Raw genomic sequence first — 44,154 nt, 5'->3', positions numbered from 1 at the left:
CAGGCAGTTGAACATGTGGGTCAATTTTCGATGCAAATTTCTATCGGAAATGGGTCAGTTTTATGCGCGTATCAACAAGCAGGCGGTGCGCAAAGCAGCGTGGCGCTTTATTCCACTGCTCGCGCTCGCATACTTTTTCAACTATCTCGACCGTACCAGCGTTGGCTTCGCCGCTCTGACCATGAACAAGGATCTGGGGCTCACGGCGACCCAATTCGGCCGGGGCGCCGGCATCATGTTCGCGGGATATTGCATCTGTGAAGTCCCGAGCAACCTCGCCCTCTATCGCTTCGGCGCGCGACGCTGGCTTGCCCGCATCATGATCACGTGGGGCCTCATGGCTGCAGCGACCTCCTTTGCTGTGGGACCGAACAGCTTCTATGTGATTCGGCTGCTGTTGGGGATTGGTGAAGCGGGCTTTTTTCCGGGCGTGATCTTCTTCCTGGCCCTGTGGTTTCCCGCTCAATATCGCACCCGCGTGCTGGCGTGGTTCACCGTCTCCACGCCGCTTTCTTCTCTGATCGGCGCACCGCTTTCGACGTGGCTGCTCCATTTGGATGGCGTGTTGGGGCTGGCAGGCTGGAGGTGGATGTTCATCATCGAAGGATTGCCCGCGTGCGTAGTCGGCTTTCTCGTGCTCAAGATGCTCGCAGACCGACCTGTAGATGCCAAATGGCTGTCACCCGCGGAGCGCGACGCTCTTCAGGGCGCGTTTGACAGGGAAGGGTCGTCTAGCCGGAAGGAGAAGCACTTCGGTGCCGCACTCAGGGATGTGCGTGTCTACATTCTCGCGCTGATCTCCTTCGGTTTTACGATGGGATCGTATGGGATAGGCATCTGGCTGCCCCAGATGCTCAAGGCGCACGGGATGACCGTCGCTCAGACCGGATGGCTCTCTGCGGTGCCTTACTTCTTTGCCACGATCGCACTGCTGTGGTGGGCCAAACGTGTGGATCGCCGTGGAGGCGCCATTGCGAACCTTGCTGCCGGCCTGCTTATTGGTGGCGTGGCACTCGGTGTATCGACCCATTTCCACCAACTCGGGCCTGCAATGGTCGGCGTAACCCTGGCACTCATTGGCACGATTGCCGGACGAACAATCTTCTACACATTGCCCGCTCGTTTTCTATCGGGACAGGCAGCGGCTGGTGGCTTCGCCCTGATCAATTCGATTGGCGCATTGGGAGGCTTCGCCGGACCATACCTGGTCGGCTACCTCAAAGACAGTTACGGCACCTTCACGGCCGGAATGATGGGGCTTGCGATCGTGCTCGGCATCACGACTCTGTTGACCCTATCGCTGTATGCGTTCAACCGCGAGAAATGACTATGGACATGATCCATTCACGAGGCAGGCGCAGGTTCCTCGCGGTTGCCGCTGCATCGGTTGCGGCCTCCGCCATCGAAACCAGCTATGCGTTCGCCGCAGAGGACACGCGCAACATGAAGACGACCAGCAACTATCTCCCGGTACGCCCGGAATGGCTCGCGTCAGGAACTGAAGCCGCGATTGAGCCGGAGATGCCGATTATCGACGCGCACCATCATTTCTATGAGCGTCCCGGCTGGATCTACCTGCTCGACGACTATCTGGTAGACGTTCGCTCCGGGCACAACATTACGGCGTCCGTATTTATGCAGGGGCTCACTCGCTACCGTCAGACGGGGCCGGAGGAGCTAAGACCCGTGGGAGAAACGGAGTATGTCGCGAACGCCGTTGGGGCGCTGCCCGCCGGTTCGCCACAGGTCGCAAAGGGCATCGTGGGTTACGCGGACCTTCGTCGCGGCGCTGCCGTGCAAAGCGTTCTGGACGCCCATATTGAGGCAGGCAAAGGGCGCTTCCGGGGCGTTCGGCACCTGGTCACCTGGGACGCGGATCAAACGCTGGTCAATCCGCTGTCTGCGGTTCCGCGCGGTCTGTTGCTTGACCCAAAATATCGTGAAGGTGTCGCGCAGCTGGGGCCACGCGGCCTGTCATACGACGCGTGGCTGTTCTTTCCACAACTTCCGGAACTATACGACCTCGCAAAGACTTTCCCTGACCTGCCGATCATCATTAACCATTGTGGCGGGATCGTGCGCATCGCCAGCTACGCGGATAAGCGAAACGAGGTGTTCGAAACCTGGTCGCGGTCCATGCGTCAACTGGCACAGTTGCCGAATGTCTATGTCAAGGTTGGCGGCATGGGGATGCGGATCAACGGCTTTGACTTTGAAAAGGGTGAGCGACCGCCATCCTCTCTTGAACTGGCCGAAACCTGGAAGCCGTGGATGCATACATGCATCGAGGCATTTGGTGCGAGCCGTTGTATGTTTGAGAGCAATTTTCCTGTCGACAAAGGCTCGTACCCGTACAGCAACGGCTGGAACGCCTTTAAGCGGCTGACTGCGCAAGCCAGCGTTGGTGAACGTGCTGCGCTCTTCGGCGGGACGGCATCCACAGTGTATCGGCTTGCTTGAGCGAAATGCGAAGCACGAACGACCAGGTGAATCTGGCGACGCGCATTCGACAATGCCGCTTCTTTGCAGAAACACGGCATTGTCGCTTTGCCGGCGTGGGCCGCGCGCAAGCCTCGAGATCGCGTTGCGTGACGGACCTTGCTGGGATTCGTAGCCGGTGCCCTTTCCCATACAGGCCAGCAGTTCATGAGAGCCCGCCGTCCCGACCTCATTGTTCCGCATCAAAAAAAGGCGCATCAACCGGGCCCACTGCGTCCAAAAAAACGATCCACCAAACACACAGAGAGCCTGGCGCCAATCCCAGCGCGCCCTTAAAATGCGCTCTTGATGACCCCTCCGTCGGCCCGCAACGCAGCTCCCGTCGTGGCAGACGCAAGCGGACTGGCGACATAGGCCACGAGCGAGGCGACTTCCTGCGGCGTGCCGAATCGCTTGATGAGCGATGTGGGACGCACCTTTTCGAAGAACTCCTTCTCAAACGCTTCGAACGACTTGCCGTCGGCCTTGGCAAGAGACTCCACAAAATCGCCCACGCCCCGCGACTTCGTCGGTCCGGGCAGCACGCTGTTCACCGTAATGCCCGTGCCCGCAACTGCCTCCGCGAGTCCGCGCGCAACCGCCAGTTGCGCGGTTTTCGTCATCCCGTAGTGGATCATCTCTGCGGGAATCTGCACCCCGCTTTCGCTCGAAATGAAAATAATGCGGCCCCAGTTGGCCTTTTTCATCGCGGGCAAAAACAGGCGGGCGAGACGTACGCCGCTCAGGACGTTGACGTCGAAGAAACGCTGCCAGTCCGCGTCGGGAATCTCTTCAAACGGCTTCGGCTCGAAGATGCCCAGGTTGTTCACGAGGATTTCCACGTTCGGATAGCGTCGTGCGAGTTCTTCTGCCGAAGCGGCCGTACTGAGGTCGCCCGCGAATCCCTGCACGTCGGTGCCGGTCTCCGCTTTCAGTTGCGCGACCACGTCATCCACGGATGACTGCGAGCGGCCGTTCACGATCACACGTGCGCCTTCCTGCGCCAACGTGCTCGCGATAGCGAAACCGATGCCGGCTGTACTGCCGCTTACGAGTGCGAGTTTGCCTGTGAGATTCAAGTCCATGAGTGAATTCCTTTCCGTGGTTGAAGTAAGAACGGCGGCATCGAAGCTTTGATGCCGGATGCCGCCAAGGGGTTCACGTACGTGTAATGGATGCGCCACCATCGACCAGTGAGGCGGTACCGGTCACGAAGGACGAATCGTCCGACGCGAGATAGAGCACCGAACGCGCCAGTTCTTCCGGCTTGGCGACGCGCTTCAGCGCATGCAGTCCGGTCACGAATGCCTGCGATTCGTCGCTGTCGTTCATGCCGCGATACATCTCCGTATCCACGGCGCCCGGCAACACCGCGTTGACGCGCATCCCTTGCGCGCCGTATTCGGCGGCGAGCGCCTGCGTCAGGCCAATCAGTCCGGCTTTGCTCGCCGCGTAAGCCGCGGTACCCGGAAACGCGAACGAGTAACCGACGAACGTCGACGTGAAGATGATCGATCCGCCACCTTGCTTGAGCATTTCAGGTATCTGGTGTTTCGCTCCGAGGAACGCACTCGTTAGATTGGTCGCAAGCGCGGCGTTCCAGCCGGCTTCGGAAATGCCGGTGCTCGGGCCCATCTCACCCAGCGTACCGGCGTTGTTGTAGGCGATATCCAGACGGCCAAAGCGCCCAACTGCAAGTTCCACCAGCGCCTTCGCGAAGTCTTCCGATTGCACGTCGCCCGCCAGATATGCGGCTTCGCCACCTTCGCTTGCGATCTCCGCAGCCAGTGCTTCGAGTTCCGCTGCGCGCCGGGCGGCAATGACCACCTTGGCGCCCTCCTTCGCGAATAACTTTGCAGTAGCGCGGCCAATCCCTGCACTGGCACCTGTCACGATAGCGACTTTTCCGGTCAAGCGTTGCATGTTCTCTCTCCTGATGCATTCGGCCAGTGCCCTATGCCTTGGCCCGTGGAAGCAATATAGGCTTCAGTCCTGATAGCGGAAAGGTCAAAAACATGGTCGTATCAGTCAGCTTTTGTGAATGATCGGAGTCGAGATGGACCGCTTGCGCGCCTTTGAAGTTTTCGTGACAGTAGTGAGCCGCGGCGGCTTTGCGCGCGCGGCGGAAGTGCTAGGCACGTCGCCCGCCAACGTGACCCGCTATGTGAACGAACTGGAAGCACACTTGGGCACGCGTTTGTTGAATCGCACGTCCAGAACGCTCTCTCTAACCGAGGGCGGCGAGACGCTGTACGCCCGCTGCAAATCCATTCTCGACGATGTCGCCGATACAGAAGGGCTGGTGTCGTCGGCGTCGGTGCAGCCCCGCGGACGCCTGCGTATCAACGCGCCTGTGAGCTTCGGCATTCAATATTTGGCGCCGCTATGGCCGGAGTTCATGCGGAAGTATCCCGGCATCGAAATCGACGTTGGACTGATCGACCGCGTCGTCGATATCGTCGATGAAGGCTACGACCTTGCTATCCGCATTTCGCGTGCCGGTTCATCGAACCATGCAGCTCGCAAACTGGCGACGTCGCAGAACATTCTGTGCGCGTCGCCGGACTATCTGGCTCGCGCGGGAGTGCCGGCGGCGCCAGCGGACCTGATGGAACACCGCTGCATCGGGTACACGTATGCGGCCACCGGCGATGAGTGGCAACTGATCGATGCTGGCCGCAAGACCCACACGGTGAAGGTCGACTGTCACATGCATACGAATAACGGCGATACGGCGCGCGCAGCAGCACTCGCCGGGCAAGGAGTGATCTGGCAACCCACATTCCTGATCGGCAACGACCTACGTGCCGGCACGCTCGTTCGCGTGTTGCCCGAGTATTGCCTGCCTGAGATCGACATACTCGCCATGTATCCGAGCCGTCGACACCTGAGCGCCAGGGTGCGGGTGATGATCGATTTCCTGGTCGATGCATTCGGCGGGACGCCGCCATGGGATCGGGACGACGAAAGCCGGACAGCCGTCACGTCGAGGGCCAGTTGAACGCGCGTCTGGAACGTGCGACCGACACATGCGGACGATGACGGTCTGCTGCCTCGTCAGTAGCCCATGGTCATGCCACAAGCCGAGCCTCGGCTGACGATGAAGTTCATTGCGGTAGAGCGGTCTCGATTACCGCGGCCATCGCTTCCGGGAGACGACGGCGAAGCTCACCGCGATCGCCCCTCCTTTAGCGTGGCTTTCCTCCGCCTCTATAAGGTCAGCGAGGCGAGAGCGACGGGAGCGGCGGTGGTGACCGGCCGAACAGCGCGGCGTCGAATCAGGTTCTTCCGTGTCGTCACCTGACTCGACATCTGCAGGCATAGGCCCGTGAAATTGACGCCTGGAGTTTGTCGAAGCCATTTGATAGTCGCTCGCTGAAAGATGTACTCGCATTGAACAATTCGGCCATCGATTAGTAAAATGAATGATTTGATCGATACGATAACGGCAGAGAATGGAACTGAAGCTCTTAAGGACATTTTTGTCCGTCGTCGAACTGCGTCATTTCGGGCGGGCGGCGGACGCTCTGCACATCAGCCAGCCGGCGTTGAGCAAGCAGGTTGGCGCACTTGAGGCGAGTCTGGGCGCGAAGCTGTTCGAACGGGGTCGTCACGGCGCAGAGTTGACGCGGTTCGGGGAAACGTTTTTGCCCGACGCACGCGCGCTCGTCGACGATGCGGACGAGATTCTCGCTCGTGCGCGAGAGGCAGGCAGCGGCAGGCGTGGACAATTGCGAATTGGTATTTGCCTGTCGGTGCTGACAATTGCGCCGCAGATCATCGCCGACTTCCGCCAGCAATATCCGGGCATTGCGATTGCATTGAGCGACCTGTCTTCCGATGAGCAAGCCCGCCGCATTCTGTCGGGGAAGCTGGATGTGGGGTTCATGCGGGTGCCGTCGGTCGAGGGTCTTTCGTCGGTTCGCGTGATTGACGAAACATTGGCCTTGGCGTTGCCCCCTAGTTTCGAGCGAGTGCGTTTGCCGGCCGATTTCGGCAAGCTGAACGAAATGGGTTTCCTGGCGTTGCGGCGTGGGCGCGGGCCCGGACTCGCTGCGCAAGTCGACGTCTGGTGTCGCGAACAGGGCTTCGTACCCAATGTGACGCAACAAGCCGATGATGTGCAGTCCGTGTTGGCATCTGTTGCCGCAGGCGTCGGCGTGGCATTTGTGCCTTCAAGTGCACAACATCTGCTTCGGAACGCTACCGTCCTGCCGCTGCGCGGAACGCACGCGAAGTGGCGTGTAGGGCTTGTGTGGGCGGATGCCCAGAAAAACCCGGTTACATCACGATTCGTCCCATTCGTGCGGGCCGCGTTAAAAGACCTCTAACCGTTCTTCCCGGCGTCGGCCTTGTATCGCAACTGACTTTCTGCGCATTGCATTTGCGATCAGTCCAGCTGCGCGTCAACCCGAATTCCGCCCGGCCGTCCCCCGATTCCAGAACCAGGTTTCTGGGCCCTCGCGCCATGGCCAAACTTTGCCCGGTATGCGGCCGGACTCGTGAGCGCGATACGTCGGAAATGCCGGCGCATTGACTCCTCCGAGCCAAACCCTGCTAACTCGGCGACGCGGCCAATGGGTATTGCTGACTGTGCCTCGAGCATCTCACGGGCCACGGTCACGCGTTCACGCACGAGCCATTCGTATGGCGCCATGCCGGTGGCGTCATGAAATTGCCGCTGCAACGTGCGCGGACTCATCGCAGCCCGTTCTGCAAGCGAGCGCAGCGTATGCGGCAAAGCGGGATGCTGGCGCACCCAATCCATCAATTTCGCGAGACGTCCGCTGTCGTCCTGCGGCATTGGACGCGGGACGAACTGCGCCTGTCCACCCTCCCGATGAGGCGGCACCACGAGCCTTTGTGCAACCCGATTTGCCACCGCTCCACCGTAATCGCGTCGCACCAGATGGAGCAGCATGTCCAGCCCCGCAGCGGAGCCCGCCGATGTGATGATCTGTCCTTCGTCCACATACAACGCGTCGGGCTGCACTCGAACTTGCGGGTAGCGCTCCTGCAGTTTCGCGGCGTATCGCCAGTGGGTCGTCACAGTCTTGCCGTCGAGCACGCCGGCCGCTGCCAGCACGAACACGCCGGAGCAGATCGAGCAAAGACGCGCTCCACGGCGGTAAGCATTGCGGATCTTCTTAAGCAGCGCCTCGGGCGGCAATTCGTCCGCATCGCGCCAACCTGGCACCACGATGGTATCTGCGCGGTCGAGCACCTTGAGCGTGTAGGGCGCAGAGACCGTGATGCCGCCCGCGGCGCGGAGCGGGCCTGGCTCGCTCGCGCAAACCGCGAATCGATACCAGTCGACACCGAGCTCCGGACGCTCGAGGGCGAACAGTTCGGTCACGCAGCCGAATTCGAAAGTACAAAGCCGGTCGTAAGCCAGCGCAACGACGAGATGATTGTCCATGGCGTGATGTTACCGAAGATTGACGATTGCGCCACTTATCCGGATCGCCGCGCGACGCCAGAATGGGGCTCCTGGATCAAATCGCCAGGCGCTATGTTCATCCGAGGATTTATGCAGAGTTCAAACATGTCGACTACCAACGCCGTCACCGCCGTGCCCCCAGCGGACAGCGCAGTCGCGCTTGCCCACTTCCGCGCGACGCTGCAATTCGAGACCGATTGCTCCGATGTCGCCAGCGCGCTCGCCAGCGGCACGCCCGGATTCGTGCTGCTCGATGTGCGCAGCCCGACGCTCTTCGCGCGGGGCCATGTGCCGGGCGCGGTCAATCTGCCACACGGCAAAATAGTCGAGTCCAAGCTGGTGAACTATCCGCCTGAAACGGTCTTCGTCACGTACTGCGCGGGTCCCCATTGCAACGGCGCTACGCGTGGTGCAATACGGCTTGCTTTGCTTGGGCGGCCGGTGAAGGTAATGATTGGCGGGATCACCGGATGGCTGGACGAAGGTGGCAACCTCACTGTGAGCGCAGTGGAGTAGTCGCGCTTCTAGCTCGCCGTCAACGTTAGCTCCCGATTCGGAACGGACGATGCCTGCCTAAGGCGTCGTCCGACTGCTCCAGATCGCGTGGCGCGGTCATCCACCGCAAGGGCGTGTCCTCTGTAACCGCTCCTCAATAAGCCCGCTACTCGCGTCGCTCTAATCGCCCGCTCATCGCCGATTGTTGTCGTCGAGACAACATGGTGAACACCTTCGCGGTGCTAGTGGCGTTCGACGGCCCTACCTACAATGCGTCGCAGGCTCGGTCGAAAGGCGAGCAACCGAAGCGCGCGAGATTCGTGGTCGTGCTCGTGAGCCGCACCGTGCGGCTTACCCCACTTAATCAACAGGACTATTGAAGATGAGCGAAACAACCCGCAATGTGCAGCCCGTGATCGCCGGCCTTGGCAAAGAGGGTGCAGGCGAACTCGTGTCTTCCCGCTATGCAGTGCGCGTGGGTGATATCGACGTCGTGCTGATCAGCGACGGCGTTCTGCCGCTGCCGACCTCGACCATGTCCACCAACGTGAGCGAAGCGGACCGCAACGAATGGTTCGATGGCCGCTTCCTGCAACGTGACATGTTCGACTGGGCGCTGAACGTCGCACTCGTGCGCAGCGGCGAACGCCTGATCCTGATCGACTCCGGCGTGGGCGACGGTTTCGAATACTTCTCTCGCGCCGGCCGGTCGGTGATGCGCCTGGAATCGGCTGGCATCGACCTGGCTGCAATCACCGATATCGTGATTACGCACATGCATATGGATCACGTCGGCGGACTGAATGTCGACGGCGTCAAAGCCAGGCTGCGCCCGGACGTGCGCATTCACGTATCGCGCGCCGAAGTGGAGTTCTGGAAAAATCCGGACTTTAGCAAGACGGTGATGCCGGAAACGGTTCCTCCCGCGCTGCGCAAGGCCGCTGCAAAGTTCGTCAAGCTATACAGCGAAAACATCGTACAGTTCGATCAGATCGTGGAAGTGGCAGCGGGCGTGTCGGCGCGGGTGACGGGTGGTCACACGCCGGGGCACTGCGTCGTGGACGTCGCATCGAACGGCGAGAAGCTGACGTTCGTCGGCGACGCGATTTTCGAAGTCAACTTCGACAATCCGCAATGGCAAAACGGCTTCGAACACGATCCTGAAGGAGCTGTGGACGTGCGCATGTCGCTGCTGAACGAAGCCGCCAGAACCGGCGCTCTGCTGGCCGCAGCGCATGTCGCGTTCCCGTCCATTGGTCATATCGCAAAGAACGGCGACGGTTTCCGTTTTGTGCCGGTTCAGTGGGACTACTGATCGATAACTAACTATCGATCGTCGTCGTATAGATCGCAATGGCGGGTGGCAGAAAACCGCCGCGAGTTCACGAGACTCGCGGCGGTTTTTGTGTAGAGCGGACCCGTGACGGAGAGGACGCGCCGAATCTTCACACGATAAACGCTAGCGCGCGGTGCGCCGAATCAGGCCTCAAGCGCTTTCGCGATCGCCCACAGCCCTTGAGCATTAGCAATGCCATGCCGTTAGTAAGCATATCTGATCAAGAAGCGACATAGCCGGAACCTCTGCGCGTCCCAGCGGTCAATATCAGATGTCGCCCTTTTATCAGGGGATGCCAAATGACTGCCACTCAACCGGGGGCTGCGCCCCTCTCCGAAGAGGACGCGCGGCGGCAACTGCGTCGCGCCGTCGTCGCCAGTACGATCGGTACTACGATCGAATGGTATGACTTCTTTCTCTACAGTACGGTTACCGGTCTCGTTTTCGCGAAGCTGTACTTCCCGCAATCGGACCCATTGGTCGGCACACTTCAAGCTTTCTTGATCTACGCGGTCGGCTTCATCGCGAGGCCGGTCGGTGCTGCCATTTTTGGACACTATGGCGATCGAATAGGGCGCAAGGCTACCTTGATCGTCACGCTGCTGCTAATGGGACTTGCCACATTCGCCGTGGCATTTGTTCCGACGTACGCGTCGATCGGCATCTGGGGCGCCGTGCTGCTTACCGTGCTGCGGTTCATTCAAGGCGTCGGCGTGGGCGGAGAGTGGGGCGGCTCGGTGTTGATGTCGATGGAATGGGCCCGTACCAATTCGCATCGTGGCTTCGTCGCATCGTGGCCGCAGTTTGGCGTACCCGCGGGGTTGTTCCTCGCTAATCTCGCCGTGCTGGCAATGAGCGCGATTTCCGGCGACGCCTTCGTCACCTGGGGCTGGCGTGTGCCTTTCTTTCTGAGCATCCTGCTGGTTGGTATCGGGCTTTATATCCGGCTGAACATCCTGGAGACGCCGATCTTCGCGAAGCTTCTCGCTGAGCGCAAGATCGAAAAGACACCGATGCTCGAAGTCTTGCGCCGCCAGCCGAAAGACATTCTTCTTTCGGCCGTGGCACGCATGGCGGAACAAGCGCCGTTCTACATTTTCACGGCCTTTGTCTTCACGTATGGCGTGACGACACTCGGGGCGTCGCGCGATCTATTGTTGACGGCGGTGCTGGCGGCTTCGGTGCTGGAATTCGGCACCATTCCACTGTTCGGCCATATTTCCGATCTTATCGGACGTCGCCGCATGTATATGATCGGCGCCGCGGCAGCGGGCTTGTTCGGTTTCGTCTATTTCGCCATGGTCGACACCCGCAATCCGACGTTGATTTTCCTGGCGATCGTACTCTCGCTAGTCCCGCATTCGATGATGTACGGCCCTCAGGCCGCACTGATCGCGGAGTCGTTCACGGGGCGGCTACGGTACAGCGGGGCGTCGCTCGGTTATCAGCTGGCCTCGGTGATCGCGGGCGGTCCTGCGCCGCTGATCGCGACCGCACTATTCGCTTACTATCATTCCGGCTACGCAATCGCGGTTTACGTGTTCGTTTGCGGAGTGCTCAGCCTGTTCGCCGCTTCGCGACTCGGCGACTACACGAACAAGGATATTTCGCAGGAATACGACGAGCCGCGCTCGATGGGCGACCGGGGGCACGGTCATCGTCACGCCTGACTGTCAGGTGCGGCGCGGCAAAGCCCGCCGCATCGTGTAACTCGCGCTTTGCCGCCGGCGAAGCCGTCGCTGCGCCCGCGTTTTCCGACACCACGTAGTGTGAAGCGCCAGCCCGTGCGTCTGTGAGATCATGCAAATCCCCATACGGATTGCGTTCTCACATGCCGACTTCCGCGTCCACCCACGGTAGTTCACTTTCGCTTGGCAGCGTCGGCACCATCCTTGCCTCGATGTTCTGCTTTGCAGTGGTGGATGCGCTGGCCAAGTCGGTTGCGCTGCAATATCCGGCCAACGAGGTCACATTTTTCCGTATGCTTTTCGGCCTGTTTCCCGCCATTTTGCTGTGTTGCGGAGGAAGCCGGCCGCTGTCCGACCGCTTGCGGAATATCGACGTTAAAGGGCAGACCACGCGCGCGATCGCACTCCTCGGCGCCTCGGCTCTATTCTTTGCCGGCCTGCCTTATGTACCGCTCAGCGAAGCCGTCGCGCTTGCCTATTCGGAGACGCTCATCGTCATCGTGCTGGCCCCGCTAATGCTCAACGAGCGCTTGACGCCACGCGGCGCCGCAGCCGCAATTGTGGGTTTTCTCGGCGTACTGCTCGTGGTGCGGCCCGGCGGCGCGCAGACGTCCTGGCTAGGGCCCGTGATCCTGCTGGCGAGCGCGTTTTGCGGTGCGCTCTCCATCGTCCAGATCAAACGCATTCGCCCGACCGACGACTCCGCGACCACCGTTCTCTTCTTCACGGCAATGGGCGCCGTGGTCATGGGTTGCACGTTATTCTTCAAGTGGCGCACGCCTTCGGCGGACGCACTCCTCGTGATGGCCGCACTCGGCGTCTTCGCGACCGCCGGCCAAATGCTGATGACGGTGGCCTTCCGCCGCGCGGACGCAGGCGCGCTGGCTCCGTATAACTACACGAGCATCGTCTGGGCGGCGCTTTTCGGCTATGTGCTGTGGGGCGAAACGCGGGAGCTTCTGTCGGTGGCCGGCATATTGATGATCGTAGGCAGCGCCATCGCGGTCGCGGTACGCCGCAAAGCGCCCGAAGGACCTCTCGCCTGATGCGATGGCCTGCGGGCGCCGAATCAATGCAACTTGCGGCTACCCGGCGAATCGCGCTGCCGATGCAATTTGCACGAATTCGCCGCGATCCGCCGCTACTTTCCACTGTCGCCCGTCAAGCCACCTTGTAGCGCGGCGCCGGCGCATTGGTCGACAACAGCGAGAACATCGCGCGGCGCGCAGCCTCGTAGTCTTCCCACTTCTCAACCGCGTGCAGTGACGGAATCGTGATCAACTCGCCGCGATCGAAGCCGACCAGTGCTGCGTCGACCATGTCGTCGGCGGACATCACGATTGCCTTGTCGAGGTTTTCCAGCGGCAGGCCACCCGTTTGCCAGAACTCGGTGGCGGTTGCGCCCGGCAGAACCGCTTGCACCTGAATCCCCTTGTCGGCCAGTTCGTGCTTCAGCGACTGGCTGAAGGCCAGCACGAACGCCTTGCTGCCGCCATACACGCCGTTGAGAACCTCCGGCGCAATAGCCACGATGGACGCAATGTTGATCAACGCCCCCTTGCCACGCGCGACGAAGCCGGGCACGGCCGCATACGTGAGCCGCGTCAGCGCGCTCACATTCAGGTCGATCATGCGCTGCATTGCATCGACGTCGCTGTCGACGAGCGGCGTATGCGTGCCGACACCGGCGTTATTGACCAGAAGCGTAATGCTCGCGTCCTGTTTCAGTTTCGCTTCAACGGCTGCGAGCCCCGCTTTGTCGCCCAGATCGGCGTCCAGTATCTCGACGCTACGGCGCGTTTCGGTCGTGATTCGACTGGACAGCGCGGCGAGGCGTTCGCGGTTACGGGCGACCAGGACGAGATCGTAGCCGCGCCGCGCGAGGCGGTCCGCGTAGATTGCACCGATGCCCGACGACGCGCCCGTAATCAGTGCAGTGCCCTTGTGTGCTTCAGTCATGATGTCACTCCTTTGCAATGAATCGTTGATGGTGTGAACGAATTCTGTCCCGCTTTGACGGCGACGCAAATGACATATATGGTTAGGTTTCAGGACATACACTTGGACGGAGAACGGACATGCACCGCGTGGGATATTTGCTGAGCGACGGCTTTCAGGTCATGGCGATCGCCACGCAAGCTGTTTTTGAATACGCGAACCTCGTAGTGGGCGAGCCGTTCTATCAGGTGGAGAATTTTTCGCCTGCGGGCGGCGAGGTGCGTTCGTCGCTAGGTATGACCATGAGCACGAGTCCGCTCAAATCGCGCCGTCAAACGGATACGTGGATCGTTGCAGGCGTGAACGATCCGCTGGCATCGCCAGCGCCCCAAGACGTGCTCGCGTTCCTGCGCAAGACCGGGCCGCGCGCGCGGCGCATCGGCGGTATTTGCACAGGCGGCTTCGTGGTGGCTGAGGCGGGTCTGTTATCGCAGCGTCGCGCCACGACACACTGGGCTTACGCGCGTGAAATGCAGAAACGCTTTCCCGACGTTCGCGTGGAAGAAGACCGCATTTATATCGTCGACGGTCCGATCTGGACGTCGGCCGGCATGACCGCCGGGCTCGATCTCGCGCTTGCGATGGTCGAAAAAGATCTTGGCGCCGAAGTGGCGCGCTCCGTCGCGCACAAGCTCGTCATGCATCAGCGGCGCTCGGGTGGCCAATCGCAGCATTCGGAAATGCTCAACCTCGCGCCCAAGTCTGACCGCATTCAGAGCGCGTTGAACTACGCGCGTGAGAACCTGAGCCGGCCACTTACCGTCGATGAACTGGCCGATAAAGCGAACCTGAGTCCGCGGCAGTTCAGCCGTGTGTTCACGCTCGAAACGGGGCAATCGCCCGCGCGTGCTATTGAAAGCCTTCGCCTCGAAGCCGCGCGCCTGATGATCGAGCAAAGCCGGCATCCGCTCGACGTCATTGCGAAAGAGACTGGCTTTCGCGACCGCCGCCATTTGCGCGAGGCGTTCATACGCGGGTTTGGCGTGCCGCCGCAGGCGGTGCGTCGCGAAGTGCGTGGTGCAGCGTGAAAAAGACCGTGGTTCGCGGCGCAAAAGCAGAGCGAATCAGCTGACGTCGCCCGTCTCGCGTTGCGGACGGCGCACTGCGCGCACCTTCCCGCTGTTTCCGCCGCCGCAAAAGAACTGCCCGCTGCCATCGGATTCGAGACCTGACACCCCCACGCCCTCGGGCATGTTGAGGCTTTCCAGTACCTCGCCGGTACGTGGGTCGACGTGCCTCAACTCGCTTGCATCGTCTTCCCAGGTGCCGTGCCAAAGCTCGCCGTCTACCCACGTGACGCCCGTCACAAAACGGTTCGACTCGATGCTCGAAAGCACGACGCCGGTCTCGGGATCGACCTGATGGATCTTGCGCTCGCGATACTCGCCGACCCACAACGATCCCTCGGCCCATGCGAGTCCCGACGCGCCACTGCCTCCCGGCGCAGGGAGGCTCGAAAGCACGTGGCCGGTTGACGGGTCGATCTTGTGGATGCGGCCCGCGGCAATCTGAAACAGATGCTGGCCGTCGAAGGCTGTGCCCGCATCGGCGGCGATTTCGATTGCGCGCAGAGTCTCCCCGCTCGCGGGATCGAATGCGTTCAACGTCTTGCCCGTTGCAATCCAGACCTGCTGGCCGTCGTAGGTGACGCCAGCCACTTGCTGCACGTCCGGGAACGGACCATATTCGCGGATGATAGTGGCGTTCGATCGATTCATGCTGCCATCCTAATTGAGCGTGACGGGCGAGGGGAGTAACAACGCTGTCGCGAATCCAGACGCTGGCGGGGCCATCCAGCGGCGCGCGCGGCCTCTGCCGAACGACTGGGCCTTGCCAACGGCGGCGAGCGAATCGAGTGTGCGCTGCACGGTGCGCTGGCTTGCGCCGAGTGCGAGCGCGAGCGCAGAACTCGACCACGACTCACCATCCGCGAGCAGCGCCAGCATGGCCGCATGAGTCTCGTCGACGGGCCGCGCGAGTACCCGAACCTCTTGCCCGTCGCGCGGCGCCAATGCAAAGCCACGCGGCGTCGCGCTTATATCTGCCAACGTGCCAAGCACTGTGCGAAGCCGGCCGATCTCCACCCGCAGACGCGCGCGGTGCGAGTCATCGGCATCTTTCGTTCTGAATGCGCGTGCGATCAGCGTGTCGCGCGATACATCTGCGGGCCATGCTTCGGCAAGCTGGTACGCGAGATTGAACAGTACCGGACGCCGTGCCAGCGAGACAGCCGTACCGGATTTCTGCACGACATTGCGACAGGCGTCGACCACGAACGCGTTCGACATTAACAGTGCTTCGACTTCATCGAGCAGCAACAGCCGCTGTTCGCCTCTTTCGATCAGGCGCGCGGCCGGCACGTTCAACGTATTCGACGCGCTTTCGACCTCGGCGATCAGCGCGGGAATCTCGGCAGCTCGTGCCGCATGCCTCGCTTGTGCGAACGCGGCGCGAGCCTTGTTGGCCTGCAAACGCCGCAGCGCGATGCTCGCCACCATGAGCTGGTGTGCCGCTCGGAGCAAGGGCGGCAAAGGCGCGGAATCGAATGTGCCGAGCATGCGCTCAGCCTCGTCGATATGTCCGATCAGAACAAGCCTGCGAACTTCCAGATAGCCCGCATGTGCGGCATTGGCTCGGTCGCCGTGTGCTTCGAGCGTCGCGCGCGCAGCGCCGAGCGCTTTCGCCGGCCAAGCAAGATCGCGCGACGCCAGCGCGATCTCCGCCTCCGCCACGACACATCTCGCGCGGGCCACGGCTTGCTTCGAACCGAACGCGCGCGCCGCGCTTCGCACGAGCGCCTTGGCGCGGATGAAGTCGCCCAGTTGCGCCATCGCGATGCCGCGAAGCGCGAGCGCCGGCGCGTCGCCGCGTAACGCAACGCGCTTCAATGCGCCGAGCGGATCACCCGCTGCGAGCGCCTGAGCGGCGGCCTTGATTAGCGGGTCCATGTTGATTGAAATCGCGCCACACTTGTCACTCCCACCGTCCGGAATCCCGACACTAATCTAGCACGACCGCTAACCAGTACGTCGCATCGAAAGCGATCGAGCGACGAGGAAAACCGAACGGAGAGAACCATGACGACGACACATACGACCGGGACACGCGAGCAGTGGCTGGCAGCGCGCATCGATCTGCTCAACGCTGAAAAAGAGCTCACGCGGCGCAGCGACGAACTGGCGCGCCGACGCCAGGAATTGCCTTGGGTCCGCATCGACAAGACATACCGGTTCGAGACCGAGCAGGGCGTCGCGTCGCTTGCCGACCTGTTTGGCGGACGCTCGCAGCTTCTCGTCTATCACTTCATGTTCGGGCCGGACTACAAGGCAGGATGCCCGTCATGCTCGTCGATCGCGGATGGTTTCGACGGTATCGCGATTCATCTGGCCAATCACGACGTGGCGCTGACGGCCATATCCCGTGCGCCGCTCGCGAAGCTGCAGGAGTACAAGCGGCGCATGGGGTGGACGTTTCCGTGGGCTTCGTCGGCGGGCAGCGACTTCAACTTCGACTTCAACATCTCCTTTACCGAGGAGCAACAACGCGAGGGCACCGTCGAATACAACTATCAGCGCGGCCGTCATGCAATGGACTCGGTACCGGCGCCGGAGCCCGTCGCGCAATTCGCAGCGACTTGCGGTACAGACGCATCCACTTACGCGCGCGACCGGCCAGGACTAAGCGCCTTCGTGCTGGAAGACGGCGCGGTGTACCACACGTATTCCACGTACGCGCGTGGACTCGACGGCCTGTGGGGCATGTACCAATGGCTCGACCGCGCGCCGAAAGGCCGCAACGAGACGGGCATCTGGTGGCGCCGTCACGACGAGTACGCAAAGCGCTGAGGTGCATGCATGAAGCCCATGCACGCAAGCCGATGCGGCGACTTCCCGACGCAATACCTCGACATGCGCGCTCTTCGCTCGCGCGCATTCTTTTACGGTGTCTGTGCGTTGCTGTTCGCAGTCTGCGCGGCGGCAACCCTCATTGCTTGCGGGTCCATGTCGACCATGGGCGACATGCCCATGCCGGGCGGCTGGGCCATGTCGATGACGTGGATGCCCATGTGCGGCCGCTCGTGGCCGGACGTGGCGGCACGGTTCGTCGGCATGTGGGTCGTCATGATGATCGCGATGATGCTGCCGTCGCTCGCACCCGTGTTGTGGCGATATGACGACGCGCTTCGCAGAGCAGGGCACGCGCGCGCAGCACTTATAACGTTGCTTGCCGGCGTGGGCTATTTCGCTGTGTGGGCCGCGTTGGGTACAGCGCTGTTTGTGTTCGGCGCGACGTTAGCGGCGCTTGTGATGCGCATGCCCGCGGATTCTCGCGTTGTTCCCATTGTGGCCGGCGTAATCGTGCTCAGCGCGGGCGCGTTGCAACTCACGGCGCTGAAGGCGCGTTATCTTCGCTGTTGCCGTCACGCGGCTCAATCCGGCCTTCATGCACTGCCTGCGCGCGCGGTCGCCGCGATAAGATATGGTGTGCGGCTAGGCCTCCATTGCTGTGTGTGCTGCGCAAGCTTGACTGCGGTGCTTGCCGTGGCCGGCGTGATGGATCTGCGTGCAATGGTGGCGGTCACGGCCGCTATTACGCTCGAACGCGTGGCGCCACACGGCGAATTCTTCGCGCGGGGCATTGGATTTGTGGTGATCGGCGCTGGCTTGTTTATGATCGTGCGAGCCGCCTTGCTCGTGTAAAGACTTGTATTCGACATCAAAAGAACTCACTCGATGACCCGATACGTTGCTTTTCTGCGCGCTGTGAATGTTGGCGGCACCGGCAGGCTTCCAATGGCTGAATTGCGAACCATGTGCGAAGCCGTTGGCTTCACCAATGTGCGCACATACATTGCAAGCGGCAACGTCGTGTTCGACAGCAAGCTTGCCGAGGCATCGGTGAAAAGCCGGCTCGAGCGTTGCCTTGAAGAGTACGCGGGCAAGCCGGTGGGTGTTGCGGTGCGAACGCGTGAGGAACTTGCGCAGGTGCTGACCGCCAATCCATTCAAGTCCGCCGCGCCGAATCGGACGGTCGCGATTTTTCTCGACACACCGCCGCCCGCCGACGCGCTGACTCACGCAAGCGGCCAGCGCGAAGAAGAAATGGCGCTCGGCGCGCGAGAAATCTACGTGCATTACAACAACGGAATGGCAGACACGAAGCTGAAAATCCCGGCCGCCAGAACGGGAACCGCACGCAACATGAACACGGTTGCGAAGCTGGTAGACATGGCGAACGAATAGCGCATGCAGGTTGCGGCATCGGTGGCATCGGCGGCATGAAAAAGGGCGGCACGCATGGTGCCGCCCTTCTATTAACCGCCAATTTCCAGATCAGCCGCTTAGCGCACCTTGCCCGCCTTCCACGCCGACAGCAACTGCTCGTACTTGACCGTCTCGCCCTTCGGCTTCTCGTTGGAGAGCTTCTTCCACGGCGCGTGTTGATCGGACAACCACTTCGACGGATCGCTTTGCGCATTCAGCTCCGGCGCACACACTTTCATGCCGGCGCGTTGCAAACGGGACAACACCTGGTCCATTTCCTTCGCGAGGTTATCCATTGCGGCCTGCGGCGACTTTTCACCGGCGACTGCGGTGCCGACGTTCTTCCACCAGAGCTGTGCCATCTTCGGATAGTCGGGCACGTTGTTGCCGGTCGGCGTCCACGCGACGCGTGCCGGGCTGCGATAGAACTCGATCAGACCGCCGTACTTGTCCGCGTTCTTCGTGAAGTAGTCGCTATGAATGTCGGAGTCGCGAATGAACGTGAGACCGACAATCGACTTCTTCAGCGACACGCTCTTTGCCGTCACGAACTGCGCATAGAGCCAGGCTGCGGCGCGCTGATTGGGCGGCGTCGACTTGAAGAAGGTCCATGAGCCGACGTCCTGGTAGCCGTTCTGCATGCCGTCTTTCCAGTATGCGCCGTGCGGCGACGGCGCCATGCGCCACTTCGGCGTGCCGTCCGGATTCGTGACATTGCCGGGCTTGAGCATCGACGCGGTGAACGCCGTGTACCAGAAGACCTGTTGCGCGATCTTGCCTTGTGCAGGCACCGGACCCGCCTCGCTGAAGGTCATGCCCGAGGCCTCGGGCGGCGCGTATTTCTTGAGCCAGTCGATGTATTTGGTCGTCGCATAGACGGCTGCGGGACTGTTGGTGCCGCCGCCGCGCGACACCGACGCGCCCACCGGATGACAACCGTCCGGCGTCACCCGTATGCCCCATTCGTCGACCGGCATGCCGTTCGGGATTCCCTTGTCGGCTTCGCCCGCCATTGAAAGCCATGCGTCCGTGAAGCGCCAGCCGAGCGACGGGTCTTTCTTGCCGTAGTCCATATGACCGTAGACTTTTTCACCGTCGATGTTCTTCACGTCGTTGGTAAAGAATTCGGCAATGTCTTCATACGCGGACCAGTTCACCGGCACGCCCAACTCGTAGCCGTACTTCGCCTTGAACTTGTCCTGCAGGTCCTTGCGCGCGAACCAGTCGGCGCGGAACCAGTAAAGGTTGGCGAACTGCTGGTCGGGCAGTTGATAGAGCTTCTTGTCCGGCGCGGTCGTGAAACTCGTGCCAATGAAATCTTTGATGTCGAGGCCAGGGTTCGTATAGTCCTTGCCTTCGCCTGTCATGTAATCGGACAGCGGCACGATCACGCCGTAGCGATAGTGCGTGCCGATCAGGTCGGAGTCGGAAATCCAGCCGTCGTAAATACTTTGCCCGGATTGCATCGACGTCTGCAATTTTTCGACGACATCGCCTTCCTGAATGATGTCGTGCTTTACCTGAATACCGGTGATTTCAGTGAACGCTTTCGCGAGTGTTTTCGATTCGTAGATGTGCGTGTCGATAGTTTCCGACACCACATGTATCTCCTTGACGCCTTGCGACTTCAGTTTGGCAGACGTGTCGACGAACCATTTCATTTCGTCCATCTGCTGCTGTTTCGAAAGCGTGCTTGGCTGAAATTCGCTATCGACCCATTTTTGCGCTTCGGGCATGCCCGCTTGCGCCTGGTTCGCAAGGGCACCTGACACGATGCCTGCCACTGCGAGCGCGACGATCCGTCTCCTCTGTTGCATGGTCTTCTCCTGTGTCTTTCGTGCCCCTTGAATCTGGCCGGAGCCCGCTCGGGGCATCAGCGGAACCGGGAGTTGCCAGCCTTCAATGCGTGTGTCGACTTGCTAGCCTTTCCACATGATCGCGAGCAGAACGAGCACCGAAGCCACGAATCCCGGCCACGAATTCGAGCCTTCGGCGCCGATGCCGATCCATGCGAGGTTCACATACGCCGCCGCGAGAAGACCGATGAACAGGCGGTCGCCACGCGTGGTCGAGATGGGCAGGAAGCCCTTGCGTTCAGTCGTCGGCGAGCGCAGTTCCCACATCGTCATGCCGGCCAGCATTACGACAATGCAGCCGAAGAAGAGCGCCACTTCGGGCGTCCAGTACATCCACGTGAACATCAGACTCTCCCCATCGCAAAGCCCTTCGCGATGTAGTTGCGCACGAAGTAGATCACTAGCGCACCAGGAACGATGGTCAGCACGCCCGCCGCGGACAACACGCCCCAGTCCATGCCGGCCGCCGACACCGTGCGTGTCATCACCGCTGCAATCGGCTTCGCGTTCACGGAGGTCAGCGTGCGTGCGAGCAGCAGTTCGACCCAGCTGAACATGAAGCAGAAGAAAGCCGTCACGCCGACGCCCGACTTGATCAGCGGCAGGAAAATCTTCACGAAAAAAGCGGGGAACGTATAGCCGTCGATATACGCTGTTTCGTCGATTTCGCGCGATACGCCCGACATGAAGCCTTCGAGAATCCACACCGCGAGCGGCACGTTGAACAGCATGTGCGCAAGCGCAACGGCAATGTACGTGTCGGTCAAACCGACGCTCGAATAGAGCTGGAAAAACGGCAGCAGGAACACGGCGGGCGGTGTCATCCGGTTGGTGAGCAGCCAGAAGAACATGTGCTTGTCGCCGAGAAAGCGGTAGCGTGAGAACGCATAAGCGGCAGGCAGCGCGACGAGCACCGACATCACCGTATTCATCAACACGTAGATGATCGAATTGATGTAGCCCCAGTACCAGGACGGATCGGTGAATATGATCTTGTAGTTCTCGAACGTTACATGCTGCGGCAGCGTGGCGAACGCCGACATGGTTTCTTCGTTCGTGCGCAACGAGATCGACAGCATCCAGTACAGCGGAATCAGCGCGAACAACATATAAACGACGAGCACCAACGTGCGCATCCAGCGGCGCTTATCCTGCATGTTCGTCTCCTTCCGCAGCGGGGCCGCCTTTGCCTACACGGCTCATCCAGTTATAGAGAATGAAGCACAGCAGCAGAATGATGAGGAAATAGATCAGCGAAAATGCGGCGGCTGGGCCGAGGTCGAATTGGCCGACCGCTTTTTGCGTCAGGTACTGGCTGAGGAACGTCGTGGAATCGCCGGGACCGCCGCCTGTCAGCACGAACGGCTCCGTGTAGATCATGAAGCTGTCCATGAAGCGCAGCAGCACGGCGATCATCAGCACGCCGCGCATCTTCGGTAATTCGATGTAGCGGAACACGGCAAAGCGGCTTGCGCCGTCGATTTCGGCGGCCTGATAGAACGCATCGGGAATCGCGCGCAGGCCCGCATAGCACAGCAGCGCGACGAGCGGCGTCCAGTGCCAGATGTCCATCACGAGCACGGTGAGCCACGCGGCCGTGGGGCTCGCCGTGTAGTTGTAGTCGAAGCCGAGGCTATTGAGCCAATAACCGAGCAGACCGATATCCGGGCGTCCAAAGATCTGCCAGATCGTGCCGACCACGTTCCATGGAATCAGCAGCGGCATGGCGAGTATGACGAGCGCCGCAGATGCGCGCCAACCCGAAGCCGGCATTGCGAGCGCGAGGCCCACGCCGAGCGGAATTTCGAACAACAGCACGCAAGCGGAAAATATGATCTGCCTGCCGAGCGCGCCGCGCAGATCAGGATCGGTCATGATGTTGCGAAACCACTCGGTGCCGACGAACACATGCTGTGTCGGGCTGATGATGTCCTGCACCGAATAATTGACCACTGTCATCAGCGGCAGGATCGCGGAGAACGCGACGCAGATAAACACGGGCACGACCAGCAGCCACGCTTTCTGATTGACGGGCTTGTTCATCGCGCGGCCCCTTCGGAGATGCGTGCGTCGATTCTTTCGTCGTTGCAGAAGAACACCGTTTCAGGCGCGGCGAGACGCAGCCAGGCCGGTCCGTCGACCACGCGCACATGCGGCTCGAGTTTGGCGTTGAACAGATGGCCGTCGCATTGCGCTGTGACGAGTTGATAGTTGCCGAGCTGTTGCGCGCGCAATACCTGCGCCTTGACCGCACCCGCTTCGCCTTCCTGTGCTAGCCGCACGAACTCGGGGCGAATGCCGAGTGTGAGCGAACCGTTTGCGTGCTCATGCGCGTGTCTTAGCGTGGCGAGTGTGTCAGTGTCCAGAGCAAGCCGTTGGGCGCCGATCTTCACGCCTTCCGCGTCAAGCTCGATTGGGCAAAGATTCATGCCGGGACTGCCGATGAAGTAGCCGACGAACGCGTGATCCGGCCGTAGAAAAAGCGCATCGGCGCCGCCCTTCTGAACGACGCGACCGTTTGTCATGACCACGACTTCGTCGGCGAAGGTGAGCGCCTCGACCTGATCGTGCGTAACGTAAATGAGCGTGAGCTTGAGTTGCTGATGGATCTTCTTCAGTTGCCGGCGCAGCATCCATTTCATGGCCGGATCGATCACGGTCAGCGGCTCGTCGAACAGGATCGCTGCGACGTCCTGGCGCACAAGACCGCGTCCCAGCGAAATCTTTTGCTTCGCGTCCGCTGCGAGGTTGCTCGCCTTATGCGGCAGATCCCGCGTCATGTCGAGAATTTCGGCGACTTCGTGCACGCGCTTCCTGACTTCGGCTGCCGGTATTTTGCGGTTGCGCAGCGGGAACGCGAGGTTGTCGAACACGCTCATGGTGTCGTAGATCACCGGGAACTGGAACACCTGCGCGATGTTGCGCTCGCGTGCGCCCAGCGCGGTCACGTCGCGTCCGTCGAACAGCACCTTGCCCTCGGAAGGCTTGACGAGACCCGACACGATGTTCAGCAGCGTGGTCTTGCCGCAACCGGATGGTCCGAGCAACGCGTAAGCGCCGCCGTCTTCCCAGACCATGCTCATGGGTTGCAGCGCGTAGTCGTCGAGCGTCGCCGGATTCGGACGATACGCGTGCGCGAGATTCTGAAACTCAATGCGCGCCATAGGCGGCCTCCGGACCGGACACGAGCTTCGTATCCGCGCCGAACACAAACAGTTCGTCGGGGTCGATGAATACGTCGAGTTGCGTGCCGAGTTCGATCTGATGCACGCCTTGCAACTGCGCGACGAGATCGATGCCGCCATTGAGCGTGTGCAGATGCAGATAGGTTTCCGAACCGCTCAATTCGGCTAGTTCGAGCCGGCATGGAACGGCGATCGCATGCGATGTCTTCGCCGCAAGACGCAAGTGCCCCGGCCGGATGCCGATGCGGCATGTGCCGTTCGCAGCGGTGCCGCGACGGATCGGCACGTCGATGCCGATCGGCAGTCGCGCGCTGCCGTTACCGTTCACTTCGCTCGTGAGCATGTTCATAGGCGGATCGTTGAAGACGGCCGCGGCGTCCACGTCGACCGGTGCGTTGTAGACGTCGAGCGTCGGGCCGAATTGCAGCACGCGGCCTTTGTCGACGATTGCCGTATAGCCGCCCAGCAGCAATGCTTCAAGAGGTTCGGTGGTCGCGTACACCACGGTCGTCTTGCCGTCCGCGAAAAGCGTGGCGAGTTCCATGCGCAATTCTTCGCGCAGCTTGTAGTCGAGATTGACGAGCGGTTCGTCGAGCAATACAAGCGACGTGCGCTTCACGAGCGCGCGCGCCAGCGCGCACCGCTGCTGCTGGCCGCCTGACAGTTCGCTCGGCCGCCGCTCCAGCAGATGCTCGATATGCAGTTTTGCCGCGACTTCCTGCACGCGCCGGCGAATTTCGGCGGGGTCGGTCTTCTGAAGCTGGAGCGGCGAGGCGATGTTCTGAAACACCGTCATCGCCGGGTAATTGATGAACTGCTGATAAACCATTGCAAGGTTGCGCTGGCGCACACTGACGCCTGTCACGTCCTGACCGTCTACGAGCACGCGGCCCGCACTTGGCCTGTCCAGTCCCGCCATGACGCGCATTAGCGTTGTCTTGCCGGCCTGGGTAGGTCCAAGCAACACATTGATGGCGCCTGGCACGAGACGCAAATTCACGCCGTACAGATACGGTTGCCCGCCAGAAACGACACTCACTTGCTCCAGTTCCAGGACCAAATTGCTCTCCTTTCGGGCGCGAGATATGTCTGGGTGTCTGCGCCAGCCGCGGAGCCGGAGCTTCGCGGAGGCGTCAATTGGTTTGCACTCTGATTACACGCAGCAAACAGAATGTCCCTTTTGTTGGTTTGCGTTTAAATCGGGGTTAACCTTACGAAAGGCGGAAATAGAGAACCTTGTCGATTCGGGTGTTCGCAAGCGCGACCAGCAGCCTTCGGTTTGCTCTGGATGCCCAACAATTGGGAAGGCGATTTACGCCGCTTCCCTGTCCGATTTAACCTTTCGACTTAGGTTTACGTAATAATCGGCCACGCTGCCGTTTCGATTCACTAACCATTAAAAATGCGCGGGTCATGGCTTTTAGCGAACCAAGGTCTCCATTTTTCAAGTGGATCGTCTCTTCGGCTCAAAACCTGAGCGCCGAGAACCGGCAAATACTCCTCGCCAATCTTTTCACGCGAACGTGGTCAATCGTGTTCGCGTCGATCTGCGAAATCAGCGTCTGCGCCACGGCCTACTATCTGTATCCAAACCTGCTATATGCGAGTTGGACAGGCGCCGTGGTTGCGCTGCTCATGGTGCGTCTCTGGCTTATCTGGCTGTGTCGCCGCTGTAGTGCGCGGGATTTGCCCACGCCTACCTCCGCGTTTGTGTTCGCAAGTATTCTGTGGAGCGCGTTGTTTGGCTTTGGTAGTTTGCTGTGCAATATCAGCGGCGACGCGACGCTCTTTCTGCTTGGCAATGTATGCGCCGTCGGCGTTGTCGGCGGGCTGGCCGGACGCAATGCGGCCACGCCGCGGCTGGTCATGCTGCAGATCCTTTTTATTCTCGGTTTACTGGGAGTCGGCGCCGCGCTGTCGCCCGGCTCAGGAAAACTCGTGCTGCTGTTTCAGGCGCCGTTCTGTGCCGCCGGTTTTCTAACCGTTGCGCTGCGCAGCAATCGCGATACGGTCGCGCTGCTGCTCGCGCGCGAAAACAGTCAGCGGCTTGCGCATCACGATAGCCTGACGGGCTTGCCGAATCGGGCGCGCATTAACGAACTGCTGCTGGAGCGCACGGCGGTGGGCTCGTCGCATCGCGAGCCATTGTTCGCCGTGCTGTTGATCGACCTGGACGGCTTCAAGGCAATCAACGACAGCCTGGGTCATGCCGCCGGCGACCAGATTCTCCAGGAGGCCGCGGTCCGCTTGCGCGAAGTGCTGCCTGCCGCCGACATCGTCGGACGCCTTGCGGGCGATGAATTCGTGGTCATTTCAGAAGCACCCGACCCGTCCCGCGATGTCCGCGTGCTCGCGGACAGAATCGTCAAAACCTTGGCCCGGCCCTTCGCGTTGAGTGAGGCGCTCGTGCATATTGGCGCGAGTGTGGGCGTCGCGCTCTGTCCCGAGCACGCAACGACCGGACCGCAATTGCTGATCTGCGCCGACCGCGCGTTGTATGCGGTCAAGCGCAGCGGCAAGAGCGCGTACGTCATTTTCGACGCGGAGCAACATGTATCCGACGAAAACCTGAGCCTGCTGCGCAGCGACCTTGAAGGGGCGCTGCGTTCGTTCAGCGGACTGCGCATGGAGTATCAGCCGATTGTCGATGTGGCCAGCGGCTTTGTGACGGGCCGCGAGGCGCTGATTCGCTGGAAGCATCCGACACGCGGCGAGCTGTCGCCCTCGGCCTTCATTCCGACTGCGGAGCGCACCGGCCTGATCCTCGCGCTCGGCGAATGGGCGCTATTGCAGTCGTGCAAGGAAGCGGTCATGTGGCGCGACAAGGTTCCGGTTGCGGTCAATGTATCGCCGGTGCAATTGCGTGAAGAGACGTTTGCGTCGATCGTTGCGGGCGTGCTTCGCAAGACGCGGCTTCCGCCCGAGCGTCTTAACATCGAGGTCACGGAGACGGTGCTGCTGAACGACGACGTCGTGACACGGCGCAATATTTCGCGGTTGCGTGCATTGGGTATCGGCCTCGCGCTCGACGATTTCGGCACGGGCTTCTCGACGATGTCGACGCTCGTGCGTTTCACATTCGACAAGCTGAAGATCGACAGTTCGTTCGTCAAGGAGTCGGTGCATCGGCGCGAATCTGCTGCGGTCGTGCGAGGGATCGTCGCATTGGCGCGCGAAATCGGTATGCCGACCACGGCGGAAGGCATCGAAACTGAAGAGCAACTCGACTTCGTGCGCCGTTCCGGCTGCACACATGCGCAGGGTTTTTTACTCGGCAGACCGGTGCAAGGCTGCGAGATCGCGCGCATCGACGAAAAGCTGCCGGCGCAATCGGTGAATCCGGCCTAGGCGGTTTCATGACTGCGGCGCAATACGGCGCCTTTATCCGACAGTGAGGAACACGTGGACTCGACACTCAGATTCCAGCTACGGCTCACCGTCTCGCCAGAACTTGCCGGCGCATTGCGCGCCGATTCTTCCGGCGCGGCGCATGTCCCGCTTCAACGGATTTTGCATCGGCATAACGCGACCGTAATTTGTCAGTACGACGCATTCGCGGATTATGTGAGCGAGGCGGAGCGGCTCGGCATCGAAAAATATCCGCTCTATCAGTGGACGCGCGAGACGATCGAAAACGCGGAGAAGAAAGCGAAGTACCTGCGCTCGTTCACGGTCTACGTGAATGGCGAACAGATCTACGACAAGCAAACCGCCGATGCAATGGAGACCGAACTATTAGCGCTATGCGGTGAGAGCGGCGCATCCGGCGGTATTGAAAGCGGTATTGAGCGCATTTCGAAGTTCGATACGAATCCAGCCAATAGCCCCCAGCCTCCGAGTCGTTAACGTTTGGCCGGTTTCATTCAACTGTCACTGTTTCGCGACTAGGATCACTGGTCAAGCCGCCAGTCCTTCCTACCCACAAAACATAGACATGTCGAACACAAAAAACGCTAAGGCTTCGCCAGCCGATCAGGGCGCTTCCATCGTTTCGCGTCGCGGGTTCCTGAAGTTCGCCGGCGCATCGAGTCTCGCTAGTGCAGCCAACGCGCTGTCAACGGCGCGCGCCGCAGGCTCAACGCCGGACGGCACACCGGAGCAGGTACACCTGACCTGGGGCAACGATCCATCCAATGAAGTCACGGTGTCGTGGGCGTCGCTCGCGGCTGCCGTGAAGCCGCATTTGCGTATTGGCCGGGTTGGAGACGGCAAACGGATCGTACATGGCGTGCAGACCACGTACACCGACGGCCTCAACGGCGAAGTGGTATTCAACTATCACGCGCGTCTGCGCGATCTCAAGCCGGACACGAGTTACGAATACGAGGTCACGGCCGATAACGACAGCAACGCGGCGCAGCCCTTCAGCGGCAGCTTCCGCACGGCGCCGCGAGGCCGCGCACCGTTTCGCTGGACGAGTTATGGCGACCTCGCCACGCCGAATACCGGATGGGTGCTCTCGTCGCCGCAAAGCCGGTTCGCCGTGCAGGCGGTCGAGCGCTTTCAGCCGCTCTTTCACCTGCTCAACGGCGACCTTTGTTATGCAAATCTGAACCCGACACAGCAGCCCGAAGTGTGGCGCGACTTCGGCAACAACTGTCAAACTTCAGCCGCGAATCGTCCGTGGATGCCATGTCCCGGTAATCACGAGATCGAGTTTCACAACGGCGAGCAAGGGTTCGCGTCGTACCTCGCGCGCTACGCGTTGCCTGACAATCACACGCGATTTCAGGGGCGGTGGTACAGCTTCCGCGTGAGCTCGGTGCTGTTCATTTCGCTCGATGCCGACGACGTCGTCTATCAGGACGCCGCCGCGTTCGTGGGCGGGCCGGCACCGCTCGTGCCGGCAGCGAGCACCGGGAATCCGCCGATCGAGCCTGGCACGTCCTTTTATGTGCGAGGCTACAGCGGCGGCGAGCAAACACGCTGGCTGGAGAAGACGCTCCGCCACGCGGCCCAGGACGACGACGTCGACTGGATCGTCGTGCAGATGCATCAGGACGCGTTGAGTTCTTCGAAGACGGGCAACGGTTCGGACAAAGGCATCCGCGAAGCCTGGCTGCCGCTTTTCGACCGTTATGGCGTGGACCTCGTGCTATGCGGCCACGATCACGACTATGAGCGCAGCTATCCCGTGCGCGGCTGCAATCACAACAAGGGCACCGATATCGCCACGGGTCGTCCGGTCGATACATTGCAGCCCAAGCCGGTCATGTCGGCAATATCCGCTGGAGCGTCCACATTCGATACGAGCCACGGCACGATCCACCTGATTCTCGGCGGCGGCGGCACGAGCGCACCGCTCGACGTGTATGGCCTCGACGCGGGCACGGGCCTGCCGCAAGCGCGCATTTTCACGCGGCCTAACCGTCCGGTTCCTGGCAGCACAGCGGGCACGTTCGTGCGAGCAAGCGCCGATGCGGTGGAAGACGCAATCTGGTCCGCGCAACGAGACACCGGCACCGGCTACGGCATCGCCGTGTTCGATCATGAGCCGGGCCATCCGGGCGGCGAGACGACCATCACGATGAACTACTACCACGCACCCGGCGCGGACCAGACGCCTACATCGAACTATGAACTGTTCGAAACCATCGAGCTGAAGAAGAAACGCAAACGCTGACGCGCGAGCCGGGGAGAGGCAAGAAGCAAGGGGAAGAGACGGCGCGGCAGGTTTTGTTACACGTCTTACCGGTACGCGATGAGGCGGTTACAGAAGCCTTTCGAATCGCCGGTTATACTCGCGCCGTCTCATAAAAACCAAAGACCTCTTATGTCGAAGCGAATCCTGAAAATTGTGGCTGTTGCAGCGCTCACGAGCGCGGCGTCGTTGTCGGCTGTGGCCGGCGATATGAACAATGCGCTTGGCGGCGCGCTCGGCGGCGTAGCGGGTGCGGCACTGGGCGGCGCGGTCGGCGGCAGCACGGGCGCTGTGATCGGCGGCGCGGTGGGCGGCGGCGCGGGCGGCGCGGTGACGTCTAACCGCCGCGAGCGCACGGGCGCCATCGTAGGCGGCGCGCTGGGCGGCGGTGCGGGCACCGCGGCCGGCAACGCCATGGGCGGACGTGGCGGCGGCCTGATCGGCGCAGCGCTAGGCGGCGGCGCGGGCTCCGCGCTCGGCGGCAATATCTCGCGCTCGAACTCGTATGCCGACGACTACTCGCGCGATTACCGCTCGGGCAAGAAGCATCATAAGCATCGGCATTACGACTAAGCGGTACGCCTGAGTGCTTCGGGACCGCACCGGCAATACACGTGCGGCCCGGAGACTTATGCCTTCGAAGATCCCGACGTAAACGCAAGCACCGCTTCCTTGAAGCTGGCGCTGCCATACACTTCTTCGATCAGGTCGTCATCGTCGAGTCGTTTTTCGACTACGATGCGGCGCAAGCTCTCCTTCACGGCTTTCTGCGTGACGGGCGAGAGCGCCATCAACCGCTCTGCGAGCGTATGCGCCGCTTCCTGCAACAGGCCAGGCGCGCAGACCTGATAGACGTATCCGCAGGCCAGCGCTTCGTCGGCCGTCAGATAGTCGGCGAGCAGCAGCATCTTTTTGACGCGCGGCGTGCCCAACGCCGCCTGGAGTCGCGCGATGTTGCGCGATGAAAGCGTATTGGACAGCGTCTTGGCAATCGGCGCACCAAAGCGCGATGCGTCGCTGCAAACACGGAAATCGCAGGCCGTGGCGAGCGCCAGACCCCCACCCACGGCCCAGCCGTCTATGACCGCGATGGTCGGCTTCGCAATTCGCTCGACCGTGCCGATCACGCGCTCGACGAACGCTTCGTATGCAACGCCGTCGCGACCATCGCGGAAGCCCGTGAAATAGCCGATGTCCGTGCCGGAGATGAAAGACTTGCCGCCGGCGCCGCGCAACAGAATGCAGCGCACGCTGATATCCGCTTCACACTGCGCGACGAGTGCGAGTAGCGACTCGTACATGTCGAGCGTCATCGCGTTGTGCCGCTCGGGTCTGTCGATCAGGATCTCCGCCGCACCCGAAGGGTCGACGCTCAGGCTGACCAGTTCGCTCATGATGCGGCTCCGTTGATCTCCGCAAAGATCTCGTCGTTATGTTCACCGAGCAGCGGCGGATGGCGGCGCACGGTCGGCGGCGTGCCGAGCAGCTTGACGGGAAAGCCGATGTTCTTGACCTTGCCCTCGTTGGGATGATCGATTTCCATGCACATGTTGCGATGCCGGGCGTGGTCGCTTTCAAACGCTTCGGGATACGAAAGAATGGGACCCGCTGGTATGCCCGCAGCGAGCAATATGTCGACCCATTCGTTGCTGTCGCGTTTGCCGAATTCCTGCTCCAGCACTTCGATCATCGCCTCGCGATTTTTCAGACGCAGCGACACGTTGGCGTAGTCGGTATGATCGATCAGATCCGGCCGCTCCAGCACGCGGCACAGCTTGGTCCACAGTTTCTGGTTCGTCGCGCCCATGACGAAGTAACCGTCCCGGGCCTTCACCGCCTGATAAGGCGCGCTCATCTTGTTGCTCGTGCCGAGCGGCGTCGGCGGCACGCCCGTGCCCCAGTAGTCGGACATGTCCCAGATCGAGAAGGCCATGATGGAGTCGAACAGCGACGCGTCGATATGCTGGCCTTCCCCGGTCTTCTGCGCACCGATATAAGCCGACAGGAGACCGTACACTGCAAACATCGCGCAGCCAATATCGGCCACCGGTACGCCCGCCTTGACAGGCTTGCCGCCTTTGTAGCCCGTCACACTCATCACACCGGACATGGCTTGCGCCATCAGATCGAAGCCGGGCCGCGACGCCCAGGGCCCGCTTTGCCCGAAGCCTGAGATGCTCGCGTAGACGATCTTCGGGTTGATCGCCTTGATCGACTCGTAGTCGATGCGCAAACGCTGCACGACGCCGGGGCGATAATTCTCCACGATCACATCGGCCGTTTTGGCAAGCTTATAAAACAGCTCGCGCCCCTCATCGCTCTTCAGGTCGAGCGTGACGGAGCGTTTGTTGCGGTTGAGATTAAGGAAGCCCATGCTGTCGGGGCCCTTCATCTTGAAGCCCATTGAACCGCGGGTCTGATCGCCTTCTGGCGGTTCGACCTTGATGACATCCGCGCCGAGGTCGGCGAGCATCATGCAGGCGAACGGGCCCGCCATGACCTGACTCACGTCCAGCACGCGAATGCCTTGCAGTGGGAGATGCGCAGATTCCGTCATGTCGAGCTTCCTCCTCGGATAAGTGGTGTGTTGTAGCTCCACTGTCGCCGAGTGCGCAGGCTGCCGCAAGAATCGCCGCGTCATGGCTGGTTTCGCGGTTCGCGAAACCTTCGCCTGTCGCCCATTGTTTGGCTAGGCGCCGCCCTCCAGCAATTGAGCCACGACGTTGCGCAGCGTCTGCTCCTGAGCGTGTCCTTCGACGCAGGACAACACGTAGCTACGCCGGGACCAGTCTGCGTCGAGCTCGACCGAAGCGAGCGAATCCTCGGGATGGAAGCTCTGTAGAACATCGGGCGGCATCAAGCCGACGCCGAGACCGTGGCGCACCATGGCGAGCATCGTGTCGAAGCCGTTCACCGTGAAGTTGTTCGGGAACAGCCGCCCGCGGCTGCGATATGCGCGCTCGACCGCGGACAGCACCGCCGAGCCTTTGCCCAGACTCACAATGGGAAGGTCGAGAATGTCGTCCACGCCCACGGGCTCCCGGTCGAATGTGAAATGTGCGCGGCTATAAACCAGCACGAGCCGATCCTCCCTGTACGCGAACTTGTCCAGATCCAGAAAGCCGCTTTTCTTCTCGTAGATGCCCACGTCGATCACTTTGTCGCGCAGCAGTTGCTGCACGATTTTGCTGTTTTCCTCGACAATTTTCAGTGCGATGCGAGGGTACTTGCGCTGGATCGCGGCGATTTCACGAGCGAGGAACTGAATGACGACCGCTTTCGGCGCGCCGATGATGATGCGTCCGTCGAGCCCATGATTGAGCGCCTGTGCGTCGCCTTCCATGCGGTCGATCAGGTTGTCGATTTGCCGGACATACGCCAGCAACTTCGCGCCTGACTCGGTGATCTCCACGCCGTGCGGCACGCGCCTGAAGAGCTTCGCGCCAAGCTGATCCTCCAGGTCCGACACGCGTCGCGACGCTGCCGCGACTGCCAGGCTCAGCTTGTCGGCAGCGCGCGAGATGCTGCCTTCTTCCGCAATGGTCAGCATCAGCCGGACGGTTGTCGTGTCGAATTTCACTTTGTCTCCAGTTGTATCGAACGAGGATGGGCGCGCGCCGCCCGATAGTTTAGTGTGCCGCGGCAGGCGGCATCCGGAACCGGTGCGTCGGATGAACGCCGCGCACCGATCGCCGCATCGACCATGGCGTTCTGACGGTAACGATAACGAAAACGCTATCGCCACATACCGTTTCGACATTGGAGCTCTCGCGTTTGCGTCCGTACACTTGTCATTCAGTATGTGCATACAAGTACAGCGTCACGCTGCACCGCACATGCATACCGACAACGACGAATGGTCTTCAACGGCCATCTTGACGGAGACACGTTTTGGACAAGCCCACCAGTTCGCTCACGGCCGCCGCAGTGCCCGCCCGGTTCAACTTCCGTTGGCATGTGCTCATCTGGTTGCTGATCGGCGGGATTATCAACTACATGGACCGCGCGAGTCTTTCCATCGCAGCGCCGGGCATGATCCAGGAACTCGGCCTGACGCGCACGCAGATCGGCCTGCTAGGCAGCGTTTTTGCGTGGACGTATGCGGTGATGCAATTGCCGGCGGGCTGGGTGATCGACCGCTTCGGCGCGAAACGCGCTTATGCGTTCGCGATGATCTGGTGGAGCGTCGCGACGTGGCTCACCGGCGTGGTCGGTTCGATCTCCGGACTCATCGTGATGCGCGCGTTGCTCGCGGTGGGCGAGGCGCCGTGCTGGCCGACGTCGGCGAAGATCACTGCCGCGTGGTTTCCGGCGAAAGAGCGCGGCTTTGCGACGGGCGTATGGGATTCGTCTTCAAAGTGGGGGCCGGCCATCGCGCCGGCCATGCTCGTCGCGCTGATGGTCGCGTTCGGCTGGCGCTCGCTCTTTCACGTGACGGGTGCTTTCGGCATTGCGTTTGCGCTGCTGTTCCTGATGTTGTATCGCAACCCGATGGACAGTAAGCGTCTCTCCAAAGACGAGCGCGAATACATCGAAGCAGGTGGCGGTGGTCACGAACGGTCGCTCGTCAATTCAAAGCTGCGGTGGCGGTCGCTGTTTGCGCGACGCAGCGTGTGGGGCATGATTCTCGGCTACTTCTGCACGATCTGGCTGTGGAATATCTTCCTCGTATTCTTGCCGCTCTATCTGCTCGACCGGTTCCATATTTCGTTCGCGCAGCTTGGCGTGTATGCGGGCATTCCCTGGGCGGGCGGCGCCCTCGGCGAGATCGCGGTCGGCTATCTTGCGAAGAAGATGGTGGACCGTGGATTCGCGTCGCCGATTGCCGCGAAACGGTTATTGATTGCGTGCTGCGCGGTGGGCGCCGCCGTGTGCGCAATTGCGTTGCCGTTCACTCACGCGTTGAACGTTACCCTCGCACTGTTCACCGTCGGGCTCGTATTCATTGCGGCCGTGGTCGGTTCGGCGTGGGCGCTGGCGGCGGACATTGCGCCATCTTCGATGATTGCCTCTGTCAGTTCGATCCAGAACTTCGGCGGATATTTTGGCGGTGCGTTCTCGCCGGTCGTCGCGGGGTTCATCGTGGACCGTACCGGCTCGTATGCGCTTGCATTCATCTCGGGCGGCGCCATTGCCGGATGCGCGGCACTGTTCTACTGGTTCATGGCTCGCGAACCGATTCTGGAAGACGAGGCTGCGTGAACGAGACGGCTCGAGAAAAGGGCTGTTTTGTGGGGAATGACAGGCCGAACGTCGGGAGACTGAGCAGCCACCAGGTAGCGTCTTCGGCATCCAGCGAGAAAACCGCCGGATGCCGTTTCACATGAAGATGCGCGCCGAACATCGAGATTGCTGGCGCAGCCCAAAGCGGCCATCCGCTCGAGCAGTCGGTGGCTATTGCGTGCCCGGTTGCCTCTGAGCGCCTGAAGCGGGCGTCACCCGAGCCGACTCCTTGACCAGCTGATCGGTCATCGCAGCCGCGACAGGATTCGAGTTGCGCCGATTGATCGGCTCGCGATCCGTCACGGACGACGGTGGCGGTGTCGGAGACGCGGGCGGCGGCGGCAACGACGGATCGAGCTTCGCGGATTCGCGGACGAGCAACTCCGTCATCAAGGCGCCGACGTCGCTGGAACCATGGCGACGCAAATCTTCATGGCTCCGCGCGTCGTCCGCATGCTGCGTGGCCTTGGATCTGGCGCTGTAGCGCTGAGGCTGCTGTTGCGGCTGCGATTGAGGTTGAGGTTGCACCTGCGTCTGCTGCGCCTGCTGAGCCTGCGGTTGTACGGGCTGGGCGACTTGTGCTTGAGGTTGCATCTCCGCCGCTGGGTTATTCGCCACTGTGGCGGCCGGTGCCGCCGTGGCTGCAGGCGTCGTCGGCATAGGCGCGGCCGGTGCGGGCGCCCGCACATCGCCGCCACTCACAATCGTGCCGCTATTGGATTTAGCGCTCGGGTTCGCATTAGCGTCCGGCGAACCAGGACGCGCGATACTGCCTGCGATCACATGGCTTTCGCCGTAGGAGCGCGACTCGGTCGTGTCTGGCGCGGTCAAGGCCGCCTCGGCTGGAGGCGCCGACTTCCTGTCCTCACGCGGATAAAATAAATAGCCGCAGACCACCAGGTCCGCTAGCACCAGACCGATAATCAACGTCTTGCCGGTATTCGTCATATCTAAACTGAAGCTTCATTCAAGGCAGTGTAAGGTCCATGATAAACGACGACTCGTTGCCTCACCGTGACGCACTCGGTTGCAAATCATGCAGGAGCGGCCAGGCGTCGACGCATTACGTGGATCGTACGAAGAGTTTCTAGAGAAGTCGGCTATTTGTCACCCGCCGTTATTCAACGTTTCGGGCCATCTTTTTTTGAAGTGTGGCGCTATGTGTAGAGGCGACTACCGGCGCTTTGCTGGTTTTCCGGAGAACCCGCAACGCATCGGGACAATAAAGGCACGCTGGGCATTCTCTGTTACGCTGCTCGACTCATCGCCAACACGTAGAAGGAGCGTCAAATGAGCAAGGGGTATTGGGTAACCACGTATCGCAAGATCAAAGACCCGTCGAAGCTGGCGGCCTACGGTCAGTTGGCGGGCCCGGCCGTCGCCGCTGCCGGCGGCAAGTTCCTCGTGCGCGGTGTCGCGGACGAAGTTCATGAGCAGGGCCTGAAGGAGCGGACGGTGGTGATCGAGTTCCCGTCGTATGAAGACGCAGTCGCCGCGTACGACCGCGACGACTACAAGAAGGCGCTCGCGGCTTTGGGCGATGCGGTGGAGCGCGACCTGCGGATCGTCCGCGGCGCCGAGTAATTCGCTGAGAGTGCGCTAAATAGTGCTGTTTATGGCGGCCGACACCTCGACCGCCGTGACTGCACCTGGGGCAGGGCACAACAGCGCGGTCCGCAAAGACCTATTTCACCGCGCCCAACGCCAGCCCTTTCACCAGATACCGCTGCAACCACGCGAACACGATCGACACAGGCAACGTCGCGCAAAGCGTAGCGGCCATCACGAGATGCCATTCCACCACGTACTTGCCGGCGACCATATCGGTCACCTGCACGGTGAGCGTCTTGTTCTCCGGCGAGCGGATCAGCGTGTACACCACCGCGAACTCGTTCCAGGCGTTGATAAACGTGAAGATCGCCGTGACGACGATGGCGGGCACGGCAAGCGGTAGAAACACCTTGAAAACGGCCTTCGTGCGGCCGCATCCTTCGAGCCACGCTGATTCTTCGAGATCGCGCGGCACCGTCTGGAAATACGACGACAGCATCCACACAGCGAATGCAATATTGAACGCGGCATAAGAAACGATCACGCCGATTTTCGAATCGACGAGGTTGCCGTCGCCATAAGGAATCATGGCCGCGAGCCTGAACAGGCCGACCACCAGCAGAATAGGCGACAGCATTTGCGTGACGAGCAGGAACTGGCGATACGTTCCGCGTCCGCGAAACGGGAACCGCGCCAATGCGTAAGCCGCCGGCAAGCTCACTGCGAGCGCGAGCAGCGTCGAAAGCAAGCTGATTACCGTGCTATTGCGCAGCGCCACGCCAAAATTCGCGGCTTGCCACATGTCGACGAAATTGCTCCATTGCCAATGCACCGGCAGCCAACGCGCCGGATATACGAAGATCTCCGAAGCAGGCTTCAATGCGGTGAAGAGCATGACGGCGAACGGGAACAGCACGACCACCACGAGCGGCGACAATGCGAGCCAGCACCACAACGAGCGTTTTGCTTTTGCGCTGAGCGTCATGACGGTTCTCCTTCTTTCGCGGGCTGCAAGCGCAGATACGCCATCGAGAAAACGAACAGCATGACCAGCATGATGAGCGAAACGGCTGCGGCCTCGCCTGGACGTCCGAGCCTGAAGCCGAGTTCATACAGATACGTGACGAGAATATGCGTGCTGTTGTCGGGTCCGCCTTGCGTCATGACCCAGATAATCGGAAACGAGTTGAACACATAAATGACGTTCAACAAGATGGTCATATTGATGAAGGGCCGCAGCAACGGCAGCGTCAGCTTGCGAAACTGCTGCCATGCGCTGGCGCCGTCGATGCGCGCCGCTTCGTAGATGTCGCCTGGCACCGATGACAATCCGCCGAGCAGAATCGTCACAGTAAATGGAATCGATACGAGAATGCCGACCGCGATTTCTACCGGAAAAGCGAACTCGGGCGTCGCGAGCCAGTGAATCGGTCCGCCGATCAGGCCGAGGCGCTGAAGCGTGACGTTGACCATGCCGTAGTCGTCGTTGAAGGCCCAGCGCCACACAACGGCGGTCATGGTCAACGAGACAGACCACGGCAGCATGACAATCGTTCGCGCGACGCCGCGTCCATAGAAATCCTGATTCAGCACGAGCGCAACGGGCACGGAAATCAGCACCGTGCCGCCCACCACGAACACGGTCCAGACTATCGTGCGCCTCGCTGCCGCAAGAAACGCGGGATCGCCGAAGATCGTGTAAAAGTTCTGCAGGCCCGTGAAATCGCGAATGGCGCCGAAGCGCGACACCTCATGCAGCGATTGCCAGACAATGTTGAAAATCGGATAGCTGATGATAAAAAGCGCGAGCACGAGGCTCGGCGCAATCAGCAACCAGGGCGCTTGCAGGCGTGAAGAAGCGGAACGGCTCATACGTGCTCGATCGTGAGACGCGCCTGCACAACGGAGCGGGCGCGACGGAATGGGCCGGATAGTCGATAACGGTCGATGACAGTCGATTACGGCCAGCATGATGGCCGGAATGCGCGCCGCGCGTTTCTATCCGGCTGCTATTGCAGCCGCGCGGCGCGCGTCCCGTGTGCAGCGAATTACCGCAATCTCACCGCGTAGCGCCGCTCAATGACCGAGCGACTTGTTAGCTTGCGTGGCCGCCGCATTCAACGCGTCAGCAGGCTTGGCTTTACCCAGATAGATCGACTGCATTGCGTCGGTCACGGCCTTCGCGGTGTCTTCCCAACCTGTCACGGTCGGCGCGAAGCGGGCCGTGGGCAGCAGTGCGACGAATGCTTTGGTATCCGGATCGTTGAACGCCGGGTCCGACGATTCGGCCTTGGTGGTCGGCAGGAAGCCCTCGGTCGTCGTGAACTCGACACGCGGTTCCTTCGTGAACAGATAGTCGAGGAACTTCCATGCGGACTTCTTCACCTTCGAGTTTTTGAACATCACGATCGAGTCCGTGACCGCGTAGGTGGCGTGAGTGGTGCCCATCGGAATCGGATCGATGCCGTACTTCAGGTTCGGCGCTTCCTTCTTGATCTGTTTGGCGAGGAACGGTGCGGAGATCATCATCGCAACGCGGCCTTGCTTGAAGAGGTTCTGCACGTCTTCACGGCTATAGCCGGTGACGCCAGGCTGCGTCAGGCCCTGATCGATCATCGACTTGTAGAGCGTCGCCGCCTTGATACCCGCAGGCGAGTTGAACGCCGCCTTGTTGTCCTTGCCGATTACTTCGCCGCCGTTCGTCCACAGTGCATAGTAAAAGTAGACGTCCGTTTCGATTTCTTTGCCCTGCAGGCCGAAGCCGGCAATGCCTTGTGCCTTCAGCTTCTTCGACGCTTCGATTACGTCGTTCCATGTTTTAGGGCCGTCGGGATAGCCGACTTTCGCAAGCAGGTCCTTGTTGTAGTAGAGCGCTCGTGCGGAAGCCGCAATCGGCAGGCCATAGACCTTGCCGTTGATCTCGCCCGGCGCGAGGAACGGGCCAATGAAGCGGCCTTTGAAGCTTGCATCCATGTAGCCGTCGAGCGGCTCCGCCACGTCGTCCTTCACGAAGTCGAGCAGCCAGCGCGTGCCCACGATCGCGAGATCGGCGTTCGCGTTGCCGGAAATATCCGTCTGGAGTTTCTGTTGCAGCGTGTCCCAGTTCACGTCTTCGATTTTGATGGTCGTGCCGGGATTGGCTTTCTCGAAGTTGCGAGCCATCTTTTCGAAGTACGGCGCGGTTGCGTCGCTGTAGTGCGCGACGGTCACGCGAACCGTGTCGGCGTGAGCCGCCACGGCAATACCTGCAAACGCGAGCGCCACGGCAACTTTGCCGAGCGCGAGGGAAGCACGGGCATGCAACGACATTTCTCTCTCCTGTGTCGACCTTAGTCAGTGCATTAGCGCTTCCCAAGGTCCCATCAACGATTGGTGGGATGGTCCGCTGCCGTCGCCGGCCGCTGTGGTTGAATTGTTTGAAAAAATCCTACACGGCTAAAAATCCATTGTCACGTAGGGTCTGCGATATTTCGTTCGCGATGGTTTTATGCATAAGATGCCTGTAGGCAAGGCATATTCTGCGCGTGGCATGCGGTGCAAAAACCCAATATTCGGGATGACGAAGTGCGACGCGGCTTCCATGCTGTAATAAATTTACAGACGATTTAGATAGACGCGGCAAGCGTGAAAAGCGAGGCGGACATGAATCGTGTGGTGTTGGTGACGGGCGCTTGCGGCGGCATCGGCAGCGTGTTGTGCAAGCGTTTCGTCGCGCAGGGCGACACGGTCCTCGCGCTCGACATCGATGCGGCGGCGCTGGAGCGCTTGACGAAGCAACTCGGCGAAACGCAGGTCAGCCCGATAGCGGTCGATCTCGGCGACGCGGCCGCGGTGCAGCAAGCCGTTGCATTTGCCGTGGAAAAACGCGGACCGGTGGATGTGCTCGTCGCCAATGCGGGCGCAGCCGAAGGTCTGACGCTGGCCACGACCGATGCCGCGAGCTGGCAGCGCGACATTCACCTGAACCTGAACGGCACCTATCACACTGTCGAGGCCGTGCGTTCGTCGATGATCGAACGCAAGAGCGGAGCGCTAGTGCTGATCGGTTCCGTGAACGGTTTGGCGGCGCTCGGACATCCCGCGTATAGCGCGGCAAAAGCCGGGCTCATCAGTTACACAAAGGCGCTTGCTGTGGAATTGGGCCGTTACGGCATTCGCGCGAACATCGTTTGCCCCGGCACCGTCAAGACGCAGGCATGGCAGGCGCGCGTCGACAAGAATCCGCAGGTCTTCGAAGATCTGAAGAAGTGGTACCCGTTGCGCGATTTCGCAACGCCTGACGATATCGCCGACGCCGTGCTGTTTCTCGCGTCGCCAATGGCGCGTGTGATCACCGGTGTAGCGTTGCCTGTAGACGGCGGATTGATGGCCGGCAACCGTCTGATGGCCCAAGAGTTGACGCTCGAATCGCTTTGATAGAAACCGCAAGACGATGAGGAAAGCATGGCAGCAGTGCAACTGAGCGGCATCTTCAAACGCTATGGCGACACACAGGTCGTGCACGGCATCGACCTTCATATCGACGACGGCGAGTTCGTCGTGCTCGTGGGTCCGTCGGGCTGCGGCAAGAGCACGTTGATGCGGATGGTCGCGGGCCTCGAGGAGATCAGCGGCGGCGACCTGATGATCGGCGGCACGCGCGCGAATAATCTCGCACCGCAGCAGCGCAATATCTCGATGGTGTTCCAGAGCTACGCGCTGTATCCGCATTTGTCGGTGTACGAGAACATCGCTTTTGGCCCGCGAATCCGCAAGGAGTCCCCAGCCAATTTCAAGCCGCGAATAGAGGCCGCCGCGAAGATGCTGAATCTGGGCGGTTATCTCGATCGCCTGCCGCGTGCGTTGTCGGGCGGTCAGCGCCAGCGCGTCGCGATGGGCCGCGCGGTGGTGCGCGAGCCGTCCCTGTTTCTGTTCGACGAACCGTTGTCCAATCTCGACGCCAAGCTGCGCGTGCAAATGCGCACGGAGATCAAGGCATTGCATCAGCGCCTGAAAAACACGGTGATTTACGTGACGCACGATCAGATCGAGGCCATGACGATGGCCGATCGCATCGTCGTGATGAACGCCGGGCGGATCGAACAGATCGGGCGTCCGTTGGAGCTTTACGATCACCCCGCGAATCTTTTTGTCGCAAGCTTTCTCGGCTCGCCGTCGATGAATTTCGCCGAAGGCGTTCTCGTGAACCGCACGCAAGGTTCGGGACTCGCATTGAAACTCGCGGACGGCGGCGAGATCGTGCTCGAAGGCGCGCCTGCTTCGGCGGCGGTCGGCGCAAAGATCACGCTGGGCGTGCGGCCCGAACACATCGAGACAATTACGCAGACACCCGACGTGACAATGCAGGTCGAAGTCGTGGAGCCGACTGGCGCCGAAACGCATCTGTACGGGAAGATAGGCGGCGACACGTGGTGTGTGACGACACGTCAACGTTCGAAGGTCGAGCCTGGTGAGCGCGTCACTCTGCGCTTGCCGGCCGCTCATATTCACCTGTTCGACACGGAGAGTGGGCGCAGACTGGTCTGAGCCGCGTGTTGCCGATCGAAGCTGCGACCCACGCGGATTCATTTAACCCTTAAGGAACACCGGGTGTCCGCACCGAACTTGATTCCCCACATCCGCAGCGCACTCGCCAATTTGCGGCCAGCCGAACGCAAAGTCGCGGACATGGTGCTGAGCGACGTCGACTTCGCGATGCGTGCGAGCATCACGGAACTTGCGCAGCGAGCGGACGTATCGGAGCCCTCTGTCACGCGATTCTGTCGCGCGATTGGCGCGCACGGTCTGCGCGACTTCAAGATGCAGCTGGCGCAGAGCGTGGCGGGCGGCTTGCCGTATGCGTCGGCGGCAATCGCGCGCGACGACGACGTGCAGACCTTGATGGACAAAGTGGGCGAAGCCGCAGTCGATGGCATCACGCATGCGCGCGGCGCGCTGGATCCTGCGGTGGTCGACAGCGCGATTGCTGCGCTATCGAGCGCACGACGCGTGTTCTTCTTTGGCGTTGGCTCGGGTTCGGGGCTGGTCGCGCAAGACGCGGCGCTACGGTTCCTGCGCCTCGACATCGCCGCCACGGCTTTTACCGACGGTCACTTGCAGCGCCTGTATGCGGGCATGATGGAGCCGGGCGACGTCGCCTTTGCCATTTCGCATTCCGGACGCAGCACGGAAGTGAACGAAAGCATCCAGATCGCGAAAGAGCGCGGCGCGACGACAATCGCGCTCACCAACGTCGGCTCGCGCCTAGCGTGGCTCGCGGATATACCGTTGCTGTTGCGCGTGCCGAGCCCGATCGATCCGAATACGCCCGGCGTCTCGCGGCTCGTGCATCTTTGCATCATGGACGCGCTGGCAATCGGCGTCGCGCTCAAGGCCGGGCCGAAGACGCTGGAGAAGATGCGGCATGCGAAGGCGAGGCTGTCGTCGCATGAGCCGCAAACCGGCGATTAGGCGCTCAACACGCTCCCATCCACCCAAATCTTCGCGACAACCTCAACGTCGCCGCACACAGCGTCTGCGCGGGTTCGCCCGTCGCGTCGCTGTCGAAACTGCCGCTCGGTCCCATCAACGCGAGCACGAGGCAGATGCTGCCGGTGTGGTCGAACACAGGCGCGGCCAATGTGTCGATGCCGGGCACCGGCCGGCTCAGCGCACTGTCCATGCCGCCCGCGCGAACTTGCGCGAGACGCTCCCGGTACGCTTCCTTCAGCTTTGCTCCGTGTTTGTCCGCTAGCGCATCGGCAGCGTTCGAGCCCGCCAGCCGCAAATGATCCTGCGTGAGCAGACCGGCACGCACGTCGTCCGCTACATAGGCGGAGAACACGCGGCCGATCGCCGTATTCACCAGCGACATCACCGTGCCCACCCGCAGGCTCACATGCAACGGCCGCGCCGATTCTTCCAGCCGCACGACTGTCGGTCCAAGCGGACCGAGCACCGCCATCGCGACGCTCATGGCCGTCGATGCCGCGAGTTCGACCACTTCCGGCTCCGCTTCGCGCGTGGGCGAAAGTCGCTGCAGGCCGATCAAACCGAGTTCCAGCGCCAGCGGCCCAGCGGCGAAACAGCCGGACGCGTCGCGGCTCAGCAAGCCGATTTTCAGCAGACTCACCAGATGCGGGAACGCTTTCGCCGGCGGCATCCCGGCCGCAGCGGCGAGATCGCGCAGCGTCAACGGCCGCGCGGCGGCGACGAGTGCCGCCAGCAACTCGCCGGTGCTATCGAGCGACTGGATGCCGCGCTGCGGCTTCGCATCGGCGGAAGCGGGCGGTAGAGAAGAAGTGTCGGTAGGCGCGGTCACGGTGCGGTCGATGCAAGCAGGGAAGATCCGGCGGCGAGTTCACCGCCGATGTCGCGAGCCGTTGCGAGCAACGCGCGAGCGATGGGGCCATCGACGGTCGCGTCGATGGCGCCGGTCGAGCCGATCACCGTCAACGCTAGGGCCAAATGACCGTCCGGATCGAACACTGGCGCGCTCAGGCTGCTGATGCCCGGACTCGGCGCGTCGACGCTGCACTCCAGGCCGCGCGCGCGAATCTTGTCCACCGCCGCCTGAAAGGCGGCGTCTTCGCCCGGTTTGGTGGACATGCCCGGCGCAGCGCCGGACTGATTCGCCCACATCGTGTCGAGCGTCTCGCGCGGCAGATAGGCGCAAAACACGCGTCCCGTGGACGTGGCCGGCAGCGACATCACCGTGCCCACATGCAGATTCACATGCAATGGAAACCCCGCATGTTCGTAGCGGACAATGGTCGGCCCCTGCGGCCCCGCAATGCAGATCGCGACGCTAAATCCGATTGCCTCGGCCAGCGCGGCCACGCGCGGTACGGCGGCGCGAAACGCCGGTTGATTCTCCAGATGCAAGAGGCCCAGGCGCAACGACAACGGACCGGGCTCGTAGCGGCCGGTGAGTTCGTCCCGCTTGATGAGGCCAAGGCGGCTCAAGCTGACCAGATAAGCGTGCGCCTGCCCCGGCGCGAGCTCGGCGGCGGTGGAGAGG

At 61.3% G+C, this 44,154-nt stretch carries 43 protein-coding genes (1 of these 43 running past the window's edge); 22 read left to right on the top strand and 21 right to left on the bottom strand.

The genetic code is table 11. The annotated features are described in order from the left end of the window. The first annotated feature begins 49 nt into the window (after positions 1-49). Together SB753_RS26915 and SB753_RS26910 are read left to right on the top strand one after the other, a co-directional pair. Positions 50-1,327, top strand: coding sequence for an MFS transporter (locus SB753_RS26915; RefSeq protein WP_410802743.1), 1,278 nt, complete (start codon positions 50-52; stop codon positions 1,325-1,327). A 2-nt stretch (positions 1,328-1,329) separates the two neighbouring features. Continuing rightward, positions 1,330-2,460 (top strand): amidohydrolase family protein, encoded by a 1,131-nt coding sequence (locus SB753_RS26910; protein ID WP_410802739.1) that lies wholly within the window; start codon positions 1,330-1,332, stop codon positions 2,458-2,460. A gap of 311 nt (positions 2,461-2,771) precedes the next feature. On the opposite strand, the gene SB753_RS26905 is transcribed toward SB753_RS26910, so the two are convergent. Both SB753_RS26905 and SB753_RS26900 read right to left on the bottom strand, forming a co-directional pair. Next, positions 2,772-3,563, bottom strand: coding sequence for an SDR family NAD(P)-dependent oxidoreductase (locus SB753_RS26905; RefSeq protein ID WP_408130420.1), 792 nt, complete (start codon positions 3,561-3,563; stop codon positions 2,772-2,774). 73 nt (positions 3,564-3,636) lie between these two features. Beyond that, positions 3,637-4,401, bottom strand: a complete 765-nt coding sequence (locus tag SB753_RS26900) for an SDR family oxidoreductase (protein ID WP_410802737.1) — start codon at positions 4,399-4,401, stop codon at positions 3,637-3,639. A gap of 133 nt (positions 4,402-4,534) precedes the next feature. Between SB753_RS26900 and SB753_RS26895 the strand changes: the two genes are divergently transcribed. Then, complete coding sequence (locus SB753_RS26895; protein ID WP_131316574.1) at positions 4,535-5,479, top strand: LysR family transcriptional regulator; 945 nt, start codon at positions 4,535-4,537, stop codon at positions 5,477-5,479. 454 nt (positions 5,480-5,933) lie between these two features. Next, positions 5,934-6,809, top strand: coding sequence for a LysR family transcriptional regulator (locus tag SB753_RS26890; RefSeq protein ID WP_410802735.1), 876 nt, complete (start codon positions 5,934-5,936; stop codon positions 6,807-6,809). A 59-nt stretch (positions 6,810-6,868) separates the two neighbouring features. On the opposite strand, the gene ftrA is transcribed toward SB753_RS26890, so the two are convergent. Continuing rightward, positions 6,869-7,897, bottom strand: a complete 1,029-nt coding sequence (gene ftrA / locus SB753_RS26885; RefSeq protein WP_410802733.1) for a transcriptional regulator FtrA — start codon at positions 7,895-7,897, stop codon at positions 6,869-6,871. Positions 7,898-8,023: 126 nt separating this feature from the next. Here ftrA and SB753_RS26880 point away from each other — a divergent pair, with 126 nt between their 5' ends. From SB753_RS26880 to SB753_RS26860, 5 genes are all read left to right on the top strand, one after another. Then, a complete protein-coding gene (locus SB753_RS26880; RefSeq protein WP_374726856.1) occupies positions 8,024-8,434 on the top strand; it encodes a rhodanese-like domain-containing protein in 411 nt (136 codons plus the stop codon). A 200-nt stretch (positions 8,435-8,634) separates the two neighbouring features. Continuing rightward, entirely contained in the window at positions 8,635-8,793 is a 159-nt protein-coding gene (locus SB753_RS26875; protein ID WP_410802731.1) for a hypothetical protein, read from the top strand. A 2-nt stretch (positions 8,794-8,795) separates the two neighbouring features. Further along, entirely contained in the window at positions 8,796-9,728 is a 933-nt protein-coding gene (locus tag SB753_RS26870; protein WP_410802729.1) for an MBL fold metallo-hydrolase, read from the top strand. A 320-nt stretch (positions 9,729-10,048) separates the two neighbouring features. Continuing rightward, positions 10,049-11,419 (top strand): MFS transporter, encoded by a 1,371-nt coding sequence (locus SB753_RS26865; protein WP_410802727.1) that lies wholly within the window; start codon positions 10,049-10,051, stop codon positions 11,417-11,419. A 161-nt stretch (positions 11,420-11,580) separates the two neighbouring features. Then, the gene (locus SB753_RS26860) at positions 11,581-12,483 is read left to right on the top strand and encodes a DMT family transporter (RefSeq protein ID WP_410802725.1); all 903 of its coding nucleotides are present in this window, start codon (positions 11,581-11,583) and stop codon (positions 12,481-12,483) included. Positions 12,484-12,598: 115 nt separating this feature from the next. On the opposite strand, the gene SB753_RS26855 is transcribed toward SB753_RS26860, so the two are convergent. Further along, on the bottom strand, positions 12,599-13,396 hold the full coding sequence (locus SB753_RS26855) for an SDR family NAD(P)-dependent oxidoreductase (RefSeq protein WP_214882626.1): 798 nt from the start codon (positions 13,394-13,396) through the stop codon (positions 12,599-12,601). Positions 13,397-13,515: 119 nt separating this feature from the next. Here SB753_RS26855 and SB753_RS26850 point away from each other — a divergent pair, with 119 nt between their 5' ends. Continuing rightward, complete coding sequence (locus SB753_RS26850; protein WP_410802723.1) at positions 13,516-14,463, top strand: GlxA family transcriptional regulator; 948 nt, start codon at positions 13,516-13,518, stop codon at positions 14,461-14,463. A 36-nt stretch (positions 14,464-14,499) separates the two neighbouring features. Here SB753_RS26850 and SB753_RS26845 read toward each other — a convergent pair whose 3' ends face one another. Further along, positions 14,500-15,153, bottom strand: a complete 654-nt coding sequence (locus SB753_RS26845; protein WP_410802721.1) for a glutamine cyclotransferase — start codon at positions 15,151-15,153, stop codon at positions 14,500-14,502. A 9-nt stretch (positions 15,154-15,162) separates the two neighbouring features. Continuing rightward, entirely contained in the window at positions 15,163-16,383 is a 1,221-nt protein-coding gene (locus SB753_RS26840) for a helix-turn-helix domain-containing protein (protein ID WP_410802719.1), read from the bottom strand. Positions 16,384-16,512: 129 nt separating this feature from the next. On the opposite strand from SB753_RS26840, the gene SB753_RS26835 reads away from it, so the two are divergent. From SB753_RS26835 to SB753_RS26825, 3 genes are read left to right on the top strand one after another with little or no spacing between them, the layout of a single operon-like run. Next, on the top strand, positions 16,513-17,280 hold the full coding sequence (locus SB753_RS26835; protein WP_410802717.1) for a DUF899 domain-containing protein: 768 nt from the start codon (positions 16,513-16,515) through the stop codon (positions 17,278-17,280). Positions 17,281-17,298: 18 nt separating this feature from the next. Continuing rightward, on the top strand, positions 17,299-18,135 hold the full coding sequence (locus SB753_RS26830) for a DUF2182 domain-containing protein (RefSeq protein WP_410802741.1): 837 nt from the start codon (positions 17,299-17,301) through the stop codon (positions 18,133-18,135). Between the two features lie 33 nt (positions 18,136-18,168). Then, positions 18,169-18,678, top strand: coding sequence for a DUF1697 domain-containing protein (locus SB753_RS26825; RefSeq protein ID WP_410802715.1), 510 nt, complete (start codon positions 18,169-18,171; stop codon positions 18,676-18,678). 98 nt (positions 18,679-18,776) lie between these two features. On the opposite strand, the gene SB753_RS26820 is transcribed toward SB753_RS26825, so the two are convergent. From SB753_RS26820 to SB753_RS26795, 6 genes are all read right to left on the bottom strand, one after another. Then, the gene (locus SB753_RS26820; protein WP_410802713.1) at positions 18,777-20,516 is read right to left on the bottom strand and encodes an ABC transporter substrate-binding protein; all 1,740 of its coding nucleotides are present in this window, start codon (positions 20,514-20,516) and stop codon (positions 18,777-18,779) included. A 102-nt stretch (positions 20,517-20,618) separates the two neighbouring features. Further along, positions 20,619-20,900 carry a DUF2160 domain-containing protein gene (locus SB753_RS26815; protein WP_410802711.1) on the bottom strand — a complete coding sequence of 94 codons (282 nt, stop codon included), beginning with the start codon at positions 20,898-20,900 and terminating at the stop codon, positions 20,619-20,621. Further along, complete coding sequence (locus tag SB753_RS26810) at positions 20,900-21,712, bottom strand: carbohydrate ABC transporter permease (protein WP_027778186.1); 813 nt, start codon at positions 21,710-21,712, stop codon at positions 20,900-20,902. The genes SB753_RS26815 and SB753_RS26810 overlap by 1 nt, the downstream gene beginning before the upstream one ends. After that, positions 21,702-22,598 (bottom strand): carbohydrate ABC transporter permease, encoded by an 897-nt coding sequence (locus SB753_RS26805; protein WP_088175542.1) that lies wholly within the window; start codon positions 22,596-22,598, stop codon positions 21,702-21,704. Before SB753_RS26805 ends, SB753_RS26810 begins: the two co-directional genes overlap by 11 nt. Beyond that, positions 22,595-23,719, bottom strand: coding sequence for an ABC transporter ATP-binding protein (locus tag SB753_RS26800; protein WP_310070306.1), 1,125 nt, complete (start codon positions 23,717-23,719; stop codon positions 22,595-22,597). The genes SB753_RS26805 and SB753_RS26800 overlap by 4 nt, the downstream gene beginning before the upstream one ends. Beyond that, on the bottom strand, positions 23,706-24,800 hold the full coding sequence (locus SB753_RS26795) for an ABC transporter ATP-binding protein (protein WP_410802708.1): 1,095 nt from the start codon (positions 24,798-24,800) through the stop codon (positions 23,706-23,708). Before SB753_RS26795 ends, SB753_RS26800 begins: the two co-directional genes overlap by 14 nt. 353 nt (positions 24,801-25,153) lie before the next feature. Here SB753_RS26795 and SB753_RS26790 point away from each other — a divergent pair, with 353 nt between their 5' ends. From SB753_RS26790 to SB753_RS26775, 4 genes are all read left to right on the top strand, one after another. After that, positions 25,154-27,088, top strand: coding sequence for a putative bifunctional diguanylate cyclase/phosphodiesterase (locus tag SB753_RS26790; protein ID WP_410802706.1), 1,935 nt, complete (start codon positions 25,154-25,156; stop codon positions 27,086-27,088). 54 nt (positions 27,089-27,142) lie between these two features. Continuing rightward, positions 27,143-27,586 (top strand): hypothetical protein, encoded by a 444-nt coding sequence (locus tag SB753_RS26785; RefSeq protein ID WP_204523247.1) that lies wholly within the window; start codon positions 27,143-27,145, stop codon positions 27,584-27,586. 88 nt (positions 27,587-27,674) lie between these two features. Beyond that, positions 27,675-29,363 (top strand): fibronectin type III domain-containing protein, encoded by a 1,689-nt coding sequence (locus SB753_RS26780; protein WP_204523246.1) that lies wholly within the window; start codon positions 27,675-27,677, stop codon positions 29,361-29,363. Between the two features lie 150 nt (positions 29,364-29,513). Beyond that, on the top strand, positions 29,514-29,954 hold the full coding sequence (locus SB753_RS26775) for a hypothetical protein (RefSeq protein ID WP_020068793.1): 441 nt from the start codon (positions 29,514-29,516) through the stop codon (positions 29,952-29,954). Between the two features lie 56 nt (positions 29,955-30,010). Here the strand turns inward: SB753_RS26775 and SB753_RS26770 are convergent, their stop codons facing one another. The 3 genes from SB753_RS26770 to SB753_RS26760 form a co-directional block, all read right to left on the bottom strand. Then, complete coding sequence (locus SB753_RS26770) at positions 30,011-30,775, bottom strand: enoyl-CoA hydratase (protein WP_288826816.1); 765 nt, start codon at positions 30,773-30,775, stop codon at positions 30,011-30,013. Further along, positions 30,772-31,938 (bottom strand): CaiB/BaiF CoA transferase family protein, encoded by a 1,167-nt coding sequence (locus SB753_RS26765; RefSeq protein WP_408190786.1) that lies wholly within the window; start codon positions 31,936-31,938, stop codon positions 30,772-30,774. The genes SB753_RS26770 and SB753_RS26765 overlap by 4 nt, the downstream gene beginning before the upstream one ends. Positions 31,939-32,070: 132 nt before the next feature. Then, positions 32,071-32,961, bottom strand: a complete 891-nt coding sequence (locus SB753_RS26760) for a LysR family transcriptional regulator (RefSeq protein WP_088175547.1) — start codon at positions 32,959-32,961, stop codon at positions 32,071-32,073. Between the two features lie 311 nt (positions 32,962-33,272). On the opposite strand from SB753_RS26760, the gene SB753_RS26755 reads away from it, so the two are divergent. Beyond that, a complete protein-coding gene (locus SB753_RS26755) occupies positions 33,273-34,583 on the top strand; it encodes an MFS transporter (RefSeq protein ID WP_410802703.1) in 1,311 nt (436 codons plus the stop codon). A 192-nt stretch (positions 34,584-34,775) separates the two neighbouring features. On the opposite strand, the gene SB753_RS26750 is transcribed toward SB753_RS26755, so the two are convergent. Further along, positions 34,776-35,552, bottom strand: a complete 777-nt coding sequence (locus SB753_RS26750; protein ID WP_410802701.1) for a hypothetical protein — start codon at positions 35,550-35,552, stop codon at positions 34,776-34,778. A gap of 342 nt (positions 35,553-35,894) precedes the next feature. Here SB753_RS26750 and SB753_RS26745 point away from each other — a divergent pair, with 342 nt between their 5' ends. Next, the gene (locus SB753_RS26745) at positions 35,895-36,188 is read left to right on the top strand and encodes a DUF1330 domain-containing protein (RefSeq protein ID WP_020068799.1); all 294 of its coding nucleotides are present in this window, start codon (positions 35,895-35,897) and stop codon (positions 36,186-36,188) included. Between the two features lie 100 nt (positions 36,189-36,288). On the opposite strand, the gene SB753_RS26740 is transcribed toward SB753_RS26745, so the two are convergent. The 3 genes from SB753_RS26740 to SB753_RS26730 all read right to left on the bottom strand — a co-directional run bounded on the left by SB753_RS26740 (position 36,289) and on the right by SB753_RS26730 (position 39,464). Further along, positions 36,289-37,140: a carbohydrate ABC transporter permease gene (locus SB753_RS26740; protein ID WP_020068800.1), complete on the bottom strand. Its 852-nt coding sequence runs from the start codon at positions 37,138-37,140 to the stop codon at positions 36,289-36,291. Beyond that, on the bottom strand, positions 37,137-38,027 hold the full coding sequence (locus SB753_RS26735) for a carbohydrate ABC transporter permease (RefSeq protein WP_020068801.1): 891 nt from the start codon (positions 38,025-38,027) through the stop codon (positions 37,137-37,139). The genes SB753_RS26740 and SB753_RS26735 overlap by 4 nt, the downstream gene beginning before the upstream one ends. 204 nt (positions 38,028-38,231) lie before the next feature. Next, on the bottom strand, positions 38,232-39,464 hold the full coding sequence (locus tag SB753_RS26730; RefSeq protein WP_027778172.1) for an ABC transporter substrate-binding protein: 1,233 nt from the start codon (positions 39,462-39,464) through the stop codon (positions 38,232-38,234). A gap of 333 nt (positions 39,465-39,797) precedes the next feature. On the opposite strand from SB753_RS26730, the gene SB753_RS26725 reads away from it, so the two are divergent. The 3 genes from SB753_RS26725 to SB753_RS26715 all read left to right on the top strand — a co-directional run bounded on the left by SB753_RS26725 (position 39,798) and on the right by SB753_RS26715 (position 42,605). Then, positions 39,798-40,571 carry an SDR family oxidoreductase gene (locus SB753_RS26725; RefSeq protein WP_410802699.1) on the top strand — a complete coding sequence of 258 codons (774 nt, stop codon included), beginning with the start codon at positions 39,798-39,800 and terminating at the stop codon, positions 40,569-40,571. 27 nt (positions 40,572-40,598) lie between these two features. Continuing rightward, complete coding sequence (locus SB753_RS26720) at positions 40,599-41,681, top strand: ABC transporter ATP-binding protein (RefSeq protein WP_408130400.1); 1,083 nt, start codon at positions 40,599-40,601, stop codon at positions 41,679-41,681. A 63-nt stretch (positions 41,682-41,744) separates the two neighbouring features. After that, on the top strand, positions 41,745-42,605 hold the full coding sequence (locus SB753_RS26715; protein WP_410802697.1) for a MurR/RpiR family transcriptional regulator: 861 nt from the start codon (positions 41,745-41,747) through the stop codon (positions 42,603-42,605). A gap of 4 nt (positions 42,606-42,609) precedes the next feature. On the opposite strand, the gene SB753_RS26710 is transcribed toward SB753_RS26715, so the two are convergent. Next, positions 42,610-43,455 (bottom strand): IclR family transcriptional regulator, encoded by an 846-nt coding sequence (locus SB753_RS26710; RefSeq protein WP_310070338.1) that lies wholly within the window; start codon positions 43,453-43,455, stop codon positions 42,610-42,612. Next, on the bottom strand, positions 43,452-44,154 hold the 3' portion of the coding sequence (locus SB753_RS26705) for an IclR family transcriptional regulator (protein WP_410802695.1). 155 nt of this gene lie beyond the right edge of the window; 703 of the gene's 858 nt are visible here — the last part of the coding sequence; the start codon falls outside the window, past its right edge; its stop codon occupies positions 43,452-43,454. The genes SB753_RS26710 and SB753_RS26705 overlap by 4 nt, the downstream gene beginning before the upstream one ends.

The organism is Paraburkholderia sp. SIMBA_053, from assembly GCF_046534895.1.
Taxonomy (GTDB): Bacteria; Pseudomonadota; Gammaproteobacteria; order Burkholderiales; family Burkholderiaceae; genus Paraburkholderia; species Paraburkholderia caledonica.
The sequence above is the reverse complement of the archived record's forward strand: the minus strand, read 5'-3'. Positions and strand labels throughout refer to the sequence as shown.

Excerpts from the sequence above, each read along its gene's own strand:
- SB753_RS26915 (WP_410802743.1), top strand. The coding sequence starts at position 50 with ATGGGTCAGTTTTATGCGCGTATCAACAAGCAGGCGGTGCGCAAAGCA.
- SB753_RS26910 (WP_410802739.1), top strand. The coding sequence starts at position 1,330 with ATGGACATGATCCATTCACGAGGCAGGCGCAGGTTCCTCGCGGTTGCC.
- SB753_RS26905 (WP_408130420.1), bottom strand. The coding sequence starts at position 3,563 with ATGGACTTGAATCTCACAGGCAAACTCGCACTCGTAAGCGGCAGTACA.
- SB753_RS26900 (WP_410802737.1), bottom strand. The coding sequence starts at position 4,401 with ATGCAACGCTTGACCGGAAAAGTCGCTATCGTGACAGGTGCCAGTGCA.
- SB753_RS26895 (WP_131316574.1), top strand. The coding sequence starts at position 4,535 with ATGGACCGCTTGCGCGCCTTTGAAGTTTTCGTGACAGTAGTGAGCCGC.
- SB753_RS26890 (WP_410802735.1), top strand. The coding sequence starts at position 5,934 with ATGGAACTGAAGCTCTTAAGGACATTTTTGTCCGTCGTCGAACTGCGT.
- ftrA (WP_410802733.1), bottom strand. The coding sequence starts at position 7,897 with ATGGACAATCATCTCGTCGTTGCGCTGGCTTACGACCGGCTTTGTACT.
- SB753_RS26880 (WP_374726856.1), top strand. The coding sequence starts at position 8,024 with ATGTCGACTACCAACGCCGTCACCGCCGTGCCCCCAGCGGACAGCGCA.
- SB753_RS26875 (WP_410802731.1), top strand. The coding sequence starts at position 8,635 with ATGGTGAACACCTTCGCGGTGCTAGTGGCGTTCGACGGCCCTACCTAC.
- SB753_RS26870 (WP_410802729.1), top strand. The coding sequence starts at position 8,796 with ATGAGCGAAACAACCCGCAATGTGCAGCCCGTGATCGCCGGCCTTGGC.
- SB753_RS26865 (WP_410802727.1), top strand. The coding sequence starts at position 10,049 with ATGACTGCCACTCAACCGGGGGCTGCGCCCCTCTCCGAAGAGGACGCG.
- SB753_RS26860 (WP_410802725.1), top strand. The coding sequence starts at position 11,581 with ATGCCGACTTCCGCGTCCACCCACGGTAGTTCACTTTCGCTTGGCAGC.
- SB753_RS26855 (WP_214882626.1), bottom strand. The coding sequence starts at position 13,396 with ATGACTGAAGCACACAAGGGCACTGCACTGATTACGGGCGCGTCGTCG.
- SB753_RS26850 (WP_410802723.1), top strand. The coding sequence starts at position 13,516 with ATGCACCGCGTGGGATATTTGCTGAGCGACGGCTTTCAGGTCATGGCG.
- SB753_RS26845 (WP_410802721.1), bottom strand. The coding sequence starts at position 15,153 with ATGAATCGATCGAACGCCACTATCATCCGCGAATATGGTCCGTTCCCG.
- SB753_RS26840 (WP_410802719.1), bottom strand. The coding sequence starts at position 16,383 with ATGGACCCGCTAATCAAGGCCGCCGCTCAGGCGCTCGCAGCGGGTGAT.
- SB753_RS26835 (WP_410802717.1), top strand. The coding sequence starts at position 16,513 with ATGACGACGACACATACGACCGGGACACGCGAGCAGTGGCTGGCAGCG.
- SB753_RS26830 (WP_410802741.1), top strand. The coding sequence starts at position 17,299 with ATGCACGCAAGCCGATGCGGCGACTTCCCGACGCAATACCTCGACATG.
- SB753_RS26825 (WP_410802715.1), top strand. The coding sequence starts at position 18,169 with ATGACCCGATACGTTGCTTTTCTGCGCGCTGTGAATGTTGGCGGCACC.
- SB753_RS26820 (WP_410802713.1), bottom strand. The coding sequence starts at position 20,516 with ATGCAACAGAGGAGACGGATCGTCGCGCTCGCAGTGGCAGGCATCGTG.
- SB753_RS26815 (WP_410802711.1), bottom strand. The coding sequence starts at position 20,900 with ATGTTCACGTGGATGTACTGGACGCCCGAAGTGGCGCTCTTCTTCGGC.
- SB753_RS26810 (WP_027778186.1), bottom strand. The coding sequence starts at position 21,712 with ATGCAGGATAAGCGCCGCTGGATGCGCACGTTGGTGCTCGTCGTTTAT.
- SB753_RS26805 (WP_088175542.1), bottom strand. The coding sequence starts at position 22,598 with ATGAACAAGCCCGTCAATCAGAAAGCGTGGCTGCTGGTCGTGCCCGTG.
- SB753_RS26800 (WP_310070306.1), bottom strand. The coding sequence starts at position 23,719 with ATGGCGCGCATTGAGTTTCAGAATCTCGCGCACGCGTATCGTCCGAAT.
- SB753_RS26790 (WP_410802706.1), top strand. The coding sequence starts at position 25,154 with ATGGCTTTTAGCGAACCAAGGTCTCCATTTTTCAAGTGGATCGTCTCT.
- SB753_RS26780 (WP_204523246.1), top strand. The coding sequence starts at position 27,675 with ATGTCGAACACAAAAAACGCTAAGGCTTCGCCAGCCGATCAGGGCGCT.
- SB753_RS26775 (WP_020068793.1), top strand. The coding sequence starts at position 29,514 with ATGTCGAAGCGAATCCTGAAAATTGTGGCTGTTGCAGCGCTCACGAGC.
- SB753_RS26770 (WP_288826816.1), bottom strand. The coding sequence starts at position 30,775 with ATGAGCGAACTGGTCAGCCTGAGCGTCGACCCTTCGGGTGCGGCGGAG.
- SB753_RS26765 (WP_408190786.1), bottom strand. The coding sequence starts at position 31,938 with ATGACGGAATCTGCGCATCTCCCACTGCAAGGCATTCGCGTGCTGGAC.
- SB753_RS26750 (WP_410802701.1), bottom strand. The coding sequence starts at position 35,552 with ATGACGAATACCGGCAAGACGTTGATTATCGGTCTGGTGCTAGCGGAC.
- SB753_RS26745 (WP_020068799.1), top strand. The coding sequence starts at position 35,895 with ATGAGCAAGGGGTATTGGGTAACCACGTATCGCAAGATCAAAGACCCG.
- SB753_RS26740 (WP_020068800.1), bottom strand. The coding sequence starts at position 37,140 with ATGACGCTCAGCGCAAAAGCAAAACGCTCGTTGTGGTGCTGGCTCGCA.
- SB753_RS26735 (WP_020068801.1), bottom strand. The coding sequence starts at position 38,027 with ATGAGCCGTTCCGCTTCTTCACGCCTGCAAGCGCCCTGGTTGCTGATT.
- SB753_RS26730 (WP_027778172.1), bottom strand. The coding sequence starts at position 39,464 with ATGTCGTTGCATGCCCGTGCTTCCCTCGCGCTCGGCAAAGTTGCCGTG.
- SB753_RS26725 (WP_410802699.1), top strand. The coding sequence starts at position 39,798 with ATGAATCGTGTGGTGTTGGTGACGGGCGCTTGCGGCGGCATCGGCAGC.
- SB753_RS26720 (WP_408130400.1), top strand. The coding sequence starts at position 40,599 with ATGGCAGCAGTGCAACTGAGCGGCATCTTCAAACGCTATGGCGACACA.